Annotated in this window: 52 protein-coding genes, 1 other RNA gene, 1 pseudogene and 1 riboswitch (2 of these 55 running past the window's edge); of the genes and pseudogenes, 16 read left to right on the top strand and 38 right to left on the bottom strand. The window is 50.7% G+C overall.

What is annotated here, in order from left to right; genetic code table 11:
* The 6 genes from lpdA to ampD all read right to left on the bottom strand — a co-directional run.
* On the bottom strand, positions 1 to 996 hold the 5' portion of the coding sequence (gene lpdA, locus AB8S08_RS01880; protein WP_369743246.1) for a dihydrolipoyl dehydrogenase. Its footprint begins 432 nt before the window's first position; 996 of the gene's 1,428 nt are visible here — the first part of the coding sequence; it begins with the start codon at positions 994 to 996; the stop codon falls past the left edge of the window.
* A gap of 73 nt (positions 997 to 1,069) precedes the next feature.
* Positions 1,070 to 2,815, bottom strand: a complete 1,746-nt coding sequence (gene aceF, locus AB8S08_RS01875) for a dihydrolipoyllysine-residue acetyltransferase (protein WP_369743245.1) — start codon at positions 2,813 to 2,815, stop codon at positions 1,070 to 1,072.
* Between the two features lie 21 nt (positions 2,816 to 2,836).
* Complete coding sequence (gene aceE / locus AB8S08_RS01870; RefSeq protein WP_369743244.1) at positions 2,837 to 5,506, bottom strand: pyruvate dehydrogenase (acetyl-transferring), homodimeric type; 2,670 nt, start codon at positions 5,504 to 5,506, stop codon at positions 2,837 to 2,839.
* A 9-nt stretch (positions 5,507 to 5,515) separates the two neighbouring features.
* A complete protein-coding gene (pdhR, locus tag AB8S08_RS01865) occupies positions 5,516 to 6,271 on the bottom strand; it encodes a pyruvate dehydrogenase complex transcriptional repressor PdhR (RefSeq protein WP_110075934.1) in 756 nt (251 codons plus the stop codon).
* A gap of 85 nt (positions 6,272 to 6,356) precedes the next feature.
* The gene (gene ampE / locus AB8S08_RS01860; RefSeq protein WP_369743243.1) at positions 6,357 to 7,139 is read right to left on the bottom strand and encodes a regulatory signaling modulator protein AmpE; all 783 of its coding nucleotides are present in this window, start codon (positions 7,137 to 7,139) and stop codon (positions 6,357 to 6,359) included.
* Between the two features lie 74 nt (positions 7,140 to 7,213).
* On the bottom strand, positions 7,214 to 7,765 hold the full coding sequence (gene ampD / locus AB8S08_RS01855; protein ID WP_369744172.1) for a 1,6-anhydro-N-acetylmuramyl-L-alanine amidase AmpD: 552 nt from the start codon (positions 7,763 to 7,765) through the stop codon (positions 7,214 to 7,216).
* Positions 7,766 to 7,941: 176 nt separating this feature from the next.
* Between ampD and nadC the strand changes: the two genes are divergently transcribed.
* The 7 genes from nadC to zapD all read left to right on the top strand — a co-directional run bounded on the left by nadC (position 7,942) and on the right by zapD (position 15,057).
* A complete protein-coding gene (gene nadC, locus AB8S08_RS01850) occupies positions 7,942 to 8,808 on the top strand; it encodes a carboxylating nicotinate-nucleotide diphosphorylase (RefSeq protein WP_369743242.1) in 867 nt (288 codons plus the stop codon).
* 87 nt (positions 8,809 to 8,895) lie between these two features.
* Positions 8,896 to 9,006, top strand: a riboswitch (cyclic di-GMP riboswitch).
* 192 nt (positions 9,007 to 9,198) lie between these two features.
* Positions 9,199 to 9,690 carry a prepilin-type N-terminal cleavage/methylation domain-containing protein gene (locus AB8S08_RS01845; protein WP_369743241.1) on the top strand — a complete coding sequence of 164 codons (492 nt, stop codon included), beginning with the start codon at positions 9,199 to 9,201 and terminating at the stop codon, positions 9,688 to 9,690.
* 87 nt (positions 9,691 to 9,777) lie between these two features.
* Entirely contained in the window at positions 9,778 to 11,475 is a 1,698-nt protein-coding gene (gene pilB, locus AB8S08_RS01840) for a type IV-A pilus assembly ATPase PilB (RefSeq protein WP_153826419.1), read from the top strand.
* A gap of 50 nt (positions 11,476 to 11,525) precedes the next feature.
* On the top strand, positions 11,526 to 12,752 hold the full coding sequence (locus AB8S08_RS01835; protein WP_369743240.1) for a type II secretion system F family protein: 1,227 nt from the start codon (positions 11,526 to 11,528) through the stop codon (positions 12,750 to 12,752).
* On the top strand, positions 12,753 to 13,637 hold the full coding sequence (locus tag AB8S08_RS01830) for an A24 family peptidase (RefSeq protein ID WP_369743239.1): 885 nt from the start codon (positions 12,753 to 12,755) through the stop codon (positions 13,635 to 13,637).
* Positions 13,638 to 14,261, top strand: coding sequence for a dephospho-CoA kinase (gene coaE / locus AB8S08_RS01825; protein ID WP_369743237.1), 624 nt, complete (start codon positions 13,638 to 13,640; stop codon positions 14,259 to 14,261).
* 31 nt (positions 14,262 to 14,292) lie between these two features.
* Positions 14,293 to 15,057 carry a cell division protein ZapD gene (gene zapD / locus AB8S08_RS01820; RefSeq protein ID WP_369743235.1) on the top strand — a complete coding sequence of 255 codons (765 nt, stop codon included), beginning with the start codon at positions 14,293 to 14,295 and terminating at the stop codon, positions 15,055 to 15,057.
* 45 nt (positions 15,058 to 15,102) lie between these two features.
* Here the strand turns inward: zapD and mutT are convergent, their stop codons facing one another.
* From mutT to AB8S08_RS01805, 3 genes are read right to left on the bottom strand one after another with little or no spacing between them, the layout of a single operon-like run.
* Positions 15,103 to 15,501: an 8-oxo-dGTP diphosphatase MutT gene (gene mutT, locus AB8S08_RS01815; protein ID WP_369743234.1), complete on the bottom strand. Its 399-nt coding sequence runs from the start codon at positions 15,499 to 15,501 to the stop codon at positions 15,103 to 15,105.
* Positions 15,488 to 18,184: a preprotein translocase subunit SecA gene (gene secA / locus AB8S08_RS01810; RefSeq protein WP_110075944.1), complete on the bottom strand. Its 2,697-nt coding sequence runs from the start codon at positions 18,182 to 18,184 to the stop codon at positions 15,488 to 15,490. Before secA ends, mutT begins: the two co-directional genes overlap by 14 nt.
* 35 nt (positions 18,185 to 18,219) lie before the next feature.
* Positions 18,220 to 19,152: a M23 family metallopeptidase gene (locus AB8S08_RS01805; RefSeq protein ID WP_369743232.1), complete on the bottom strand. Its 933-nt coding sequence runs from the start codon at positions 19,150 to 19,152 to the stop codon at positions 18,220 to 18,222.
* A gap of 29 nt (positions 19,153 to 19,181) precedes the next feature.
* Between AB8S08_RS01805 and AB8S08_RS01800 the strand changes: the two genes are divergently transcribed.
* Positions 19,182 to 19,715, top strand: a complete 534-nt coding sequence (locus AB8S08_RS01800; RefSeq protein WP_369743230.1) for a DciA family protein — start codon at positions 19,182 to 19,184, stop codon at positions 19,713 to 19,715.
* Between the two features lie 107 nt (positions 19,716 to 19,822).
* Here the strand turns inward: AB8S08_RS01800 and lpxC are convergent, their stop codons facing one another.
* The 16 genes from lpxC to mraZ form a co-directional block, all read right to left on the bottom strand.
* Entirely contained in the window at positions 19,823 to 20,737 is a 915-nt protein-coding gene (lpxC, locus tag AB8S08_RS01795) for a UDP-3-O-acyl-N-acetylglucosamine deacetylase (RefSeq protein WP_313932885.1), read from the bottom strand.
* Between the two features lie 88 nt (positions 20,738 to 20,825).
* Positions 20,826 to 22,046 (bottom strand): cell division protein FtsZ, encoded by a 1,221-nt coding sequence (ftsZ, locus tag AB8S08_RS01790; RefSeq protein WP_369743228.1) that lies wholly within the window; start codon positions 22,044 to 22,046, stop codon positions 20,826 to 20,828.
* A 64-nt stretch (positions 22,047 to 22,110) separates the two neighbouring features.
* Positions 22,111 to 23,343 (bottom strand): cell division protein FtsA, encoded by a 1,233-nt coding sequence (gene ftsA / locus AB8S08_RS01785; RefSeq protein WP_110075949.1) that lies wholly within the window; start codon positions 23,341 to 23,343, stop codon positions 22,111 to 22,113.
* Between the two features lie 6 nt (positions 23,344 to 23,349).
* Positions 23,350 to 24,096, bottom strand: a complete 747-nt coding sequence (locus AB8S08_RS01780; RefSeq protein WP_257119922.1) for a cell division protein FtsQ/DivIB — start codon at positions 24,094 to 24,096, stop codon at positions 23,350 to 23,352.
* Position 24,097: 1 nt separating this feature from the next.
* Positions 24,098 to 25,012, bottom strand: a complete 915-nt coding sequence (locus tag AB8S08_RS01775; RefSeq protein ID WP_369743226.1) for a D-alanine--D-alanine ligase — start codon at positions 25,010 to 25,012, stop codon at positions 24,098 to 24,100.
* Between the two features lie 4 nt (positions 25,013 to 25,016).
* The gene (murC, locus tag AB8S08_RS01770) at positions 25,017 to 26,525 is read right to left on the bottom strand and encodes a UDP-N-acetylmuramate--L-alanine ligase (protein WP_369743225.1); all 1,509 of its coding nucleotides are present in this window, start codon (positions 26,523 to 26,525) and stop codon (positions 25,017 to 25,019) included.
* Positions 26,522 to 27,631, bottom strand: a complete 1,110-nt coding sequence (murG, locus tag AB8S08_RS01765) for an undecaprenyldiphospho-muramoylpentapeptide beta-N-acetylglucosaminyltransferase (RefSeq protein ID WP_369743223.1) — start codon at positions 27,629 to 27,631, stop codon at positions 26,522 to 26,524. The genes murC and murG overlap by 4 nt, the downstream gene beginning before the upstream one ends.
* Positions 27,628 to 28,890, bottom strand: coding sequence for a cell division protein FtsW (gene ftsW, locus AB8S08_RS01760; RefSeq protein WP_194928192.1), 1,263 nt, complete (start codon positions 28,888 to 28,890; stop codon positions 27,628 to 27,630). Before ftsW ends, murG begins: the two co-directional genes overlap by 4 nt.
* Positions 28,883 to 30,268: a UDP-N-acetylmuramoyl-L-alanine--D-glutamate ligase gene (gene murD, locus AB8S08_RS01755; RefSeq protein ID WP_369743221.1), complete on the bottom strand. Its 1,386-nt coding sequence runs from the start codon at positions 30,266 to 30,268 to the stop codon at positions 28,883 to 28,885. Before murD ends, ftsW begins: the two co-directional genes overlap by 8 nt.
* Before the next feature lie 56 nt (positions 30,269 to 30,324).
* Positions 30,325 to 31,407, bottom strand: coding sequence for a phospho-N-acetylmuramoyl-pentapeptide-transferase (gene mraY / locus AB8S08_RS01750; RefSeq protein ID WP_110075954.1), 1,083 nt, complete (start codon positions 31,405 to 31,407; stop codon positions 30,325 to 30,327).
* Complete coding sequence (gene murF / locus AB8S08_RS01745) at positions 31,401 to 32,870, bottom strand: UDP-N-acetylmuramoyl-tripeptide--D-alanyl-D-alanine ligase (protein ID WP_369743219.1); 1,470 nt, start codon at positions 32,868 to 32,870, stop codon at positions 31,401 to 31,403. Before murF ends, mraY begins: the two co-directional genes overlap by 7 nt.
* Positions 32,867 to 34,336 carry a UDP-N-acetylmuramoyl-L-alanyl-D-glutamate--2,6-diaminopimelate ligase gene (murE, locus tag AB8S08_RS01740; RefSeq protein WP_369743218.1) on the bottom strand — a complete coding sequence of 490 codons (1,470 nt, stop codon included), beginning with the start codon at positions 34,334 to 34,336 and terminating at the stop codon, positions 32,867 to 32,869. The genes murF and murE overlap by 4 nt, the downstream gene beginning before the upstream one ends.
* A complete protein-coding gene (locus AB8S08_RS01735) occupies positions 34,336 to 36,105 on the bottom strand; it encodes a penicillin-binding protein 2 (protein WP_153826431.1) in 1,770 nt (589 codons plus the stop codon). The genes murE and AB8S08_RS01735 overlap by 1 nt, the downstream gene beginning before the upstream one ends.
* Positions 36,096 to 36,413, bottom strand: a complete 318-nt coding sequence (ftsL, locus tag AB8S08_RS01730) for a cell division protein FtsL (RefSeq protein ID WP_369743216.1) — start codon at positions 36,411 to 36,413, stop codon at positions 36,096 to 36,098. Before ftsL ends, AB8S08_RS01735 begins: the two co-directional genes overlap by 10 nt.
* A complete protein-coding gene (gene rsmH, locus AB8S08_RS01725) occupies positions 36,403 to 37,353 on the bottom strand; it encodes a 16S rRNA (cytosine(1402)-N(4))-methyltransferase RsmH (protein WP_369743214.1) in 951 nt (316 codons plus the stop codon). The genes ftsL and rsmH overlap by 11 nt, the downstream gene beginning before the upstream one ends.
* Entirely contained in the window at positions 37,353 to 37,811 is a 459-nt protein-coding gene (mraZ, locus tag AB8S08_RS01720) for a division/cell wall cluster transcriptional repressor MraZ (protein WP_110075960.1), read from the bottom strand. Before mraZ ends, rsmH begins: the two co-directional genes overlap by 1 nt.
* 193 nt (positions 37,812 to 38,004) lie before the next feature.
* Between mraZ and AB8S08_RS01715 the strand changes: the two are divergent.
* A pseudogene (locus AB8S08_RS01715) lies at positions 38,005 to 40,167 on the top strand (putative bifunctional diguanylate cyclase/phosphodiesterase); the annotation flags it as partial.
* A 101-nt stretch (positions 40,168 to 40,268) separates the two neighbouring features.
* Here the strand turns inward: AB8S08_RS01715 and rnpB are convergent.
* An RNA gene (gene rnpB, locus AB8S08_RS01710) (RNase P RNA component class A) lies at positions 40,269 to 40,630 on the bottom strand.
* Between the two features lie 11 nt (positions 40,631 to 40,641).
* Positions 40,642 to 41,490, bottom strand: coding sequence for a 16S rRNA (cytidine(1402)-2'-O)-methyltransferase (gene rsmI, locus AB8S08_RS01705; RefSeq protein WP_110075962.1), 849 nt, complete (start codon positions 41,488 to 41,490; stop codon positions 40,642 to 40,644).
* Positions 41,491 to 41,607: 117 nt separating this feature from the next.
* Here rsmI and AB8S08_RS01700 point away from each other — a divergent pair, with 117 nt between their 5' ends.
* The 4 genes from AB8S08_RS01700 to dolP are packed head-to-tail and all read left to right on the top strand — an operon-like array spanning position 41,608 to position 45,025.
* Positions 41,608 to 43,497, top strand: coding sequence for a penicillin-binding protein activator (locus tag AB8S08_RS01700; RefSeq protein ID WP_369743212.1), 1,890 nt, complete (start codon positions 41,608 to 41,610; stop codon positions 43,495 to 43,497).
* Positions 43,498 to 43,523: 26 nt separating this feature from the next.
* A complete protein-coding gene (locus tag AB8S08_RS01695) occupies positions 43,524 to 43,874 on the top strand; it encodes a YraN family protein (protein WP_110075964.1) in 351 nt (116 codons plus the stop codon).
* Positions 43,875 to 43,883: 9 nt separating this feature from the next.
* Positions 43,884 to 44,465, top strand: coding sequence for an SIS domain-containing protein (locus AB8S08_RS01690; RefSeq protein WP_369743210.1), 582 nt, complete (start codon positions 43,884 to 43,886; stop codon positions 44,463 to 44,465).
* On the top strand, positions 44,462 to 45,025 hold the full coding sequence (gene dolP, locus AB8S08_RS01685) for a division/outer membrane stress-associated lipid-binding lipoprotein (RefSeq protein ID WP_369743209.1): 564 nt from the start codon (positions 44,462 to 44,464) through the stop codon (positions 45,023 to 45,025). The genes AB8S08_RS01690 and dolP overlap by 4 nt, the downstream gene beginning before the upstream one ends.
* Positions 45,026 to 45,159: 134 nt before the next feature.
* On the opposite strand, the gene sspB is transcribed toward dolP, so the two are convergent.
* The 9 genes from sspB to zapE all read right to left on the bottom strand — a co-directional run bounded on the left by sspB (position 45,160) and on the right by zapE (position 52,834).
* The gene (gene sspB / locus AB8S08_RS01680) at positions 45,160 to 45,657 is read right to left on the bottom strand and encodes a ClpXP protease specificity-enhancing factor (protein WP_369743208.1); all 498 of its coding nucleotides are present in this window, start codon (positions 45,655 to 45,657) and stop codon (positions 45,160 to 45,162) included.
* A gap of 11 nt (positions 45,658 to 45,668) precedes the next feature.
* Positions 45,669 to 46,298, bottom strand: a complete 630-nt coding sequence (sspA, locus tag AB8S08_RS01675; protein WP_110075966.1) for a stringent starvation protein SspA — start codon at positions 46,296 to 46,298, stop codon at positions 45,669 to 45,671.
* 17 nt (positions 46,299 to 46,315) lie between these two features.
* Positions 46,316 to 47,062, bottom strand: a complete 747-nt coding sequence (locus AB8S08_RS01670) for a cytochrome c1 (protein WP_369743206.1) — start codon at positions 47,060 to 47,062, stop codon at positions 46,316 to 46,318.
* The gene (locus tag AB8S08_RS01665; RefSeq protein WP_369743205.1) at positions 47,062 to 48,324 is read right to left on the bottom strand and encodes a cytochrome bc complex cytochrome b subunit; all 1,263 of its coding nucleotides are present in this window, start codon (positions 48,322 to 48,324) and stop codon (positions 47,062 to 47,064) included. Before AB8S08_RS01665 ends, AB8S08_RS01670 begins: the two co-directional genes overlap by 1 nt.
* Complete coding sequence (gene petA, locus AB8S08_RS01660; protein ID WP_110075969.1) at positions 48,324 to 48,914, bottom strand: ubiquinol-cytochrome c reductase iron-sulfur subunit; 591 nt, start codon at positions 48,912 to 48,914, stop codon at positions 48,324 to 48,326. Before petA ends, AB8S08_RS01665 begins: the two co-directional genes overlap by 1 nt.
* Before the next feature lie 212 nt (positions 48,915 to 49,126).
* The gene (rpsI, locus tag AB8S08_RS01655) at positions 49,127 to 49,519 is read right to left on the bottom strand and encodes a 30S ribosomal protein S9 (RefSeq protein ID WP_110075970.1); all 393 of its coding nucleotides are present in this window, start codon (positions 49,517 to 49,519) and stop codon (positions 49,127 to 49,129) included.
* Between the two features lie 17 nt (positions 49,520 to 49,536).
* The gene (gene rplM / locus AB8S08_RS01650; RefSeq protein WP_110075971.1) at positions 49,537 to 49,965 is read right to left on the bottom strand and encodes a 50S ribosomal protein L13; all 429 of its coding nucleotides are present in this window, start codon (positions 49,963 to 49,965) and stop codon (positions 49,537 to 49,539) included.
* 200 nt (positions 49,966 to 50,165) lie between these two features.
* The gene (locus tag AB8S08_RS01645) at positions 50,166 to 51,725 is read right to left on the bottom strand and encodes a Na/Pi cotransporter family protein (RefSeq protein WP_369743203.1); all 1,560 of its coding nucleotides are present in this window, start codon (positions 51,723 to 51,725) and stop codon (positions 50,166 to 50,168) included.
* Positions 51,722 to 52,834: a cell division protein ZapE gene (gene zapE, locus AB8S08_RS01640; protein WP_369744213.1), complete on the bottom strand. Its 1,113-nt coding sequence runs from the start codon at positions 52,832 to 52,834 to the stop codon at positions 51,722 to 51,724. Before zapE ends, AB8S08_RS01645 begins: the two co-directional genes overlap by 4 nt.
* A 92-nt stretch (positions 52,835 to 52,926) precedes the next feature.
* On the opposite strand from zapE, the gene AB8S08_RS01635 reads away from it, so the two are divergent.
* The 3 genes from AB8S08_RS01635 (at position 52,927) to AB8S08_RS01625 (ending at position 56,166) form a co-directional block, all read left to right on the top strand.
* A complete protein-coding gene (locus AB8S08_RS01635) occupies positions 52,927 to 53,388 on the top strand; it encodes a YhcB family protein (RefSeq protein ID WP_369743201.1) in 462 nt (153 codons plus the stop codon).
* A 240-nt stretch (positions 53,389 to 53,628) separates the two neighbouring features.
* Entirely contained in the window at positions 53,629 to 54,984 is a 1,356-nt protein-coding gene (locus AB8S08_RS01630) for a DegQ family serine endoprotease (RefSeq protein WP_369743200.1), read from the top strand.
* Between the two features lie 129 nt (positions 54,985 to 55,113).
* Positions 55,114 to 56,166, top strand: a complete 1,053-nt coding sequence (locus tag AB8S08_RS01625; protein ID WP_369743198.1) for a trypsin-like peptidase domain-containing protein — start codon at positions 55,114 to 55,116, stop codon at positions 56,164 to 56,166.
* Positions 56,167 to 56,226: 60 nt separating this feature from the next.
* Here AB8S08_RS01625 and murA read toward each other — a convergent pair whose 3' ends face one another.
* Positions 56,227 to 57,483, bottom strand: coding sequence for a UDP-N-acetylglucosamine 1-carboxyvinyltransferase (murA, locus tag AB8S08_RS01620; protein WP_110075975.1), 1,257 nt, complete (start codon positions 57,481 to 57,483; stop codon positions 56,227 to 56,229).
* Between the two features lie 12 nt (positions 57,484 to 57,495).
* Positions 57,496 to 57,671 carry the 3' portion of a BolA family protein gene (locus tag AB8S08_RS01615; protein ID WP_110075976.1) on the bottom strand. The gene runs 85 nt beyond the window's last position, so 176 of the gene's 261 nt are visible here — the last part of the coding sequence; the start codon falls outside the window, past its right edge — the gene reads right to left on this strand; it ends in the stop codon at positions 57,496 to 57,498.

The raw sequence follows: 57,671 nt of genomic DNA, 5'->3' as shown, positions 1-57,671 counted from the left end.
AACATGACCTTCGTGCACAGCTTTGTGCGCTAACATGGGCTGACCAACGATATCGCCGATAGCAAAAATATTACTTACGTTAGTACGTAACTGCTTATCTACTTCAATAAAGCCACGCTCAGTTACCTGCACGCCAGCATGTTCTGCGCCAACTTTCTTACCGTTAGGAGCACGACCTACAGCGACTAACACAGCATCATATTTCACTGGTTTTTCAGGAGCTTTGTCGCCTTCGAACGTTACGTGAATACCATCTTTCTTGGCTTCAACTTTCGCTGCTTTGGTGTTCAACATGATGTTATCGAACTTCTTCGCAATCGATTTAGTGAAGGCTTTAATGATGTCTTTGTCCGCTGGCGGAATTAACTGATCAGTCATTTCCACAACGTCAACTTTGGCACCTAAGGCACTGTATACACAGCCCATTTCTAAACCGATAATACCGCCACCTAAGACCAACATACGCTCTGGCACAAAACGTAATTCTAAGGCTGCAGTTGAGTCCCAAATGCGCTCATCTTCGTGTGGCACAAACGGTAACTTGATCGACTGTGAACCCGCAGCAATGATTGCATGCTCAAAGTTAATGGTGGTTTCTTTGCCATCAGCATCTTTTACTTTCAGTTGCTTATCGCTCGCGAACTCACCAACACCATTGACCACGGTGACTTTACGCATTTTGGACATTTGTCCAAGGCCACCGGTTAATTGACCGATAACTTTTTCTTTGTGCGCACGAATTTTGTCTAAATCAATTTTCGGAGCACCAAACTCAACGCCTTCGGCTCCCATGTGCTTGGCATCTTCAATGTGCTTAGCAATGTGTAACAAGGCTTTAGAAGGAATACAGCCCACGTTCAAACATACCCCACCTAAGGTGTTGTAACGTTCAACAATCACTGTGTCTAAACCTAAATCGGCAGCACGGAATGCTGCTGAATAACCACCTGGGCCGCCACCTAGAACGACGACTTGGGTCTTCACTTCTTTGCTCATAAGAACCTCTTTGAATTCGGCTGTGTTCGGTCTGTGGGGCTGATTATAACAGCCCCACCACAAATTGTTTAATTTATAAGACTAATTTACGAATATCCGACAAGACATTGCTCAGGTACACACTAAAGCGTGCGGCCACGGCGCCATCAATCACGCGATGGTCGTAGCTTAAGCTTAATGGCAACATTAATCGTGGTTCGAACTCTTTGCCGTTCCACTTAGGTTTCATGTCGCTCTTAGATACGCCTAAGATAGCGACATCAGGCGCATTCACAATCGGCGTGAAGGCGGTTCCACCAATGCCACCTAGGCTAGAAATTGAGAAACATCCGCCTTGCATGTCTTGGGCCTTAAGCTTGCCATCTCGTGCTTTAGCACTGATTTCCAACAGCTCATCCGAAAGCTCGTAAATGCCCTTTTTGTCGACATCACGAATCACAGGAACCACCAAGCCGTTCGGGGTATCGACGGCAATACCAATGTGCACGTATTTCTTCATGATCAAGTGTTCGCCATCGTCTGCTAACGATGAGTTGAACACTGGATATTCGCGCAGAGCTTTCGCAACTGCCTTCATGATAAACACCAGCGGGGTAATTTTTACGCCGTCTTTCTTCTTCGCCTGCAGTTCATTTTCTTGCTTACGGAAAGCCTCTAACTCAGTAATGTCGGCTTCGTCAAACTGGGTTACATGTGGAATCGTTACCCAATTACGGTGCAGGTTTGGCCCAGAAATTTTCTGGATGCGGGTGAGTGGCACCTGCTCTACTTCGCCAAACTTACTGAAGTCTACTTTAGGTGGTGCAATTACTTGCAACCCACCGGCACCTTGGGCTACGCCGCTAGAGGCAGTGGCCTTAGGCCGTGACAATTCGTATTTCACATACTCTTGCACGTCTTCTTTGAGAATACGGCTCTTACGCCCTGAGCCTTTCACTTGAGTCAGGTTCACCCCAAACTCGTGTGCTAAGCGACGCACCGCTGGTGACGCATAGGCTAGGCCTTCGGCTTTACCTTTTTTGTCTAACGGATGGTCAGGTACCGGTGGTTTGCGCTCGCTAGTGCTGCTATCTGCTGCGGTGGCGGCGTCGTCTTCTGCGGTATCTGAACTCGCTACCGACGGTGCTGGCTCGGCTTGGCTAGCAGCTGGTGCCGCTGAGCTTGCGCTTGCTTCGCGTATTTGCAAACGCACCACCAACGAGCCTTCTTTTACCTTGTCGCCGACTTTCACTTCCACAGATTCAACCACGCCAGCTTGTGGGCTAGGAACATCCATGGTGGCTTTGTCGGTTTCTAGGGTGATCAGACCGTCTTCTGCGGCAATTTCATCGCCAGCGCTTACCAGCACTTCAATCACGTCCACTTCACCAGATTCGCCAATATCAGGCACCATCACGTCGATGGTTTTGGTGGCACCGCTGCCTGCCTGCTGCTCTTCTGAACTGGCTTCTGAGCTGTCGTCAGAGCTGTTGTCAGTACTGTCTTTAGCGCTTGCTGCCTCTTGCTCTTCACCTTTGGCGGCGGGCTGTTCTGCATCAGCATCAGCATCTTTGTCAGCATCAGCATCCGCGCCAGCTTCAGCTGCTGCTTCAAACATTGCCAATAAATCGCCTTCTTTGATTTTGTCGCCAACCTTTACTTTCAGTTCAGCCACAACCCCAGCAAAAGGCGCTGGAATATCCATCGACGCTTTATCGCTTTCAACTGTAATCAACGAGTCTTCAGTTTCTACCTGGTCGCCTTTAGCCACCAGGATCTCGATAACTTCAACTTCATCACCGCCCACGTCTGGGGCTTTTACTTCTTTCAAGTCTGCCATAATAGCCTCCGCTCCCGTTGCTTACGCGTACAGTGGGTTGATTTTGTTGGTATCGATGTTGAAGTCCTTGATGGCTTGCTCCACCACTTTCACCTCAATATCACCCGCTTTGGCTAACTCGGTTAATGCTGCCACCACAATGTACTGTGCGTTCACTTCAAAGTGACGACGCAGATTTTCACGGCTGTCTGAGCGGCCGAAACCGTCTGTGCCTAACACGCGATAAGCAGTAGGAACCCACGCACGGATCTGATCAGCATATTGCTTCATGTAATCCGTTGCTGCGATGGTCGGGCCTTTAGCATCCGCTAACACTTGGGTAACGTAAGCCGTTTTTTGCTTGCCACCGAGGTGCAACATATTGTAACGCTCGACATCATAACCGTTGCGCGCCAGCTCGTTGAACGAGGTTGCGCTGTAAACCTTGGCATTCACCCCAAAATCAGCGGCTAAGATACGGCCAGCCTCACGTACTTGCTGCAAAATAGTACCAGAGCCCAACAATTGCACTTCGGCTTTGGCGCCTTTGGCTTGATGACTCTCTAACTCGTACATCCCCTTGATAATGCCTTCTTCAACGCCTTCTGGCATTTCTGGCTGTACGTAGTTTTCGTTCATTACGGTGAGGTAATAGAACACGTTTTCTTGCTCACCGTACATGCGACGTAAACCGTCTTGAACAATCACTGCCACTTCGTAACCGAAGGTAGGATCGTAAGTGACACAGTTAGGCACTGTGTTAAACAAGATATGGCTGCTGCCGTCTTGGTGCTGCAGACCTTCGCCGTTGAGGGTGGTTCTACCGGCGGTACCGCCGACTAAGAAGCCACGCGCTTGGCTGTCACCAGCGGCCCAGACCAAATCACCCACCCGTTGGAAACCGAACATCGAGTAATAGATGTAGAACGGAATCATCGGCTCGTTATTGGTTGAGTAGCTGGTTGCTGCTGCTACCCACGAGGCCATCGCACCAAGCTCGTTGATGCCTTCTTGTAATACTTGGCCTTGTTTATCTTCACGATAATAAGCTACTTGGTCAGCATCTTGCGGCTCGTATTTCTGCCCTTGGCTGGAATAAATACCCACCTGACGGAACAAGCCTTCCATACCAAAAGTACGGGCTTCGTCTGGAATAATAGGGACGATCCGTTTACCAATCTTCTTGTCTTTGAGTAACGCCGTGAGAACCCGCACAAACGCCATGGTGCTTGAAATTTCACGCTCACCAGAACCTTTAGTGACCGCCTCAAAAGCCTTCAACGATGGAATTTCTAACTCAACATCGGTGTTTGGACGGCGCACTGGCATAAAGCCACCCAGTGATTCGCGACGCTCGCGCATGTACTTCATTTCTGCGCTGTCTTCTGGGAACTTGTAGAATGGAATCTCTTCAAGCTCGCTATCTTTGATTGGAATGTTGAAACGATCACGGAAGTGCTTGATCGCTTCCATGTCCATTTTCTTCACCTGGTGAGCAATGTTTTTACCTTCACCAGCAGCACCCATGCCATAACCTTTCACGGTTTTGGCTAAGATTACCTGTGGCCGACCTTTGGTGTTTACGGCCTTATGGTAGGCAGCGTAAACTTTCATCGGGTCGTGACCACCCCGGTTTAAGCGCCAGATATCTTCGTCTGTGAGGTTAGCGACCATGGCTTTGGTTTCTTCGGTTTTGCCAAAGAAGTGTTCACGCGTGTATGCGCCGCCCTTAGCTTTGTAGTTCTGGTACTCGCCATCCACGCTATCTTGCATGATTTGCGCTAATTTACCTTCGGTATCGCGATACAGCAGCGGATCCCAGTAACGACCCCAAATCACTTTAATCACTTCCCAGCCGGCGCCGCGGAAAGTACCCTCGAGTTCTTGGATGATCTTGCCGTTACCACGTACCGGACCATCTAAGCGCTGCAAGTTACAGTTCACAATAAAGGTGAGGTTGTCTAAGCCTTCACGAGTAGCTAGGCCAATGGCACCCAAGCTTTCTGGCTCATCCACCTCGCCATCACCTAAGAAGCAGTAAACGCGCTGGTTTGAGCAGTCTTTAATGCCACGGTCCGTGAGGTATTTCAGGTAACGTGCTTGGTAAATCGCCTGCATTGGGCCTAAGCCCATGGACACGGTAGGGAACTGCCAAAAATCAGGCATTAAGTTCGGGTGTGGGTACGACGGAATCCCCTTGCCGTCTACTTCTTGACGGAAGTTATTCAGTTGCTCTTCGCTGATGCGGCCTTCTAAAAAGGCACGTGCATAAATCCCTGGCGAGGCGTGACCTTGAATAAACAAATAGTCCCCACCGTCTTGTTCCGTTGGTGCTCTAAAAAAGTGGTTAAAGCCCACATCGTACAACATGGCCGATGAAGCGAAACTTGAAATGTGACCACCTAGCTCCAGCTCTTTTTTCGAGCCACGCAAAACCATAGCTAAGGCGTTCCAACGAATCGCCGCACGAATTCGATGCTCAATGGTGCGGTCGCCAGGCATGGTCGGCTCTTGGCTAGCCGGAATCGTATTCAAGTATGCAGTGGTGGCATTGAATGGCAAATAGGCACCGCTGCGACGTGCCTTTTCAATCAATGACTCCAATAAAAAGTGACCGCGCTCAGCGCCGTCTTGCTCTAACACGACCTCAAGAGCGTCTAGCCACTCTCTGGTTTCTTGCGGGTCGATGTCATCTTTCAAATGGTCAGTCATACTTTATCCTTACCCTTGCTGAGTTCGGCGTAGCGACCGTTGAATGCGTGATTGTTCACGATTCGAGGTAAGCAACGCATGTTCAATATAGGCCAACAACTGATGGCAATGTTCTCGTGCCTGTTCTGGTTCGCCAGCCACAATAGCAGCAACAATGTGCTGCCGATGTTCATGTAATTGCTGAACCACACCCGGTTTGTGGGCGAGATCTTGCAAGTTTTGTAAAATATTTCGCTGCAACAATGGCTGCATACTGCGCACTAGGTGCAATAAGATCACATTGTGCGATGCTTCAGCGATTCTGAAGTTAAATTCACCTAGTGCTTGCGCCTGAGTTGCCAACTGCATGCCCGGCTCGCGCTGCAAATTCGCAAACGCCACCTGGATAGCTTCTAAATCCGCAGGGGTACCGCGCATAGCTGCATAGTACGAGCAAATTCCTTCAAGCGCATGACGGAACTCAAGTAAATCAAATTGTGATTCTGGATGCTTGGTGAGTAGATCAAGTAAGGGTTCGGCCACGCGTTGTTGCATGTTATCGCACACATAGGTGCCACCGCCTTGACGGCGCTCAATTAAGCCGCGCGCCTCTAGCTTTTGGATGGCCTCGCGTAGACTTGGCCGCGATACCGAAAACTTGGCCGCCAAATCACGTTCCGATGGCAGCCGCGCACCAGCTTCTAGTGTGCCATCGACGATCATGGCTTCAATTCTTTCCATGATCACATCTGACAGTTTGGTTTGTTGTATGCGCTGAAACGCCATAATTCATTCCCGCAATATTGCCAGTGGTATTACCAATAGACCAATATTGTAAGCCTTCGGCTGACAAAAGCCAAATAGAAAAAGCTTACAGCCAGCCGGCAATCGTCAATAGTGCTATCAATACTATGTACAACAAGAAGTTACGCTTAACTAGCGCGACAGTGGTCTGAGCAGTTAACTGCTCTGCTGCTTCTGCTATTTTGGTTAAGGCAATGAAGTTATTCTGCGGCTTATTGCCAATGGAGCTTAACCAAACCGCCGCGGCTTGGCGGAAATTACCCACCAGCAGCATGCCTAACCCCATCGCTCGCGTTGGCAACCAGTCAATAATTTGCTGCAACGTCTGCCAACCCTCGCTGCGCTCATGCCGCATGTCGCGCAAGGTCGCGTAGAGCAAGGCCCCCATCACCCCAAACAGGACAAAATACAGCATCACCGCAAAATAATGGCGGAGATGAATCCACAATAGTAAATGCTCAACGGGCGCGGCTTGTTGACGCCCACTGGCCTGGCGTAAACGCCGCAACTGGTAAGCCTGCTCGGCTGCATCCTCTTCCTCTTGAGCGATAACATAAGCTTTATAGGCTGCTCGCGCTTGCGGCGCTTGAATCGCCACTAAGAGGCCTAAGCTGCTGATTAAAAAACTAAGCAAAAGGCTATTAAAAATGGCCAGCAAAAATCCCACCAACAGCGCTGGAATTAACGCCCAGAACACCTGCCCTAAATTATTTTGGCGCCATTGCTGCAACTGGGTATTGTTGAATTGCGCATGTTGCCAGCGCAGCACCAACCGCCGCCAATGTAGATTGCGGGTCACCTCAAGGGTGCGTTCTAAACTATAGGCTAACAAAATGGCCAGTAACGACATGGGGTTCCTTTTAACCTCTCACCTGTTTGTTGCAATGAACTGTTGCGGTTAACTGTAACAGTGAAGCATACCTGTTAGCGCACTAAGTGCTGGTCTAACAACTGCCGAAAATAAGCCCAATCAAACGCCGGTCCCGGATCGGTCTTGCGCACCGGAGCAATATGCTGATGCCCAACAATGCGTTGTGCTGTTAACGCTGGGTAATACTGCACCAGTTGTGCGGCAACCTTAGCCAACACCTGATATTGCTGTTCAGTGTAGGGGGTGTGGTCGGTTCCCTCAAGTTCAATGCCAATACTAAAATCATTGCAGCGCTTACGCCCGCAGTAGTGTGAACGCCCAGCATGCCATGCACGGCGGTGAAAAGGAACGTATTGGAGTAACTCGCCATCGCGCCGAATCAAGCAATGAGCCGATACTCTTAACCCTGCCAATGGGGCAAAGTCGGCATGTGCCTGGGGATTAAGCTTACCCATGAATAGGTCATCAATGAACGGACCACCAAATTGCCCAGCCGGTAAACTGATACCATGCACCACCAACAAGCTGATATCTGTGGCATCCGGGCGTTCATCAGCATGCGGCGAGTGGCGCTGCTTGCTGTGCGCCAGCCAACCCTCTGTCATCATCAACAAAATTCCTGCGTTCGCTAATTAGGTTGCTCAAAGTATAATAGCCGCATTAATTAAGCAAAAGCTTCTAGCTAATCCGATATGTGCCTTGTTAGAACCTGGCCGCAGTCCTACAATAGGCGCACTTGATTGATCAACCTATATCGCTACACGGAACAGAGAGATACCCAATGGATACACGAGTTGACCCGCAGTTACTGGCTAACGACCGTGCCGACATGGTGCAACGCGCCTTACATGAAGATTTAAACGGCCTTGATGCCAATTTAGACATCACCGCCCAACTTATTCCAGCTAGCGAAAGTGCGCGTGCTACCCTGATCACTCGCGAGCCAGCGGTGATTTGTGGCGTGGCTTGGGTTAACGAGGTGTTTGCTCAGTTAGGCGGACAAGTGACTATCCAGTGGCAGGTGCGCGATGGTGACCAAGTTGCCGCTGATACCCTGCTGTGCGAATTAGCTGGCCCAGCCCAAGTGATCCTTACCGGCGAACGTACCGCACTGAATTTCTTGCAAACCCTCTCCGGCGTTGCCACCACTACTGCCGCTTACGTGCGTTATTTAGCTGGCAGCAACACCAAATTATTGGATACTCGGAAAACCATTCCGGGCCTGAGAACAGCGCTAAAATATGCCGTGATTTGTGGCGGCGGTCATAATCACCGCGTAGGCCTCTACGATGCCTACTTGATTAAAGAGAACCACATCATGGCCTGCGGCGGCATCGAGCAAGCCATTACTACGGCGCGCCAGCTCAACCCGGGTAAACCGGTTGAAGTGGAAGTTGAAAACCTTGATGAGTACCAAGCAGCGCTCCACGCCGGTGCCGATATCATCATGTTAGATAACTTTTCAATACAAGATATCAACACCGCCGTCAGTCAACGATCAGGGGCAACGCAACTTGAAGTGTCGGGCAATATTACCGCCGAACGCCTTACCGAACTTGCAAGTACCGGAGTTGATTTCATTTCTTCTGGCGCTTTAACAAAACATATACAAGCCATCGATCTTTCGATGAGATTTCAACGCTTTTAGCTATTGACGAAATTCATTGATCTGCTATGTTTGAAAAGCAATGCGCAATCATGAAGTGGTCTAGTGCCACTTTATGAGAGCCAGGCAAGCTTTAAAAGGCAAAACCATTGCAAGGTGGTGACGCAAAACCTCCGGTCCTTTTAAACTATACTCGTGGATAGCAAACCACTAGATAGTAGGGATAGCGGGGCTGCAAGCTAGAGTCTGGTGGATAAAGTGGCAGTTCGATGCACTCAAGCCGATGCCAGTTCACCACGGTCTTTCGGCTAATGCAGATAGCTTTGTTGTGGTCCGCAAGGATCACTTGATGTGCTACTGTGCTATCGAGTGCCACCTGACTACAACAATAATTACATTCTAATAAGTACAGAAAACTTCCGGGAGATTTTCATGAAAGCGCAATTACAACGTGGTTTTACATTAATCGAATTGATGATCGTAGTAGCGATTATCGGTATTTTGGCTGCCGTTGCTATTCCTATGTATAGCGACTACACGCAGCGGGCTGAAGCTAGCACAGGTATCGCTGCACTGGCATCTTACAAAACTGCAGTAGCTATGTGTCACCAGCGTACTGGTACTTTGGCTGGCTGTAATGTTGCTACTAATGGTATTCCAGCGGCAATTACCGCTACTGGAACCGTGAATGGGTTAGCTGCAGCTAATGTGGCTGACGGCGTTATTACTGCAACTCTCACGGCGATGGATGAAGGTGATACTGATACTGATCCAGCAGCAATTCAAGTTCAGCTAACTCCGGTACCATCAACAAATGGTAGCAACATGAATTGGACTATCGCTTGTACAGACTTCAACACTGATGGTTCATCGCGGGTTGATGGTTGTACCGCGTCGTACACAGCGACTGCGACAGGTGGCTAAAACCTAGCTAAAAAGTTGTGACAGCCTGCGGTGTATGTGCCGCAGGCTGATTCTTGAAGTTCAATTTCCGCTCCGTTAGGAAGACTCATGCTGCACCACTCCTTAGCGGCTCTGTTGCTGCGTGACAAGCTGATACCAGAAGATAAGCTAACGCGTTGCAGTGAGTATGCGTGGGAGAACAAGCTGTCGTTTACGGCGTGCTTGATGGAGCAGAAACTCCTGTCTGCAAGTGCACTGGCCAATTTTTGCTATCTAGAAAGCAATGCTCCGTGGCTAGACCTTGATGCCTTTGATCCTGACTTTATTCCCCAGAAATTTATCAATGAACGTTTGATTCGCAAAAACCATGCGGTGCCTTTGTATCAGCGTGGTAATGTCCTCTATATTGCCGTGTCGGACCCTACTCGAATTGAGACGCTAGATGAGTTTCAATTTCGTACGCGGTTGCAAACCGAGGCGGTGTTGGTTGAGGAGAACAAGCTCCAGCGTTTAATTGATAAGTTGCTTGAGAACGAGCATTCGGCCCTAGGCGTCACCGAGCAAGATGAACAAGAGCTGCGCGATATTGATGCCGCTGATGAGCGCCAAGATGATTCGGGTGCTGTCTCTGCTGATGTCAAAAACGATGCTCCTATTGTCATCTACATCAATAAGATGTTGCTAGATGCGATTAAGCGTGGTGCCTCGGATTTGCACTTTGAGCCTTATGAAACCGAGTATCGGGTGCGCTTTCGAATCGATGGCGTGCTGCATGAAATTGCGCGCCCTCCGGTGGCTTTAGCGGGGCGCATTGCGGCACGCCTAAAAGTCATGGCCCAGCTGAATATCGCTGAGCGGCGCTTGCCACAAGACGGTCGGATTAAGCTGCGCTTATCCAAACATAAGTCCATTGATTTTCGGGTAAGTAGCTTGCCTACCCTGTATGGCGAAAAAATTGTACTGCGGATACTTGATGCCGCCGCCGCCATGATTGGGATTGAATCGCTGGGCTACGAACCAGACCAAAAAGCCTTGTACGAAGAAGCACTCAGTAAGCCACAAGGGATGATTTTGGTAACCGGCCCCACCGGCTCAGGTAAAACCGTAAGTTTGTACACCGGCTTGAATATTCTCAATACGCCCGAACGTAATATTTCTACCGCCGAAGACCCCGTCGAAATCAACTTAAATGGTATTAATCAGGTACATATTAACGCTAAAGCGGGCTTAAACTTTGCTGATGCGTTGCGTTCATTTTTGCGCCAAGACCCGGACGTGGTGATGGTGGGTGAGATCCGTGACTTAGAAACCGCGGAAATTGCGATTAAGGCGGCACAAACCGGGCACTTAGTTTTGTCCACGTTGCACACCAACTCGGCGGCAGAAACCCTGACCCGTTTGATGAACATGGGCGTGCCCTCTTACAACATTGCCGGCTCGGTCACCCTGATTATTGCGCAGCGGCTAGCACGACGCTTGTGTAACTCCTGCAAAGCGGAAGAGCACTTACCCCAAGATGAATTATTACGACAGGGCTTTAAAGCCGAGCAGTTAGCTGATTTGACCATCTATAAAGCCGTGGGCTGCGAGCATTGCACCGGCGGTTACAAAGGTCGGACCGGGGTGTATGAAGTGATGCCCATTACTCCGGCTATTCAAGATTTGATCATGGAAGGCGGTTCGTCTTTAGATATCGCCAAAGCCGCTCGTGATGATGGCATTCATTCACTGCGTGAGTCGGGTTTACTTAAAGTAGCCAAAGGCATTATTAGTTTAGCCGAGGCAAATCGCGTCACTAACTTCTAGGCGCTGACGTCGGCAGCACCTCACTAACGTTAACAGCAAAAGGTACGGGGATGGCAAGCACAACAAAAGCCATGAAAGATATCACCGAGTTTGAATGGACCGGGATTAACCGTCGCGGCAAGCGCATTAAAGGCGTGATGCGTGCTGATAATGACCGAATGGTGCGGGCTAACTTGCGTAGCCAAGGGGTCACCCCCAGAACCATCAAGAAAAAGCGTAAGCCGCTATTTGGCGGTAAAAACATTACCGGCGCCGACGTGGCGATTTTTACTCGACAAATCGCAACCATGTTAGGTGCGCAAGTTCCCCTATTGCAATCCTTAGAGATGGTGGCAAAAGGCTCCGAGAACCCCAAAATTCGTGAGTTGATGCAAGATCTCGCCAACCAAACCGCGGCAGGGGCACCTTTTGCGAGTTCACTGCGCCAGCATCCACGGGTGTTTGATGATCTTTATTGTGATCTGGTTGAATCAGGTGAGCAGTCAGGTAACCTCGAGAATATTTTTGACCGCATCGCAACTTACCGCGAAAAATCCGAAGCACTCAAGGCTAAAATCAAGAAAGCCTTGGTGTATCCCGCCTCGGTGATTGTGGTGGCCTTGGTGGTTACCGTGATCTTGCTGGTGTATGTGGTGCCACAGTTTGAAGCCGTATTTAAAGACTTTGGGGCAGAGCTGCCCGCCATGACCCAGTTTGTGGTCACTTTAAGCGAAATTGTACAAGCCTATTTTTTATATGTTGCAGCCGCGATTTTTGTCGGTGCTTGGCTGTTTAAGCGCGCCTACAATAAGAGTTTGGCGCTACGCGACCGAGTGGATCTGCTGTCACTCAAAATCCCCGTCATCAAAGACATTCTAAATAAAGCTGCGGTGGCGCGATTTGCTCAAACTCTGTCGACCACCTTTGCCGCTGGGGTGCCCTTGATCAGTGCCCTCGACTCTGCCGCTGGAGCCTCAGGTAATGCCCTCTACCGCGATGCTATTTTGCGGATCCGCGATGAGGTGACCTCAGGCATGCAGATGAACACGGCCATGCAAGCTCAAGATGTGTTCCCTACGTTAGCGGTACAAATGGTGTTTATCGGCGAAGAAGCCGGTAAGTTAGACGATATGTTAAGCAAAGTTGCCTCAATTTATGAGCGCGAAGTCGACGACCTGGTAGATAATCTTACGGCCTTATTAGAGCCGATGATCATGGTGGTTATTGGTGGTTTGGTGGGTGGCTTGATTGTAGCCATGTATCTGCCGATCTTTAGTTTAGGTAAGGTGGTTGGATAGATGGCGGAGTTTCCTGCAGAGTCAGTCTGGTTAACCCTCACAGCACTGGTGTTTGGTTTAGTGATTGGTAGTTTTTTGAATGTGGTGATTGGCCGCTTTCCACTGATGCTGCAGCGCCAATGGCGACAAGAATGCGCAGCCTTGCAGGCTAGCTCAGCGGAGGCTGCTGCCACGCCAACCAAAGCCGAGCCTTTCAACCTCGCCTACCCGCCCTCACGCTGCCCTAAATGCAATCACAAGATAGCTTGGTATGACAATATTCCGGTGGTCAGTTGGTTGTTGCTGAAAGCCAAGTGCCGCAATTGCCGTACCGGCATTTCTGCTCGCTACCCGCTAATCGAATTACTAACCGGTGTGGTGTTTGCTCTGTTGGCTTGGTACGGCGGTATCACAATTCCTAGCTTGGTCTACATGGGGTTAGCCTGTTTACTGATTTGCATGTTCTTTATTGATGCGGACGAAATGATTCTGCCGGATCAAATGACCTACCTCATGCTATGGAGCGGCCTCTTGTTCACCCTGTACCATGGCCATATTCCGCTAGCAGATGCCGTGATAGGTGCTGCCGCGGGTTATTTAAGCCTGTGGAGTGTGTATTGGGCGTTTAAGTTGCTAACCGGTAAGGAAGGTATGGGCTATGGTGATTTCAAGCTCCTGGCGGCGTTTGGCGCCTGGGCTGGCTACCAAATGTTGCCGGTGATTGTTATCGCCGCCGCCGCCAGCGGTGCCGTGCTTGGCATCATCTATCAGCAAATCAATAAGCAGCGCCAGGGCCAACCGATTCCGTTCGGGCCCTTTTTAATTTGTGGTGGCGTGATTGCGATGCTTTGGGGTGAACAAATCCTGCATGGCTATTGGCAATGGTTAATGGGCGGGGGTTATTAGATGTTAGTGGTAGGAGTAACCGGCGGTATTGGCAGCGGTAAAACCACGGTGACCGATCTGTTTGCCGCTCAGGGTATTGAGATTGTGGATGCTGATGTGATTGCCCGCAGTATCTTTGATTCAACCTCAGCAACGGGGCAACAGGCGCTCGCCGCAGTTGCCGCAAAGTTTGGCCCGCAAGCGCTATTGGCTGACGGTGAACTAGACCGAGCATGGCTACGCCAGCACATTTTTACCCACCCAGAGGCCAAGCAGTGGCTCAATGAACTGACCCATCCACTGATTCGGCAACAGATCCTTGAGCAATTAACACAGGCCACGTCACCCTACGTGATGCTGTCAGCCCCCCTGTTGGTCGAAAATCGCTTAACCCAATTATGTGATCGGGTGCTGGTTGTGGATGTTGATGAGCATCATCAGCGCCAACGCACCTTAATTCGTGACCAAGTAGATGCTAGCCAAGTGGACGCCATCATGGCCGCGCAGGCCAGCCGTACGGAACGACTCGCAGCCGCCGATAACGTGATTGATAACAATGGTGAACCGGCCGCTTTAACCAAACAAGTAGAGCGCTTACATGAGCTTTACCTGCGCTTAGCACTTGCTAAGGCAGACAACAATTGAAACTTGCTCATAAGCCGCTATGATAGAAGCCATGCATAATAACGATAACCAGCCGATGATCGCTTATGAATACCCGTTACTAGAGCGGGTGAGAACTTATTTGCGCCTTGAACATATCTTGGCCGCATTACAACCGCACACGCCAGTAACGCAACAGAACTACACCCGTTACTTCAGTGCGCTGTTCGCTATTTTGGATATTTGCGAACGCAGCGATGTGCGCACCGATGTGCAAAAGGATTTAGATAAACGCCGCGCCCAATTACAGGTCTGGTCGCAGCATCCCGAAGTGAATCATGACCAATTGCAGCAAACCATGCAGCGCGTGCATGGTGCTTTAAGTGCGATTCAGCCGCTCAACCGGGTCGGCAGTGCGCTTAAACAAGACCGCTTGCTAAGTGTTATCCGCCAGCGCTTTGCGATGCCAGGTGGCACCTGTAACTTTGATGTGCCACAACTGCACTACTGGCTGCATTTACCCCAAGCCACCCGCGATCAAGATACTGCTGGGTGGTGGGCTGAGTTAGACGTGTTAATGCGCGGTTTGGCGCTAGAGCTAGAACTGTTGCGCGGGCAAGCGCGGTTTAATACGGTGGTGGCCAGTAATGGGCTCCTGCAAGAGAGCACCGAACCCTTGAGCTTACTACGCATCAAAGTTGCCCCTGAGGTTGCTGCCTATCCGGTCATTTCTGGCCATAAACAGCGATTTAGTATCAGGTTTATGCGCTATGAGCCCGTTAATGGCAGGGCCTCGGTCGACCATGATGTGGCCTTTGATTTGGCCTTGTGCCCTTAAGTTTTCGCTTAAGTGCCTGCATCAATGCCCTGCTGATCAGTGAACTTAACGCCGTTGTAAGATCTCAATAATCGGCTGATTGGCCGGCGGAAACGGATAAGCATCCAATTCATAGACCGGCACCCAGCGCCACTGCTGCCCTTCTTGCTGGCTTACCGAACCACTAAACGCGGTCACCATCCACACATCCAGTAGCACTTGCTTGTCACTGTAATCGTGGGTGATCACCGTTAGTGGACAGGCTTGCTGCACAGTTAGATTACACTCTTCTAGCAACTCACGACAAAGCGCCTCATAGACGCTCTCGTTTGCCTCTACCTTGCCTCCAGGAAACTCCCATTTACCGCCTTGATGTAAATGTGGGTGGCGACAACTGATAAAGATATGGCCATTGGCATCTTCAATAACGCCAACGGCCACGTGAACGCGATTAGAGCTTGCCATGGCACTGTTTAAATTTCTTACCAGAGCCACATGGGCATGGATCGTTACGACCAACCGGAGCTGGGCCGGCTGGTGCGCTAGGCTGGTCGGCGCCACTGGTACTGGCACTTTCGTGTTGATACTCTTGGCGCTGAGCGGCAGCCGCAGCAGCTCGTTTAGCCTCTACGGCTTCAACGTCTTCTTCGGCACGTACCCGTACTTTGCTCAAAATGGTAATCACTTCAAGCTTTAACGATTCCAGCATGTCTGAAAACAACTCAAAAGCTTCACGCTTGTATTCTTGCTTCGGATTCTTCTGCGCATAACTGCGCAAATGAATGCCTTGGCGCAAATGGTCCATCGAGGCCAAGTGTTCTTTCCAGTGGGTATCTAGGCTCTGCAGCATGATGGTTTTTTCAAACTGGCGCAGTACTTCAGGGCCAACCATCTGCTCTTTTTGCTCATACGCTTGCTCGAGTTCCGTTAGGATGCGCTCGCGCAGCTTCTCTTCGTGTAAACGCTCATCTTCGTCTAACCACTGCTGAATTGGCAACGGTAGGGCGAAATCTGCACGTAAACGTTCTTCTAAACCGGCAATATCCCACATTTCATGCAGTGACTGCGGTGCAATATATTCGCTGATAACGCTGTCCATCACATCGGCACGAATCACTTTTATGGTGTCAGAAATATCACCTTCATCCAGTAGTTCGTTGCGCTGCTCGTACACCACTTTACGTTGGTCGTTAGCTACGTCATCGTACTCTAATAGCTGTTTACGCATATCAAAGTTACGGCCTTCAACTTTACGTTGTGCGTTTTCAATGGCTCGGCTAACCCACGGGTGCTCTATGGCTTCTCCGCGTTTCATGCCCAAACGCTTCATCATGCCAGCCATACGGTCTGAGGCAAAAATCCGCATCAAGCTATCTTCTAGCGATAAATAGAAGCGCGATGAACCGGCATCACCTTGACGCCCGGCACGACCACGCAGTTGGTTATCGATACGGCGAGATTCATGACGCTCAGTACCAATAATATGCAAACCACCGGCGGCTAACACGGCATCGTGGCGTTGCTGCCAAGCCGCTTTCACTTGCTCGATTTGCTCTGGGGTTGGCTCTTTCAAGGCTTCAATTTCAGCTTGTAAATTACCACCTAAGACGATGTCGGTACCACGCCCAGCCATGTTGGTAGCTATGGTGACTGCACCTGGTAAACCGGCTTGGGCTACGATATCAGCCTCACGTTCGTGGAACTTGGCGTTCAGCACGTTGTGTGGGATTTTCTTTTTCTTCAGTAACCGTGATAGTAGTTCGGAAGTTTCAATCGAAATAGTACCCACCAGCACAGGACGCTGTGCTTTGCGGCACTCTTCAATGTCGTTCACGATAGCTTCGTATTTTTCTTCAGCGGTAATAAAAATCAAGTCTGCACGATCATCACGAACCATCGGTCGGTTGGTTGGGATCACCACAGTTTCTAGGCCATAGATACTTTGAAACTCAAAGGCTTCGGTATCGGCGGTACCTGTCATACCCGCTAACTTGTTGTAGAGACGGAAGTAGTTCTGGAAGGTGATCGAGGCCAAGGTTTGGTTCTCGTTCTGAATACGCACCCCTTCTTTCGCTTCAATTGCTTGGTGTAAGCCTTCAGACCAACGGCGGCCTTCCATCGTACGCCCGGTATGCTCATCAACAATCACGATTTGGTCGTCTTTGACGATGTAATCAACATCTTTTTGGAACAGGTGATTGGCGCGCAATGCGGCGTTCACGTGATGGAGCAAGGTGATATTGGCAGCGTTGTAGAGCGAGTCGTCCTCAGCCAGCATGCCGCGTTCTTTCAAGATCTGCTCAACGTGTTCTTGGCCATGTTCAGTTAAGTGCAACTGCTTAGATTTTTCATCGATGGTGAAATCGCCTTCACCTCGCTCTTCTTCGGTATCTTCTTTCTCTTGACGTACCAACATAGGTACCAGCTCGTTCATGCGCGTGTACATGTCTGAACTGTCTTCCGCGGCACCCGAGATGATCAATGGGGTACGGGCTTCATCGATCAAAATCGAGTCGACTTCATCGACGATGGCGTAGTTGAGCTCGCGTTGTACGCGGTCTTCTGGACGAAACGCCATGTTATCGCGCAGGTAATCAAAGCCAAACTCGTTGTTGGTACCGTAGGTGATGTCAGCAGCGTAAGCGAGGCGCTTGTCGTGCTGCTGCATACCGGGGATGTTAAAGGCTACCGTCATGCCCAAAAATTCAAACAGCGGGCGGTTGGTTTCCGCATCACGACGAGCCAAATAATCGTTCACCGTAACTATGTGAACACCTTTACCTGCCAAGGCATTCAAGTAAGCGGATAAAGTCGCCGTTAAGGTTTTACCTTCACCGGTACGCATTTCTGCAATACGGTTGTTGTTTAAGATCATGCCGCCTATTAGCTGCACATCAAAGTGGCGCATCTTAAACACTCGCTTGGATGCTTCACGGACTGTGGCAAAAGCTTCTACGAGCAAATTATCCAGCGTTTCACCAGCAGCGATGCGTTGTTTGAATTCAGCCGTTTTTTGTTTGAGTTCTTCATCGCTGAGGGCTTCGAATTCTGGCTCTATGGCGTTAATTTTTTGAACGTTCTTTTGTAAACCTTTCAGAATACGATCGTTGCGGCTACCAAAAACCTTACGGAATAAACTACCTAACATGAGAATGCGTGTTCCTGTGGTGAAAACCGCTGGGCCTATTCGGCCGAGCGGTATACGTATTTATAGGGGTCGATTTGCTTATTATTGCGCAGCACTTCGTAATGAACATGGGGCCCCGTAGAGCGCCCGGTGCTGCCAATTAAGGCAATACGCTGGCCGCGGGTGACCACGTCACCTTCTTTAACCAGCAATTCTTTACTGTGGCCGTAACGCGTTTTGAGGCCACCCCCATGATCAATTTCAATTAACTTGCCATAGCCAGAGCGTTCCCCTGCCCAGGTTACTACCCCAGCACCAGTGGCAAAAACGCCTGCGCCTTCTTCTAAACTGGCGAAGTCGAGGCCTTTATGCATGGCTGGATTACCGTTAAAAGGATCTTTACGAACCCCATACTGCGACGAGAGCCAGCCTTTCTCGATAGGGCGCCCAGCAATGTAGCTCTCTGCTGAGATATGGTGACTCATCATCACAGACTCAAGTAGCGCCAATTGTTTTTGTTTGTTGGAAAGCTCACCCATCATGGCTTCGATGCGTTCAATCACATCGCGCGCGTCTACGGCTGGTGCTTCGGTAATAGCTACTTCAGGGCCACCCATAATCAACTGGGGCGGCTCATTAAAGTCAAATTCGCCATTATCCAATTCGGCAACGGATGCTAACCGCTGGCCTAAGGCGTCAAGTCGACGCAGCTGCGATTGCATCTCACCCAAATAGATGGTCATGGCTGTTAATTTTTTCTCGGTATCAGCTTTTAGCGCTTGCACAGCTTGCTCTTGCGCAGCTAAAGCCAATTGCTCTTTGCTGATATTCTGCCGTGCTTGATCGAGATCGAGGCTTCCTGCTTGCCACGGCTTAGTTACCGCCAGCACGCCTAATGCGGCCAACCCAGCTAACGACAGCATGCGCCGCCGACTAAGTTTGATACCGAATTTAACTTTGGAGCCTCGATAGAAGACTGTTAAACTCATGCAATCTCTCGTTGCTAATGAATGATTTTATGGCCCGTACCCGCCCACGCAATTTACAACAGCTTATAGATGGTAAGCAGCTACGGCGTTTTACTGACTTTACCGAGCAATACCAACTCTGGCAACAGCTTTTAAACGATTGTTTGATATCGTTACAGCTGGCGCCTCTTAGTGCTTATTGTAAGGTGCTATCAGTGCGAGCCAACACCTTGGTTATTGAAGCTGCCTCAGGCACTATTGCCAGCCGGCTAAAACTTCAACAAGGGCGCATTATAACGCATTTTGCCGCTAATTCTACGACTGCAATCAACCAGCTAGAAGTGCAGGTGCGTCCCGTGAGCCAAACCCCGGCGATGAGACAGGCTGATAATCACAACCCAACGCCTGCAGCGCCGGTGCCACCGCAACCGACAACAGCACCCGCTGGCAGCGGCTCTGCCCCCAGCAAAAGCTCGGCAGCCAGCCAATTACGCCAACAAGCACAGCTTTGTCCAGAGCCCCTGCGTTCGCAGTTATTGGCCTTAGCCGATAAGTACGAGGCTGACGCGGCCAACGAGAGTTAGCTGGCCTGAATTGGCTAATCTGAGTTACCCAACAAAAAAGGCTCTGCAGTGATACTGTCAGAGCCTTTCGTTATTTATTGCACTTACTGCTCGTGCTGATTGCTTGCTTAGGCCAAAATCGGATTGGCAAACGCAATAGGTGCTTCAGCAACGTCATCGTCGAAGGTGACAAATTCCCACGCTTCTTGATTTTGTAGCACCGCCCGTAACAGCTGATTATTGAGCGCATGGCCCGATTTGAACGCACGCAAGTTGCCCAAAATAGCATACCCGCCCATGTATAAATCGCCCACGGCATCAAGAACCTTGTGCTTCACGAACTCGTCGTCGTAACGCAAGCCATCGCTGTTTAAAATACGGAACTCATCTAACACCACGGCGTTATCAAAGCTGCCGCCGAGGGCTAAGTTGTTAGCACGCAAAAACTCAATATCTTTCATAAAGCCGAAGGTGCGAGCTCGGCTAATTTCTTTGATGAAATTGTTGCTATTGAAGTCAATGCTCACCATTTGCTTGGTGTCAGCAATAGCCGGATGGTCAAAGTCGATGGCAAAATCAATGCGGAAGCCATCATGGGGTAGTAGTTCCGCCCATTTGTCATCTTCTTCAACCCGAACCGGCTGCTTGATCTTAATAAACTTTTTGGCTGCGCCCTGCTCTTCAATTCCTGCGCTCTGTAGCAGGTAAATAAATGGGTGTGAGCTACCATCCATGATCGGAATTTCATGGCTATCGACTTCGATGATCAAGTTATCGATGCCCATCGCAGCGATCGCAGCGAGCAAATGCTCAACCGTTGATACACGCACGTTGTCATCATTGATTAAACAGGTACACATACGCGTATCCCGCACTAACTCAGCGTTAGCAGGAATATCAACAGCTGGGTTCAAATCTACCCGCCGAAACACCAAGCCAGTATTAACCGGCGCTGGACGCAGCGATAAATGAACCTTGTTACCCTTATGCAAACCCACACCTGTGGTTGCAATAGGTTGCTTTATGGTACGTTGTTTAATCATCTATTCTCTCTTCTCATCTAGTCATTGGACCAGCAAAAGGCGCAATAGTTTATCAAAACACCGCTAACATCACAATATTGTGTGATTATTAGTCGACCTGACGACGTAAAAACGCTGGAATATCTAAATAATCCATATCGTTACGTTGCGAGCCTTGTGGCTTAGCTGCAGGCTTAGTTGCTTGCGGCTCTACCAGCTCTTGCTCTTCTTCGTCGAGTTCTTGGTCAAACTTTGGTGCTGTCGCACCGCCATAACTCGCAGTGCGGTTAGGCGTAGTACGTGAACCGTAAGTAGGACGCTCTTCGGTTTTCGGCTTAGTTACAATCGAGATATCTGGCTTACGCTCACCGCCAATCCCCGTTGCAACTACAGTCACCCGCAACTCATCAGACATATCCATGTCGATTACAGTTCCGACAATCACTGTGGCGTTTTCAGAGACAAAGCCCTTCACGATGTTACCCACAGTTTCAAACTCTTCCATGCTCAGATCCATGCCGGCGGTGATGTTCAACAACACGCCACGTGCACCTGACAGGTCGATGTCTTCCAATAACGGACTGTTAATCGCCATTTCTGCGGCTTCAGACGCACGGTCTTCACCACTTGCGATACCGGTACCCATCATAGCGGTACCCATTTCGCGCATCACTGTACGTACGTCAGCAAAGTCGACATTGATCAAACCGTCGCGGGTAATCAAATCAGAGATGCCTTGTACCGCACCTAACAAGACGTTATTGGCTTCTGCAAAAGCGGCCAGCAACGACGTTGATTTACCTAATACTTTCAACAGCTTTTCGTTAGGAATGGTGATTAGCGAGTCAACATGACGGGCTAATTGTGCAATCCCTTCGTTCGCTGCAGCCATCCGTCGGTTCCCCTCAAACGGAAACGGCTTGGTCACCACGGCAACGGTCAAAATGCCCAGCTCTTTCGCAACTTCTGCGACTACTGGCGCTGCACCCGTACCGGTACCACCGCCCATACCTGCGGCAATAAATACCATGTCGGCGCCTTCAAGCTTAGCGCGAATTTCTTCACGCGCTTCTTCGGCTGCCTGACGGCCAATTTCTGGGTTGGCCCCGGCACCTAGACCTTTGGTAATTTCAGCGCCTAACTGAATGGTACCGTAGGTATTATTATTGCGTAATGCTTGCGCATCTGTATTGGCAATTAAAAATTCAACACCCTCAATCGAGTTTTGAATCATGTGTTTAACGGCGTTACCACCGCCACCACCAACGCCAATGACTTTAATCACTGCGTCAGTATCAAAGTTGTCGACTACTTCGAATACGTCTGGCATGTTAGTTCTCCTGTTACCTGCTTATTGTACTACCCCATAAACTTCATTGAAAACATTGTTTTGATTAAAACTCGCCTTTTAACCAACTTACTAGGCGCTTACCAATGCCAATGACATTGGTGCTACTCTTTTCTTGTTGTTGACGCTGCATATCGGCAGCCCCATAGCGCAATAATCCTACGGCTGTTGCATAGGTAGGATCTTGCACGTAATCACTTAAGCCTTGCATCCCTAACGGCTCGCCTAAGCGTACCGGCATTTGGAAGATTTCTTCGGCAAATTCGATGGCGCCTTCCATGCGGCCGCAGCCTCCAGTTAAGACAATGCCAGCGGCAATCTGTTCATCTAGGCCGCTTTTGGTGATTTCGTCACGAATCAACTCAAACAGTTCTTGATAGCGCGGCTCGACCACCTCAGCCAAGATATGCCGCTCCATACTACGCGCTGGACGCCCACCCACTGACGGTACTTCAATGTGCTCGTCTTTGTTCACCATCTGGCGCAGCGCACACGCGTATTTGGTTTTGATTTCTTCGGCGTGATTCAGCGGGGTGCGGAAGATCTTGGCAATATCGCTGGTCACTTGATTACCTGCAGCAGGGATGACCGCTGTGTGACGCAAGACGCCACCGGTATAGATACAGATATCTATGGTGCCCGCGCCCATATCCACTAGCGCAACGCCTAGATCTTTTTCGTCTTCGGTAAGCACCGAAGTACTTGATGCCAACGCTGAAAACACCAAGCAATCGACGCTTAAACTGCAGCGTTCAACTGCCTTCACAATGTTCTTGGCCATGTCGTTGGCACAGGTAATGATATGCACCCGTGCCTCCATGCGTACCCCAGACATGCCAATAGGGCTTTTGATACTCTCTTGAGAATCGATGATAAATTCTTGCGGTAACACGTGCAGAATGCGGCGCTCTTGCGCTATAGGCACAGATTTAGCCGCATGAATCACCGCATCGACGTCGTCTTGGGTTACTTCGGCTTCGTTAATCGGCACCATGCCTGATTCGTTCTGACAAGCGATATGGCGCCCCGAAATATTTAGATATACCGAGGCCACGCGACAGTCCGCCATCAACTCAGCTTCTTCGATGGCTCGCTGCACCGACTGCACCACCAGATTAAGGTCGTTCACGCCCCCTTTATCCATGCCTCGGGCAGCGGCTGCACCAACGCCAATCACACTGATTTCGCCGTCTGGCATCACTTCGCCAATCAGCGTCACCACTTTGCTGGTGCCGATATCTAACCCTACAACCATGTTCCGCTCTGCTGCTTTCGACATGTTATGTCACTCTCTTTCTTGTTTCTCTGTTGGTTGTTTCCAGCCTACGGCCACACCTGTGTCGTAGCGCAAATCTACATATGCTATTGGGGTTGCCCGTTGGCGCACAATCTGCGGAAATAAATCAATAAACCGCTGCACTCGTTCAACGATGGCTTCACGCCCCAGCCGGAGGGTAATACCCGCCAGCAAATCTACTTCTACCGAAAACCTTTCACTGAGCCGTAAGGCTGTTACTTGGTGACCATTAATTTTCAATAATTCATGCACTTGCTGATAATATTCAAGGGTCTCTAACACAGCGTTCTCGGGCCCTTCAAAGTAAGGCAACAGCACTTCAATGCGGCTTACATCAGCCTCAAATACCCTACCTTTGGTGCTCACTAAGGCGTTCGGCCGCTGCTTCGCATTCCAATACCCCAAGGGTTGCCGCTCTACAATAAACACTTGCAACACATCCGGCCATTCTTTGCGCACCGACGCCTGTTCTACCCACGGCATCTGCTCTAAGCGCTGCCGAATCTCGTTCACATCGGCAGAGAAAAAACTCCCCAGCGGTTCGCCCGTTAATAGGGCGCGCACATCGCTACGCTCCAAATACACCAACTCACCCTGCACCACCAGCTTGTTAATAGGTACTTGGTTGGCATCCATGGCCAGATAGTACAACCAAATAGCGCCAGCTAGGGTGGCCATGACTACGCTGGTAAAAAAGCTCAAGCCTAGCCAAAACTGCCAGCGGATTGCCGCCACCTTACACCTCGCTGTGTTGCAAAATGCTCAGCACCAGTTGCTCAAAACTCAGGCCCGTTGCTTTCGCTGCCATCGGCACCAAACTCTTAGTGGTCATGCCGGGCACCATGTTAGCCTCGAGTAGCTTGTAGTTACCTTGTGCATCGCACATCACATCAATACGGCCCCAACCGCGCCCGCCAACGGCCTGAAACGCACTATAAGCCAATTGGCCAAGAGCACGCTCTTCTAATTCGCATAACCCTGCGGGACAATGGTACTGGGTATCCGTAGCTTGGTACTTAGCCGCATAATCATAAAATTCGTGGGTGGTCTGGAGCCGAATCGCCGGTAACGCCGTATCACCCAAAATAGCTACGGTGTACTCTGGCCCAGCCAACCAAGCTTCTACCAAGGCTTCATCATCGTACTGATGAGCTTGGGCTAAGGCGTTCGTGAGTTCTGCCACTGAACTAGCAGAACCCATGCCAATGCTTGACCCTTCTTGGGCTGGTTTCACCATCACTTTGCCGCCCAACTCTTGCAATAACCCGGCGACGTCGACAGCCTGCTCACGACGCACCACTGCGCTTGCCGCTACTGGTAGTCCCGCACCTTGCCAGACCCGCTTGGTGCGTACTTTATCCATGGCTAGGGCGCAGCCCAACACCCCGCTGCCAGTGTAAGGGATATTTAAATACTGCAGTGCACCTTGCACCGCACCATCTTCACCGCCACGCCCATGCAGCGCGATAAAAGCGCGCTGAAAGCCGTGGCTGACCAGTTCGGTGAGCGGCTGCTCAGCCGGATCGAAACCGTGCGCATCCACTCCTTGACTCTGCAACGCGGCTAACACGGCGGCTCCAGAACGCAACGACACCTCGCGCTCGGCTGAATGCCCACCCATCAATACCGCAACTTTACCAAACTGTTTCACCGTTTTAGGCTCCTTTATCCTGTGACTGCTGCTGTTCAGTAGCGGCTAGCCGGCGTAATGCGGCCGGTTGTAATTGCGTCGCGGCCAAATCACGAGCGATGGCGCCGATATTACCGGCACCTTGAGCTAGCATTAAATCGCCCGGCTGCAAAATATCGGCCAACACTTGATAGAGTTGAGTTCGATCGCCAACATAAATAGGTTCCATCTGCCCACGCGTCCGTAAAGCTCGTGCTAAGGCTTTGCTATCGGCGCCGTTGATGGCGGCCTCGCCAGCGCTATAAACGTCCAGTAATAGCAACACATCCACTTGCCCTAACACCTGCACAAAATCATCAAACAAATCCCGGGTACGAGAATAGCGATGGGGCTGAAACGCCATCACAATGCGCCGCTCAGGCCAACCGGCGCGGGCCGCCGCAATGGTGACCGCAACTTCAGATGGGTGGTGGCCGTAGTCATCCACCAGCAACACATCGCCTGCGCTTTCTGCCAACTCGAACTGGCCCAAATGCTGGAAGCGTCGGCCAATGCCGCCAAACTTGTTTAACGCGCTCACAATCGCACTGTCGGCAACCCCTTCATCGGTGGCCACGGCAATGGCTGCCAACGCATTCAAGGCGTTGTGCTGGCCTGGTAGATTCAGCCGAATCTGCAACGGCTGGCGGCCGGCACGATGCACGGTAAATTCGGTTTGCCCGCCCTGCTGGCGATAATCGCTACCGCGCACATCAGCATCCTGGCTAAAGCCATAGGTAATCATATGGCGGCCTATTCTTGGCAGTAATTCACGTACCACAGGGTCGTCCACGCACATCACCGCGAGACCATAGAACGGCAGGTTGTGCAAAAATTCCACATAGGTATCCAACAGCTTATTAAAGTCACCACCATAGGTATCCATGTGGTCGGCTTCGATGTTGGTTACGACCGAGACCATCGGCTGTAAATGCAAGAACGAGGCATCAGATTCGTCGGCTTCAGCAATTAAGTATTTACTGGTGCCCAGTCGGGCATTGGTGCCAGCGCTGTTAAGCAAACCGCCAATAACAAAGGTTGGATCTAGCTCGGCCTCGGCAAATATACTGGCAATTAAGCTGGTTGTGGTGGTTTTACCGTGGGTGCCAGCAATCGCAACTCCATGGCGAAACCGCATCAGTTCGGCGAGCATCTCGGCCCGTCGTACCTGTGGAATAAACTGCTGTTGCGCTGCCACTAACTCGGGGTTGCTCGCTGCTATGGCAGATGACACCACAATCACATCAGCGCCTTGCACATGCTCGGCGGCATGCCCCAGAAATACTTGCGCACCAAAGTGACGCAAGCGCTGGGTTACCGCATTTTCTGCTAAATCTGAGCCGGTGATTTGATAACCTTGGTGTAATAACACTTCGGCAATACCGCCCATACCCGCGCCACCGATACCAACAAAGTGGATGCGTTTGACCCGCCGCATGGCCGGCACCTTCACCTGTGCGGAAGGGATGCTGTTAGCAGTTACTTGCTCTGTCATAACCTATTGCCTGCTGTTAATTGTTCTGGATTGGCCCAACGTTCACACTGATTCACAACCGCTTCGGTTGCATCTACGCGGGCTAAGCTAGCTGCCTGTTGGCGCATCCGCTGACGCACCTCAGGTTGACTAAACAGCTCTTCTAACAGAGCCACTAGCGGACTAACTTGCTGTAATTGGGGTTGCGGTAGCAACCTTGCTGCGCCGATGCTCACCAACTCATTGGCGTTCGCCGTTTGATGATCATCAACGGCATGGGGCAAGGGCACAAAAATCGCGGGGGTTGCTAGTACCGCAAGTTCAGCCACGGTCAAAGCGCCAGCACGACAAATCACCACCGTCGCCTGTTGGTAGGCGCTGTGCATATCTTCAATGAATTCTTGTACTTGCACTTCGGCTAACGGCAGCGCCTGATAGGCCTGCTGCACCGCCGCCGTTTGCTGCGCGCCGCACTGATGCTGTACCTGCAGTTGCTGCAATAGCGCTACTGGTAACTGCGCTACCGCTGCCGGCACACTTTGGTTCAGCGCTTGAGCGCCCAGACTGCCGCCCACGATCAGTAATCGCAACGGTTGTGCGGTTGGGTTGGCACTTGCGTGAGGCTGCGCCCACTGGGCCCGCAAGGGGTTACCAGTAACTTCGGCACCCGGTAGTTGCTGTTTCGCAGCAGCAAAGCCCACCATCACATGTTGTGCTATCCGCGCCAGTAATTTGTTGGTGAGTCCGGCCACGGCATTCTGTTCATGCACCAGTAAAGGAATACCTAAACTGCGCGCAGCCACACCGGCAGGCCCACACACGTACCCACCAAAGGTAAGTAACAACTGGCTTTGATGCTTGCGCAACAGTTTGCGACTTTGCCGTACCGCTTTAAACAAGCGCCATGGCGTCATCAGTTTACGTAGTAAGCCATGCCCGCGCATGCCTTGCATATCAATTTGCTCTAGGGTAAAACCAGCAGCTGGAACAACTTTGGCCTCAAGCCGCTGTTCCGTGGTGCCCAACCACACCACTTGCCAGCCGTAACTGCGTAATTTTTCTGCAACTGCGAGGGCCGGAAATACGTGTCCACCGGTACCGGCAGCAGCAATCATCACTTTGTTCATGCCTGCCCTCCTAGTTTGGTGTTAACTCGCCGTGGTGCCACTTTGATTTGGCTAACCCGATATTCGTAATCAATTCGCATCAACAAGCCCAGCGCTACGCAGCTAATCAGTAAGCTGGTACCCCCATAGCTGACCAAAGGTAGGGTTAAGCCCTTGGTGGGCAACAGCCCGGCCGCGGCACCAATGTTAACCATCGCTTGAAAGGCAAACCAAATGCCGATGCCGTAAGCGACAAAACCGCCAAACTGCTGATTCACTTGTAATGCGGCGCGACCTAGCTGCAACGCGCGTAACACCAGCGCAAAGGCCAACACCAAAATCACCAGAATACCGATAAAGCCAAGCTCTTCGCCAACTACGGCCATAATAAAATCGGTATGGGCCTCGGGCAGATATTGTAACTTTTGAATGCTATTGCCCAAGCCTTGGCCAAACCAGTCACCACGACCAAAGGCCATCAAAGATTGAGTTAACTGATAGCCGCTGCCAAAGGGGTCCTGCCACGGATCTAAAAAGCTCACGATGCGTCGCATCCGATACGGCGTTTGAATGATCAGCAAGGTGATAACCACGGCAAAGGTGATCAAGATGGCGAAGAACTGCCACAACCTGGCGCCAGCTAAAAATAGCATGCCCACCACAATCGCAGTCATCACTACCAAGGAGCCAAAGTCTGGCTGCATCAGCAACAAGCCTGCAAACAACGCCAGCACGATCAATGGCTTAATAAACCCACGTAAGTTTTCTTGCACCTGGTCCACACGTCGAGTCAGGTAACTTGCGATATAGAGCACAAAAAATAGCTTGGCGATTTCGGCTACCTGCAGGGTTAGCGGGCCGATTTTAATCCAGCGTTTGGCGCCATTTACTTCGTGCCCAATTACGCTAACTAACACCAGCAGGGCCATGGCTAACAGCAACAGTAAACCACTGCCGTTATACCACCAGCGCACCGGCACTTGCACACAGACCACCAATAAGGCCAAGCCTAACAGCACGTAAATGGCGTGGCGCGTAACAAAATGAAACGGATTACCAGTAAGCCGTTCGCCAACCGGAAACGACGCTGAGCTCACCATCACTAAGCCGATGGCGATGAGGCAGAACGCCAGCCATAACAGCACTCGGTCGTACAATACCGTCGGCTGTGGCAACCACCATTGCCAGGCTCGTTGCGCCCATTGCCGCCATACCGCTTCAGCGCGGTCGGGCATGGGTAGTTCGAGTTGTTGTTCAGTGCGTGCTGGAGTGTCAGCCATAATAGGCCTCCACGGCGGCACGGAACATCTCACCGCGTTGCTGATAATTGTTGAACATATCTAAACTGGCACATGCAGGCGATAACAGCACCATGCTGCCAGGCGTTGCCAAGGAGGCAGCCACGGCCACCGCTTGGGCTAAATCTTTGACGCGCTCCGCATGGTCTACTTGTTGCGCGATGCGCTCGGCATCTTTGCCTAGCACGATTAGGTGATCTACTTGCGCTAAAGCTGGTTTAAAGGCACTAAAATCGGCGCCTTTGCCATCCCCGCCAGCAATCAAAATCAGCTTACCACTGACACTGGCGCGCAGGCCCTGAATAGCTGCTTCAGCGGCACCAATGTTAGTGGCTTTAGAGTCATTCACCCAGCGCACACCCTGCTGGTCAGCTACCAGTTCACAGCGATGGGCGAGGCCACGGAACTGCTTCACCGTCGCTAACGCTGCCGTTGGCTTTACCCCAACCAGCTCGGCCAAGGCCAAAGCCGCTTGCACATTCAGCAAATTATGAATGCCGCTTAAGGCCAATTCATGGGCTGCCACTAACGGTTTGCCTTGATACGCCAACCACAAGCCATCCGCTTGGCGCAGCAAACCAAACTGCGCATGGGTCAGATCGCCAATACCATCGGCTAAGCCCGTATCGGCCCCAAAAGTACGTTGACGACTAGGCGGGATATACACGGGCGCCGTAAGTTCTTGGTCACGGTTCCATACCGCGACGTCTGCATTTAAATAGATGCGTTGTTTAGCATGGGTGTAGTCGTGAAGGTTGTGGTACCTATCCATATGGTCATCGCTGACATTGAGGATGGTAGCGCCGCGTAACGGTAACTGGTGCATCAACTCTAACTGAAAGCTGGACAGCTCTAGCACATAAATGTTGGCTGGTTGTGCCAGCAAATCCAATACCGGAATACCAATATTACCGCCCATGGCGACGGCCATACCTTGCTCCGCCAAAATATCATGCAGCAACTGGGTAACGGTCGATTTTCCATTAGAGCCAGTAATGCCTAACATCACCGGGGCAGCGTCGGGCGCGGCTGCCCAATGCAGCGCCAACAAATCCATGTCACCGATGATTGGAATAGCTGCATCTGCGGCTAATTGCAGTACCGGGGTACGCAAATCAATACCGGGGCTGACAATCAGTAAATCCATGCCCAAGATATGTTCCACCTGCAGCGGCCCAGTATGTAACTCTAGAGGGGCTGGCGTGGGTGGTAACTGCGCTACTCCGGGTGGTTGTTCGCGAGTATCGAACAGCACCGGTTGAACGCCCTGACTTAGCAAGTAACGCACCACCGACAGCCCGGTTTGGCCGAGGCCAACCACTGCGATGTTTTGATACTTATCTAAACTTGCTAAGTGCATGAATATTTCCTAAGTTGTGCGTAATAACTGCTGCTGGCTAGTGGCTCTAAGCCCCATTAACGGAGCTTTAAGGTCGCCAAGCCAATCAACACAAAAACCAATGATAAAATCCAAAAACGAACAATCACCCGCGGCTCTGGCCAACCTTTGAGCTCATAGTGATGATGAATAGGTGCCATCCGGAATACCCGCTTACCGCGCAGCTTGTAGCTACCTACCTGCAACATCACAGAGACGGTTTCCATCACAAACACCCCACCCATGATGAGCAGCACCAACTCTTGGCGTACTAACACGGCAATGACGCCCAAGGCTGCACCTAACGCCAGCGAGCCCACGTCACCCATAAACACCATGGCGGGATAAGTGTTAAACCATAAGAAGCCAAGCCCGGCACCAAAAATGGCGGTACAAACAATCAGTAACTCGCCCGACAGTGGCAAGAAAGGAATATTCAAATAAGCTGCAAAGTTGGCGTTACCTGAGGCGTAAGCGAAAATCCCCAGTGCCCCAGCCACCATGATGGTAGGCACAATAGCAAGACCATCAAGACCATCGGTAAGGTTAACCGCATTGCTCGTACCGACTATCACAAAGTACGCCAATAACACGTACAGCAACCCTAATTGCGGCATGACATCTTTAAAGAAAGGCACCAACAGTTGGGTTTCAGCACCCAAAGTAGCATGGGCATAAAGCACCACAGCCGCGACTGTCGCAATGAGCGATTGCCAAAAATACTTCCATTTAGCCGGCAGCCCACGAGAGTTTTTCTGCACCACTTTGCGGTAGTCATCAACAAAGCCAACCAAGCCAAAGCCTAGCACCACGCCCAACACCACTTGCACGTAGCGATTACTTAGGTCTGCCCACAATAACGTTGAAACCACAATAGAAGCGATAATCAGCACCCCGCCCATGGTTGGGGTACCGGTTTTACTCAAATGTGATTGCGGACCATCATCACGTACCGCTTGCCCTACTTGCAGCCGCTGCAACGCGCGAATCAGCGCCGGCCCCATCCACAACGAGATCAGTAACGCGGTAAGCACGCTCAAAATAGCGCGCATGGTTAAATACGAGAACACGTTAAAGAAGGTCGCGTATTGGGTTAGGTATTCAGCAAGCCACACTAGCATGCAGATGATTCCTCTTGATTATCGCTTGAGCTCGGCGCCAGCTGAGTTTGTAGCGCTTGGATAACTTTCTCCATGCGCGCACTGCGCGAGCCTTTAACTAAAATGGTTAGGGGCTGAGTCTGCTCTGCCGCCGCCGCAATCACCTCAAGCAAGGCGTTAACAACCTCGTTATGAGTGGAAAAATGACGACCACCACGGCCATTGAACAGGCTACTGGCACTTTGACTAAGCACGCCCACAGTGAACAATTTGTCGATTCCTGCCGTAATTGCGTAGGCCCCAATTTCTTCATGGTACTGGCGTGCTTGTTGACCAAGCTCACCCATATCGCCTAACACCATCACCCGTTGACCCGGGTACACGGCGAGCATATCTAACGCAGCTTTGACTGAGCCCACATTGGCGTTGTAACTGTCATCAATCAGTTGCAACTGTGGGTTCACCGGGATGACTTGCAGGCGCCCGGCAACCGCTTGCTGTTGCCCTAAGGCGGCTTGCACATCAGCCAGCGCACAACCTACCTCAAGCGCGGCCCGGATGGCTACCAGCGCATTGTCAACGTTATGTAAACCTGGCAAGTTCAGCTGAATACGAGCACTCGCTTGGCTTAACTGGCGACAGCTCAGGGTAAAAGCAGCACAACCACGGCTATCTAACTCGATGTCCGTAGCTACCACATCGGGGCCGTTAGAAGCACCCGCAGCTTCGGCACGGCCAAAGGTTTCGTGCCGACGGTCGGCCAATTGTTGCGCCCAGCCCTCGGCAAATTCAGAATGATACGGCGTAAGCGCTAAGCCATCTGCAGCTAAACCGCGAAAGATCTCAGATTTAGCCACGTAGACACCATGAATACCGCCAAAACCTTCCACATGGGCCGGTGCTACGTTATTGATGATGGCTACATCAGGTTGGGTTAAGCCAACGGTGTAGGCAATTTCGCCCTGATGATTCGCACCTAGTTCGATCACCGCAAATTGGTGCTCTGGTTCTAATCGCAACAGCGTTAGTGGCGCCCCGATGTCGTTGTTGAAGTTACCCGCGGTAGCCAGCACTTTGCCACGTTGTGCCAAGATCGCTGCTAGCATCTCTTTGACGGTGGTTTTGCCACTGCTGCCGGTAATAGCGATGGTTTTGGGTGCGACTGCGGCTTTGACCGCGGCCCCCAATTGGCCGAGCGCATAGCGTGTATCGCTGACGACAATTTGCGGCACCGGCAAGGGTTGGCCATCAGAGCTTTGCAACGGGTGGTCTACCAGTACGGCTACTGCGCCAGCGGCGATGGCTTGCTCCACCAGCTGGTGGGCATCAAAATTGGGGCCCTTCAAGGCAATAAATAAGCTCCCCGGCGCTAAGGTACGGGTGTCTGTACTTACTTGGTCTAGTTCTAAGTGGCCGTTGCTGGTATCGCCTACCAGCTCGCCCGCTACCGCAGCCTTGAGCCAAGCTAGATTCACTCGAATCATGCCAACACCTCCGCCACCCAAGCGCGTTCGTTGTATGGCAAATACTCACGGCCAATGATTTGATAATCCTCATGACCTTTACCAGCCACCAGAATCACGTCATCGGCACCGGCTTGGGCAATGGTTGTTGCCACCGCTTCAGCTCGGCCCATCAATACCTGCACCCGCTGTTGGCGCGGCATGCCAGCTAAAATATCTTGTACAATTTGGGCGGGGTCTTCGGTGCGTGGATTATCATCGGTCACCACCACGCGGTCGGCAAATTCAGCAGCAACGGCACCCATTTGTGGGCGCTTACCGCGGTCGCGATCACCACCACAGCCAAACACGCACCACAGCTGTCCACGACAGTGACGGCGCAAGGCTGTCAGCACTTGCTGTAACGCATCTGGAGTATGAGCGTAATCGACAATCACCAAGGGTTTACCTTGGCTACCACCAAAGACTTCCATCCGGCCCGGCACCGCGTGTAAGCCAGCACATGCCTTAGCGATGGCGCTGAGGTCATGACCGAGGCTAGCCACCGCGGCCATGGCTGCTAGTAGGTTGTAAACATTAAAATGTCCTAGTAACGGGGATTGCACCGGTAGACTGACGACCTCGGTCGTGCCAGGTAACCGTGCTTGTACCGTAAAATCGGTGCCAGCCTGAGCATAACCAATCTGGGTTGCCCATAGACTGCGTTCAGCGCTTTGAGGATTTAAACTGAAGCGCCAGCTATCTTGGCGATCAGGCAACCATGCCGCCACCGCGGCATCATCAGCATTTAATACCGCATGGCGGGTATCTAGTTCGGTAAATAAGCGCCGCTTAGCTCCAGCGTAATTGCTCATGGTGCCATGATAATCAAGATGATCGCGACTGATATTGGTGGCTACGCCTACCGCAAACTGAATCGCCTCAACGCGACATTGCACCAAAGCATGAGAAGATACTTCCATCGCCACCGCTTGCGCACCTTCAGCTTGCAACACCCGCAACCGTTGCTGTACCGCAATGGCATCGGGGGTGGTGTGCGTTTCTGGCAACAGTTTGCCACTAAAGCCACTGCCGGTGGTACCAATCACCCCACAGCGTACGCCCAGCGCGTCTAGCAACTGAGCCACTAAGTAGGTGACCGAGGTTTTACCATTGGTTCCGGTGACCCCGATCACTTGCAGGTGCTGAGCCGGCTCGCCAAAAAAGCGCGCCGCAATAAAAGAGAGTTGATTTTTTAAGCCGGGCACTTCAATCACCCAGGCGCGCCCACGCGGTTGCATCCCTACCGACTCAGACTCGGTGAGCACGACCACGGCGCCCGCCTCAATAGCAGCATCGATATAATCACGCCCATCAACTTGATAGCCCGGCACCGCAACAAAGGCATCGCCACTGGCTACTTGTCGCGAATCTAGCTTTAAACCGCCAATCTGCAAGGCTGGCAAGGGCAATGGATAATTTGGCAATAAGCTGACTAACTCAATCATTAGTTACTCCTTGCTCGCAAGAATTCAGGCACGTCCACCCACCCAGCGGCCTTTAATTGGGTATCTTGTAAATGATCTGGGGTGATGTTCAGCATCCGTAACGCATCGCCAACAATCTCCGCAAACACGGGGGCAGATACTTGGCTACCGTAATACTCATCACCACTAGGTTCGTTGATAGTCACGACGACGGCTAAGCGTGGATTACTGACCGGCGCAACCCCAGCAAACAGCGTCACGTATTCATCGCCATAACCACCCGCCACGGCTTTCCGAGTGGTCCCAGTTTTACCGGCCACGCGATAGCCTCTCACCCGAGCTCGTTCACCAGAGCCGTTGGCCACCACACTTTCAAGCATGGCTAACACCGTATCAGCGGTTTCTTTACTGATCACTTGTTCGCCTACGGGCGTGCCTTCACGTCGCTGAATGGTGAGCGGATAGCGCACGCCGCCATTACCGATAATGGCGTACATTTGTGCCAGCTGTAGGGTGGTCACAGTTAAACCATAACCGTAGGACAAGGTTGCCACTTCAAAATCCGACCAACGCTGGCGGCCTTGCAATACCCCAAAGCTCTCACCCAACATAGCGACCCCAGTATCGTTACCAAACCCAACAGCGGCGTACGTATCAAGCATGTTATCGATACCTGTTTGCAGGGCGATTTTGGCGGTACCTACGTTGCTTGAGGTTTCTAAAATTTCAGTAATGGTTAACGGCCCACGATTTTTCGGGTCGCTTACACGGCGGCCACCAATGCGCAACCAGCCGGGGCTGGTGTCAATCACTTGATTAGGTTTAATCACCCCATGTTCGAGTGCCGCAATCACTGCTAAGGGCTTCACCGTTGAGCCTGGTTCGTAGGCATCGGTGATAGCACGGTTACGCAACCTATGTGGTTGCGCATCGGCACGGTTATTCGGGTTGTAGGACGGGCTGTTGACCATAGCGAGTACTTCGCCGGTTGTTATATCCAGAATCACCGCAGATCCCGAAGTAGCTTGGTGATAGCGCACGGCCTTTTTAACTTCGGCGTAAGCCAATGCTTGTAAGCGTTGGTCAATACTTAGGGTGAGTTGCTGGGGTTGTTGCGCAGCGGTAACGCTAATTTCTTCAACAACCCGTCCTGCTGCATCCTTGCGATACAAACGTTCACCAGGCACACCGGTAAGCACCTGATTATAAATAGCCTCTAAACCTTCAATGCCCAGCCCATCGATATCCGTAAAGCCAACCACATGGGCGGCAATTTCGCCAGCGGGATAAAAGCGCCGTGATTCAGTTTTGAGATAGACTCCGGGTATGCCTAACTGTCTGACAAACTCAGCTACGCCGGGCGTAACTTTGCGCTCTAAGTAGACAAAACGACGGTTCGGATCAGCGACCTTAGCCATCAAACTATCAGCATCGGTACGAAAAACTTCGGCTAACGCTAACCAACGCTCGCGGTTATCTAGGCCATGTCCCTCGTGCACGCGTTGGGGGTCTGCCCACACGGTTTGCACCGGCACGCTCACGGCTAGTTCGCGGCCATTGCGATCCATGATTGAACCCCGTTGCACCGTGGTGGTATCAGCCCGCAATGAGCGCCGATCCCCTTCAAAAATTAACCGTTCAGGTTCTACCACCTGAATGTAGGCGGCGCGCGCCACCAAACTGCCAAACACCAGTACCACAACCAATAAGGCAAAGTAAAAGCGCCCCGTGCTTAAATGGGGTTGCGCTTTTTTCAGCACACGCCGATTGCCTTTCGAGGTTAATGCCATGGTACTAGCACCTCCTCATCTGCTTGTGGACGCACCATTTCTAGCTGCTGCACGGCAATTCGTTCCACCCGACTGTGCTCAGTCAGGGTGTTTTGCTCAATCTGTAAATGGCGCCACTCAATATCAATTTGATCACGCTCAGAGAGCAATTGGTCGCGCTCGGTAACCAGTAACCGATGGCCGTGGGCGACATAGATTACTGTCAGTGCGCTAGCTACAAGCGCTAAAAACAGCAACACCAGCAACAAGTGCTGGCGCAAGTCATCCACAATAACCATCGATAAAGCTGGTACCCGGCTAGCTTTCATAGTCTAACCTCGCCGCAATACGAAGCACTGAACTCCGTGCTCTGGGGTTGGCTTTGATTTCTGAGGCCGAAGGCTTGATGGCCTTACCTACCAAACGTAAGGTTTGGCCGCGATCAAAATCGACATCACGAATAGGTAGATTGGCAGGAATCGCTTTGCCTTGAGCTTGGGCCCGCATAAACCGCTTCACCAACCGGTCTTCTAAACTATGAAAACTGATCACAGCCAAGCGACCATCAACTTTTAAGCCACCTACAGCCGCAGTAAGCGCTTGCTCAATTTCGTCGAGTTCACCGTTAATATGAATTCGAATGCCCTGGAAACTGCGTGTTGCCGGGTGCTTATGTTTGTCTTTAAAAGGAACCGCGGCGGCGATTAACTCAGCCAGCTCGCGCGTGGTGGTTAAGGGCTGCTGCTCGCGTTGTTTCACGATCGCTTGGGCAATGCGCCAGGCAAATCGTTCTTCGCCATATTCGCGCAGCACAAAAGCGATCTCATCTGCACTAGCCGCTGCCAAAAATTCAGCTGCGGTGGTGCCTTGGGTGGTATCCATGCGCATATCTAATGGCCCTTCGCGCATAAAGCTAAAGCCACGTTCAGCGTCATCTAATTGTGGGGAAGACACGCCTAAATCGAATAAAATACCGTCGAGCTGCCCACGCAATTGCTGCGCATCTAGCACCTCGCTAAGCTGTGAGAATGGGGTGTGGATAATGGTAAAGCGCGGATCTTGTTGTAACGCAGCCGCAGCGGCAATCGCAGTGGGGTCGCGATCGAGGGCGAAGAGCCGGCCGTTACTGTTTAATTGAGCCAGAATTGCACGCGAATGCCCGCCTCGTCCGAAGGTGGCATCTAAATAGGTTCCGTCTGGTTTGATAGCAAGAGCATCGAGTGACTCTTGTAACAACACCGAGACGTGTTGTGCAGCTTCTGTTGTCATTATAATGAGAAGTCTTGTAGTCGATCGTTCAGAATGATGTCGTCTTGTTGCTCGGCTTGCATATCTGCCGCAATTTGCTCTTGCCACGCAGCCTCAGACCAAAGTTCAAACTTATTGAGCTGACCAATAATCATGATCTTTTTGCTCAAATCCGCATGTTGACGCAGGGTTGGTGCAATCAAAATACGGCCGTTTTTATCCATTTGGCAATCTTCGGCATGGCCCAGCAATAGCCGCTGGAGACGACGCTCGGCGGGGTTCATGTTAGATAAAGTCGTTAGCTTCTGTTCAATCAACTGCCACTGTGGCAACGGATACAACAACAAACAGGGTTGCTTAATATCGATGGTGCAAACCATTTGCCCGTCGCAATCCAACAGCAGGCTCTTGCGATACTTTGCTGGTATCGCCAGTCGGCCTTTGTCATCTAGACTGAGTGCTGCTGCGCCACGAAACATGATAAATGATCCACTTTTTCCCACAAATCCCCACAATGTGACAGTCTAGGTGCCGATCTTTCTACCTGTCAAGGGAAATTACAGAGATTTAACCCCTGCGCCAGGGGTTGACGCTTGGCAGTTTGCATAGCATCATGCAAAAACCCTATATAGTTCAGCGCATAACAATTATAATATGCTGGCTTAAACCCTTATGAAGCAGATAGACCTTGTGAATTACCCAGATCGGCTCAGTGTGCAGTCTGAGCGTTGGCGATTATTGCGGTATTTGGTAGTGGTGCTCTTTATTGCATCCGCTCTGCTTTATGCTGTCTATTTGGTGGTTGATAGCGAGCGCCAGCAACAACTTGAAGTAGAAAAGCGCCGCGCCGCTGAACATTTAAGTAGTATGCGCGGGCAAATCGAACAACGGCTGCAAGCCAATATCCTCGCACTACGCGCGTTACGTCCTGAAATCCTCTGGCAAGACACGCCAGACCGGGTGCGAGTTCAGCGCATCATGGATGAGTTTTTAGGATCCGACCTAGATATCATGCATCTCGCCTTGGCGCCGGACTTAACCGTACGCTTTATTTATCCGGTTGAAGGTAACCAAAGTCTGCTTGGTTTTAATTATCGCCTCGCCACCGAGCAATACAGCGGTATTTTGCGCGCTATCGCAGCTAAAGATATGGTGGTATCAGGGCCGTTACAGCTGGTGCAAGGACAATCGGCGCTGCTGGCACGTATGCCTATTTTTCATGACGACCGTCGCTTATGGGGCGTTGCTACGTTAGCTATTGATCACAATCACTTGCTTGAACAAGTGGCATTCTATCGGCATCCAAACTACGAATTTGCCCTGCGCCATCTCAATCTGGCTAGCTTAGACCAAGATGTCGCGCAAGAACCGGCGTTTGCCGGCAATAACGATGTCTTTATCAACGATCCTATTCTTACTGAAGTACAGTTTCCGCGCGGGCGCTGGCAGTTAGCGGCGTTTCCGCGCGATGGCAGCTGGGTTGCTACCAATGTAGATTTTTGGCTGCACTGGGCGATTGGGATTAGCTTAACCGCCGTGATTTTGATGGCCTTTTTAATGTTGGTGTTCACCCAGCATCGATTACGCGGCGCCATTACTACCATTGCCTATCAAGCCAGGTACGATGGCTTAACCGATTTACCAAATCGTAATTTCTTTCAAGAACAGCTAGGCGCAGCAGTTCGCTCAGCACTGCGCCATGAACAGAAATTTGCGCTATTGGTGCTAGATTTAGACCATCTGCGTGAAATCAATGACGTGCTCGGGCATGAAGTAGGTAACGCCCTACTACAACGAGTGGCAGAGCGGATTCGTACCAGTATTCGTGAAGACGATTTATTGGCGCGTATTGGTGGCGATGAATTTGCGATTGTACTGCGAGACTTAAACGACCCCAGCGAAGCTGAAATTCGTGCCACAGCTATCATGAATGATTTGCTGCACACCTTGGATATTGAGCATAACCACATCAATATGACCACCAGCACCGGTATCGCTATGTTCCCGCACGATGGCCAAGAAGTGCAGCAGCTGATTAAACATGCTGAACTCGCCATGTATGCGGCCAAGCAAGCGGGCGCCATGAGTGTGCACTTTTTTGATGAACAACTACGGCAAAGTACCGAACGCGATATTAATCTGCATCACCAAATCATCAAGGGCATCGAAGCGGAACAGTTTGAGGTGCATTATCAGCCCGTGATTGAAACCGAAACCGGCTTGTTAACCCGCTGTGAAGCTTTGATTCGTTGGACCCACCCTGAACGCGGCGCTATTTCACCGGCTGAGTTTATTCCAATTGCCGAAAAAACCGGTGCCATCATTGGTCTTGGTGAGTTTGTGCTGAGCCAAGTACTCCGCGACTGGAAGAAAATGCATGCCGCCGGTTTAGATTTGTCTATTGCACTGAACCGCTCGCCGCGTGAATTTAATGACCGCCAAGCGGCTAACCATTGGCTCAACATGATTGCCGCAGCGGATGTGCCTACCAACCGGCTGATGTTTGAGATCACTGAATCTATGTTGATGCGCAACAAAGAGCGACAGTTTGCCAACTTGCGGAAGTTACGTGATGCCGGCGTAAGCTTGGCCATTGACGACTTCGGCACCGGTTATTCCAGCTTAAACTATTTGCGTTCGTACCCGATTGATGTGATTAAGATTGACCGTAGTTTCTTGCATAACGTGCCCGAACAAAGCCAACAGACGGCCTTGGTAGAGGTGTTGATAAGAATTGCGCACACCCTGAATATGAAGGTGGTTGCTGAGGGCGTAGAAACAGCTGAGCAGGTGGGCTTTTTACAACGCCAGCGCTGCCATTTACAGCAAGGCTTTTTCTATGGTCGCGCGATGCCGCTCAACCAGTTCATTACCTTTACCCAGAATTTTAACCGCGACGTGCTTAACCGCGATGCTGAAACCAGCGCGGAGAATGAGGTGGGAGCCAGCCGATAAGCCGGGTTCTGTCGAGGACAATCATTCGTCTAGCCACTGAGTCACCTCAGCGTTCAAGCAGTCTACCCGGGTTCAACGCGGGCCGCGCCAATGAACCCCTATTTGACCTTGCTCCGGGTGGAGTTTACCGTGCCACGAACTGTTACCAGCCGCGCGGTGCGCTCTTACCGCACCCTTTCACCCTTACCTGATCCTGCCTTAGCAGGCCATCGGCGGTTTGCTCTCTGTTGCACTAGTCGTCGGCTTGCGCCGCCCAGGCGTTACCTGGCACCCTGCCCTATGGAGCCCGGACTTTCCTCCCCCTGTATGTAAACACACAGGCAGCGATTGTCTGGCTGACTCCCGGCGGGCATTCTACTGGTTATCTTGCTCGAGCGCCAGCTGATACAAATTGTTTTTGCGTGCGCCATGAATTTCTGCGGCTAAGGCGGCGGCTTTCTTCAGCGGTAAGTGCTCTCGCAACAGGGTTAACGTACGCAGCGCCTGCGGCGTAACATCGTCCTCAGCGACAGCGGCTGCACCAGCCAAGACTAACACCATCTCACCGCGCTGTTGGTTACTATCAGCCAGTACTTGTGCCTGCACCTCTGCAATACTACCGTGCAAGTAGGTCTCGAAGGTTTTGGTGAGCTCGCGGCCCAACACCAACTGCCGCTCAGCGCCAAATTCACTGACAAAATCAGCCAAACAATCGACAATCCGGTGCGGTGACTCGTAGAACACCAAGGTGCGAGTATCGCTTAGGAGCCCTTGCAAGCGCTTCCGGCGCTGCTGTGGCTTGGCTGGTAAAAAGCCCTCAAACGCAAATCGATCCGTGGGCAGCCCCGCCGCTGACAAGGCAGTTACAAAAGCACAGGCACCAGGCAGCGCCACCACCTTGATGCCTTCAGCGCGACACTGTTGCACCAAGACATAGCCAGGATCACTAATTAACGGCGTTCCGGCATCACTGATCAAGGCAATCGACTGACCTTGTAGTAACCGTTCCACCACCTGTTCCGCACGTTGGCGTTCGTTATGCTCATGCAAGGCAAACAACTCATTGCGAATCCCTAAGTGCTGCAATAATTGCCCACTATGACGGGTATCTTCGGCGGCAATGGCGTCTACTGCACGCAAGGTTTGCACACTGCGCTCAGTGATATCGGCTAAATTACCAATAGGTGTTGGTACTATGTATAAACAGCCGTTACTGTCACTCATGTAAACCCCTTGTAAATTACTCTTAGCGTAGGCGAAGGATGGATGTTGTAAGTTGTACCAGCAAGCCCCTCGGTTTATAGTAGAGGCCATTTAAGATATCAGCTAAAGGACGCTATTGTGCCAAAGAAGTTACTCCTGTGCATGGTTATTATTGGCTTAACTGCCTGTGCCAGTGGTCCATCACCTAGCACCAGCGATAGCACTGTGCCTATCTCATCGACTCCAGTGCTGCAGGATATTCCGTCGGCAGCCAATCGCAGCGCGGCAGAGTGGTTAGAACGCGCTGCTGCCAGTAGCGGTAGCGAGCGCTCCGAGGCTCTGTTACAGGCGGCGTTACAATTGCAAAAGGACGCTGCCTGGCAAGCTAGTGCCGCAGTTATCGCTCAGCTGCAACGGTATCAGTCAGAGTTAGCCCTTAGCGCGCCACAACAACGCTTACTAACCTTGCTAGAGGCACGTTTTGCCGCCCATCAACAGCGCTGGCCTTACGTCGATGCCTTGCTGAAGCCCCTACTACAGCCACGGCAAGCAACCGATTATGGGATGCAAACCTTAGAGCTAGCGTTAACGAGCGCCATTGCCCAGCGCCGCTGGGTGATTGCCGCCGAGTTACAATTACAATTATTAGAGCAGCCGCAATACCAAGCCAGTGCCGGACAGATTTGGTCCGTGCTGCAACATTTACCTGAACCCGCCGCGATTCAGCCACCAGCGGGTGGTTTTCGTAATAAAGTCACGGCCGGTTGGTTACGCTTAGTGCAGCATATTCACGCCAGTGCCATCGATGTCAATGACACTAGCGATGAGACCGGTAGCCAAGTCTCTTTGTTGACCAATTTACAGCAATGGCAAGCAGAGTTTGCTGACCACCCAGCTACGGCCGTTGCGAACGAATTAATGAGCGATTATCAGGCGGGTCTGCAACGGGCGAGCTTGGGTCAGCAACAAGCCATAGTGCTGTTGCCGTTAAGCGGACAATATCGTAGCCAAGGGCAAGCGGTACGCGATGGGATCGTGAAAGCCTTAGCCGCGCAGCCGCAGCTGTCGGCGCGCTTTATTGACAGCAATGGTTTTGATTTTGCGACTTTACCGGGGCTGTTAGAAACCAGCCAAACCGACCTCATTATTGGGCCCCTGTTAAAAGACAAAGTGGCAGAAATGAGTAAGCTGGAGCTGCCTGAACAGCTACGCTGGCTTACCCTGAACGAACTTGAACAAGGCCTGGATAATCGTTTGCCAGGACAAAGCTTTTTTGCCTTAGATACAGAAACAGAAGTGCGCCAAGCAGCCGCACATATTGCCGCCCAAGGCTTTAAGCAGCCGTTGGTGTTGGCGCCGGCCACGAATCGCGGCGAGCACCTAGCGAATGAATTCGCTCAAGCTTGGCTGGAGGCTCAGCCTGACCAAGTAGAGGCCGGCCAAGGTCGCTACACCAACACCGAAGAAATGAAAACAGCGGTACAAGACCAATTAGGCGTCACCACCAGTGAAGCGCGCATTTGGCAAGTGAAAATTGCCGCAGGTAAAATCATCGTCGATAGCCAATACCGCAGCCGCGCCGATATTGATGCCATCTACTTGGTGGGCGGGATTGAACAAACGCGCCTATTAAAACCCTTTATTGATGTGAATATTTCGCCTTTTATGCAGGCGATTCCTGTGTATGCTAATTCTTCTAGCCACACCTTAAATAACGATTTGAGTGAAAACGACCTCAACGGCGTGCATTTTACCGACGCAGAATGGTTGATTCCTGGTCATGCCCAGCAACAACAGCTACGGCAGCTGCTCAGCCAACGTTCTGATTGGGGCTATAGTCACGCTCGTCTTGCCGCGTTTGGCCACGATGCAGTGCTATTGGCGCAGCAATTAAGCCTATTACAACGAGTACCAGGACTATCTCTTACTGGTTTAACCGGACGCTTACATATCGACCAAGGTCGCGTACAACGCGATTTGGCTTGGGCCAGCTACCAAGGCCATGAGGTGATTGCCGATAACGACTAACAGCGCTGTGGCGCTAAGGACAAGGAATGTCAAAACAAGAAGATGGCGGTTTAGGGGAGGCCCTGGCGCTTGAATATTTGGAGGGTCAAGGCTTACACTTGGTCACCAAGAATTTTCGTTGTGAGATGGGCGAAATTGACCTCATTTTAAAAGAGGGCAAGACTTTTGTGTTTGTAGAAGTTAAAGTTCGCGCAGACGAAACTTTTGCTTCTGTATTGGAACAAATAAAGCCCCAGCAATGTCAACGAATACGACGCTGCGCGCAGTTTTTTTTAATCACCGAAGGGTTAAACGAACATTATACGTCGATGCGTTTTGATGTGGTTGCACTAGTAAGCGATTACAACTCAATGCAATGGCTACCCGATGCTTTTTAAGAGGCTTACATGCATCCCATGCAAGAGCAGATAAAGACCTTATTTACCGAAGGTATTCAGACCCAAATAGCGGCCGCGGATCAGTTGCAAGAGCCGTTGCAGCGGGCTGCTGAATTGCTGGTGGCCACCTTGCTTAGCGGCCAGAAAATCTATTGCTGCGGTGAGGGTATGGCCCATGCCACCTCACGGCATTTTGCCCACATTATGCTCACCGGCTTGAGTTTTGAGCGGCCGCCGTTTCCTGTTACCAGCCTGCATGCAGATTTTGGTGCGAATGATCATCAAGCGGTATTCGCGCAGCAATTACAAGCTGTCGGCCAAGCCAATGATGTGGTGCTGGTGCTTAGTGCTGGCGCGCGCGCACCGCGTACCGCTCGTGCGCTAGAAGCAGCCCTTGGGCGTAATATGCTGATTGTAGCTATCACCCAAGAGGGCGATCATGACATTGCTGGGTTATTAGGCCCCGACGACGTGGAAATCAGAATACCCACGACGAATATCGCTCGGGCGAGTGAGCACTTATTACAAACCGTAAATATGCTTTGCAGTTTAGTTGAACATCAAATTTTTCCACAGGAGATGGATGAATGAAGCGCTATCAAGCACTTTTAGCAGCTGCCGCCTGCAGCATCATGTTGAGCGGTTGTGCCGCAGCCTTAGTTGGCGCCACCGCGGTAGGTATTTCAGCCGCTACGGATAGTCGTAGCTTAGGTACGCAGTTAGATGATCAAACCATCGAACTGCGAGTGATTCGTAAGCTCAAAGGTGATAGCCGTTTGGATGACACGCGCATTCAGGTGGTGGCTTTTAATCGTTCGGTGCTGTTGTTAGGCCAAGTCAGCGATAGCTCTTTGTATGATTTAGTCAATCATTTAGTGCGCAACACCGAGGGTGTTAGCAAGGTCCATAATGAACTCCGTATTGCGCCTGTTATTGATGTGGCACAAATCAGTAAAGACACTTGGATAACCAGTAAAATCAAGGCCCAGTTAGTTGCTGATGAGAACGTGAAAGCAGTGCACATTAAGGTGATCACAGAGAATAATGAAGTGGCGTTGATGGGTTTAGTTAGCCCAGAACAAGCTCGCCAAGCCATTGATATTGCCCGCAACGTTAGCGGTGTGACGCAGGTCATTGACGCTTTTCAATAAGCGGTTAACGACGTTATGGCGTTCAGACTAATAAAAAGGCGACACTATGGTCGCCTTTTTTGTCTTTGTCTGACACCTACTCGGGAGTTACTCGCCGTCTATTTATTACCCTGTATTTACTCTCTATTTACTCTCTATTTAACAACGCGCAGATGCGAGCGTTTGGCCGCCTTATTTTCCGCGTTAGCATCGGCGTTAGAGTCAGCCTTACCACTACTAGCAGAATCTTCACTAGAAGCTAGGCTAACGGTGTCACCCTCAACATCATCATCCCCTGCTTGCTCTTCTGCTGCGAGTTCAGCAGCAATCCAAGCCTCGTAGGCAGGCTCTGCTTCAAACATGGTACCTGCACCATTCTCGCGGGCATATAAGGCCACTACAGCAGCCATGGGCACCACTACATGATGAGGTTTACCAGAGAAGCGCGCATGAAAGCTAATTTGCTCATTCGAGATAGCAAACTGGCCAACCGCAGTAGGCGTAATATTCAGGATGATCTGGCCATCTTCAACAAACTCCCACGGTAATTGGCAATGGGGCACAGTTGCCGCTACCACCAAGTGGGGGGTGAGCTGATTATCCAACAGCCAATCGTAAATCGCCCGTACTAGGTACGGGCGACGAGGGGTCATAACCGGCTCACTCACCGGCCTAACTCACGTTCACTGTCAGTCAGTGATTCTTGGAAAGAGTCGCGCTCAAAAACCCGTACCATATAGGCTTTTACCGCTTTCGCACCAGTACCTTCAAGTTCGATGCCATAGCTAGGCAAACGCCATAACAGCGGAGCTAGGTAGCAATCAACTAAGCTGAATTCTTCGCTCATAAAGAACGGCGTATCAGCAAAGATAGGGGCTAACGCTAAAATACCTTCACGCAATTCTTGGCGCGCCGCGTCCGCATTCTTGCCACCAGCAAGAATAGCATCAGCTAGCGCATACCAATCACGATCAATACGGTACATCATCAAGCGGCTGGTACCACGGGCTACCGGGTACACTGGCATCAATGGCGGATGCGGAAAACGCTCATCTAGATACTCCATGATGATGTGGGCGTTATACAACACCAACTCACGGTCTAGTAAAGTCGGTAACGCATCAGCGTATGGGTTTAGCTGAATTAAGTCTTCCGGACGATTGTCTGGATCGACATAAATTATCTCTACGCCCACTCCTTTTTCCGCTAATACGATTCGAGCTTGATGACTACGTAAGTCATTTTGGCCCGAGAATAAGGTCATTACCGACCGCTTGTTTGCCGCAACCGACATGTTACTCTCCATCAAACTTACTTCACGTCTCTAAAGAATTCGCGCTTAAGTAGCACTGCGAATACTAAGAAGACCAATAAGAAACCAAAGACATACCAACCGATTCTGCGTTGTTGCAACATCATCGGCTCGCCGGTGTAGACCAAGAAATTAGTCAGGTCTAGCATGGCTTGGTCGTACTCAGCTTCTGTTAGCATGCCGCTGCCATCAGTTTTGATGCCAACGTACACATCTTTCATTTCACCGTCGATAAGCTTTGCTTCGGTAGTTTTGCGTGGCACACCTTGCAACTCTTGCAACACGTGCGGCATACCTACGTTAGGGAAGACGGTATTGTTAACGCCAAACGGACGGGTCTCATCTACGTAGAACGAACGTAGATAGGTATAAATCCAGTCAGCGCCACGTACCCGTGCTACTAAGGTTAAATCAGGTGCGGCAGTACCAAACCAGTTACCAGCATCTTCAGTAGCCATCGCATTGGTAATTAGATCACCAACCTTCTCGCCTGTAAATTGCAAGTTCTCAATACCCAAGTCTTCAGGGATCTCAAGATCTTTGAAGGTGCGGTTATAACGCTGGTATTGCATTGAGTGACAACCCAAGCAGTAGTTCATGAACAATTGTGCGCCGCGTTGCAGGGACGCTTTGTCATGCATGTCTACTTCTGCTTTATCGAGGGGTACTGTCGGGCCAGCCGCTAACGTTGCGACCGACCACAGTGATGCTGCTACCAGCAGAGTATTTTTAAGAAACTGTTTCATCACTTAGTAATCCTCTCTGGAACTGGTTTTGTGTTTTCGTTTTTGCTGTAGAAGAACAGCAGTACGAAGAACGCAAAATACAAGAAAGTGAACACTCGAGCAAAGAAGGTATAAACTTCAGTTGCCGGCTTCAAGCCTAAGTAACCCAGTGCAATAAAGCTAATTGCGAATACCGTTAGGTTAAGTTTGTGGAAGCCACTACGGTAGCGCACTGAACGCACTTTACCGCGGTCTAACCATGGCAATACAAACAAGGCCACGATCGCACCGAACATCAAGATAACACCTAATAGCTTATCTGGTACCGCACGCAAAATTGCATAGAACGGCGTGAAATACCAAACGGGTGCAATGTGCTCTGGGGTTTTCAGTGGGTTCGCCGCTTCAAAGTTAGGTGGCTCTAAGAACAGGCCGCCCATGGCTGGAGCAAAGAAAATCACGTAGCAGAAGAAGAACAAGAAGATAGCTACACCCACCAAATCTTTCACGATGTAATACGGGAAGAATGGGAAAGCATCAACAATGTCGTACTTCTTGGTGAAGCGCTCATGGAACTGGAACTTCGGCTTTTCAGACTCAGGTACAGAACCTTTTGGCTTCTTAATCGAAATACCTTCTGGGTTGTTCGAGCCAACTTCGTGCAAGGCGATAATGTGTAAGAACACCAAAATCACTAACACTAATGGCAGCGCGATCACGTGTAACGCAAAGAAGCGGTTTAGGGTAGCGCCGGAGATAACATAGTCACCCCGAATCCATAGGGTTAAATCATCGCCAACAAACGGAATAGCACCGAACAGCGAGATAATAACCTGAGCACCCCAGTATGACATTTGACCCCATGGTAACAGGTAGCCCATAAAGGCTTCTGCCATTAACACCAAGAAGATCAGCATACCGAACACCCATAGTAATTCACGAGGTTTCTGGTAAGAGCCGTACATCATGCCGCGGAACATGTGCAAATACACCACCACGAAGAAGGCGGAAGCACCCGTTGAGTGCATGTAACGTAGCAACCAACCGTATTCAATGTCACGCATGATGAATTCAACAGAAGCAAACGCGCCTTCTGCAGAAGGAACATAGTTCATGGTTAACCATACCCCGGTAAGGATTTGGTTAACTAACACCAACGTTGCTAGCACCCCGAAGATGTACCAGAAGTTGAAGTTTTTCGGAGCTGGATATTGCGCTAAGTGGATATTCCACGTTTTGGTCATCGGAATGCGTTCGTCAAACCAGGCGATGAGTTTGTTCATTAGGCTTGCTCCCCGTCTTCACCCACCAAGATGGTTGTGTCATTGATGTAGTAATGAGGTGGAACCACTAGGTTGTATGGTGCCGGAACACCTTGGAACACGCGGCCAGCAATATCAAAGGTTGAACCGTGACATGGGCAGAAGAAACCTGATTTAGCTTCTTCAATGTAGTCACTAAAGCCAACATCTAAGAATTGCGGTGAGCAACCTAAGTGGGTACAAATACCAACGGCCACAAAGAATTCTTCTTTGCGTGAGCGATGCAAGTTCTTGGCATACTCGGGCTGTTGTGGTTCATCAGAATTTGGGTCACGTAAACGGTCGTTAACCGCTTCTAACGATGCCAACATTTCAGGGGTACGACGTACCACCCAAACTGGCTGGCCTCGCCATTCAACACGAATCAATTGACCCGGCTCGGCTTTTCCAATGTTCACTTCCACTGGGGCACCCGCGTTTTTGGCTTTCTCACTTGGGTTCCATGATGCAATGAAAGGAACGGCAACGCCAACCGCACCAGCGGCCCCGACAACAGATGTCGCGACAGTTAGGAAACGACGGCGGCCTTTATCTACAGGCGCATTGCTCATCCACTTACTCTCCGTTTGGACGCTTCACGAAACTTAGCCGTGAAGTCAGTAATTAGCTACTGCGTAGGTTCCCATTAAGACGAATGATGCTCGTTTTAAGGGAATCGGCAAAAAATGCCTTCAGATGATAAAGAAATACCCTGATTTTTACAAGGACAAAGACAAAAAACCCGGCACAAAGGCCGGGTTTTTGACGTACTCGAGATTTCGAATTAACGCTTCGAGAACTGAGGACGTTTACGTGCTTTGTGCAAGCCGACTTTCTTACGTTCAACTTGACGTGCGTCACGAGTAACGTAACCTGCACGACGTAAGTCACCACGTAGGGTTTCGTCGTATTGCATAAGTGCGCGAGTGATACCGTGACGCACTGCGCCAGCTTGACCACTTGAACCACCACCTTTAACAGTGATGTATAAGTCGAATTTTTCAACCATGTCTACTAACTCAAGCGGTTGACGAACAACCATACGAGCAGTTTCACGACCAAAGTATTCTTCTAAAGTGCGGTTGTTGATGCTGATGTTGCCGCTGCCTGGACGCAAGAAAACACGTGCAGTAGAGCTTTTGCGACGACCAGTACCGTAGTATTGATTCTGTGCCATGTTGTTAATGCTCCGTCTTAAATTTCAAGTTGTTTAGGCTGCTGAGCAATATGGTTATGCTCTGCACCTGCGTATACTTTCAGTTTACGGAACATGGCACGACCCAATGGACCACGAGGTAACATACCTTTCACCGCTTTCTGAATTACCATTTCTGGCTTCTTAGCAATCAACTTCTCGAAGTTGATTTCTTTGATACCACCTGGGTAACCCGTGTGTGAATAATACATTTTGTTCTGTGCCTTACGGCCAGTAACAGCCACTTTCTCAGCGTTTACGATGATGATGTAATCACCAGTGTCTACGTGAGGAGTGTATTCAGGCTTGTGCTTACCACGTAAGCGACGAGCTACTTCAGTAGCCAAACGACCTAAGGTTTTACCTTCGGCGTCAATAACATACCAGTCACGTTGTACAGTTTCTGGTTTTGCAACAAATGTACTCATTGGAAACTTACTCTTTTTTTAAGGTTCACGACAGTAGTTCCGGGCTTCCCCGCGAACCACAACAACCGTTGTGGTTAATTGCCACATAGCGGTTAGTTGTACCTGTAACGTGGGCTGCGCGGATTATAGGGAAAAGGGGTTAAAAGATCAACAACCCAGTGTAGATGTTTTTTACCTTGACTAACACCGGCCAAGTTAAGCTAGCTGCCCACCTGCAACGCCTTTACTAATTCAGCGCTTCGCTCCCACTTGCTCGCCAACTGCACCAGTTGGGCGCCGCGCGTGGGAGCTAATTGATCCGCAGCAATTTGCTGTAACCACTGTTGCCGTTGCTGTTGCCGACTCTGTTGGATCTGTTGCACACCTTGTTGCCATTCAGCTTCACTGCGAGTGGCCATATCTGCACCATTCAAAAAGGCCAACAGCTGTGCTCGCCACTGGTGGTTCAAGCTGGCATCCAACAGTTCTGGTGATGCGGCCTTAAACGCCTCAACCAACTGTCGTAAATCCACTAAACGCCCATGGTTACTATGCAACTGAGCTAACGCCAAAGCTTCTGCTCCAGTAAGGTTTTGTTCACCTAGTTTACTGATGTAGCGGTATATATGTTCCAGTAACTCACCGGTTGCAATATCTTCGGCATGACTAACATCGTCTGAGCTATCGCGTAAAAACGTGCGCAGGCGCATGATGTATTGGCGCAACACCCGCTGCTGCTCTTGTTGTGCGGCAGCAATCCCCATAGCCGGAACCTGTAGCACCGTTTTATCCAAAAAGCGCGGCTGACCAGAACGTATCGGGGGTAATTTGTACCAGCTTTCTACCCGGCTAAACAGACGATTATCGATTAACCGCATCAAGCCTAAGCCAAGCACGTTAAATAAAGTATGAAAAACGGCTAGGCCCGCACTGATATTGGCGACGTCGTTACCGCCAGATAGCCAAGCTGACACCCACCACAGTGGTACTAGCAGCAACAATGCCACAGCACCAGTGAGGGCATTCATCACCACGTGCACAGCCGCTAAACGTTTGGCGTGGGCAGTGGCGCCAATAGCCGCCAACAGCGCTGTTACCGTGGTGCCAATATTCGCCCCAATCACCACTGCGGCACCAGCTAACGGACTGAAAACACCGGTAGCAGAGGCGGTAAGTACGATGGCTAAAGCCGCTGACGAGGATTGCACTAAAGCGGTCAAAATAACCCCAGCAAGCACGGCTAATAGCACGCCACCGACACCGCTAACCTCAAGTTGCGCAACGGGCAACAAAGGTACTACTTGGGTGAAAGCTTCGCGTAAGGTATCGAGGCCCACAAACAATACCCCAAACCCTGCTACCGCTGTACCTATGTGGGCGGCAATGGAATTTTGTCGCACCAAGCGGGTTAACATCCCTAAGCCGATCAAAGGCCAAGCAATCACTGCAATATTCAACTTCAAGCCAATCAAGGCCACAATCCATGCGGTCATGGTGGTGCCGACGTTACTACCAAACACCACCCAAGCTGCCTGCCGTAACTTCAACATGCCCGCGTTAGTAAAACCTAACAACGCCACCACCACCGCGCTTGACGACTGCACTATAGCGGTCACGGTGAAGCCAGAAATAGCTGCCCGTAAGCGGGTTTGGGTGGTGCGTTCTAAAAAACTCTGGAGGTGGCTACCAGCGGCGGCACGCAAACCGTCGGTCAGCATTTGCATGCCCAATAGCAAGAGCCCTAAGCCACCCAGTGCAATGGCGAGATCGGCAAAACTCATGGTTTATGGGCCATCGCTAAATATTCATGGCTTTGCATTTCTTGTAAACGGCTAACACAGCGGCGGTACTCAAACGTTAATTTGCCTTCGCTATAGAGTTGCTCCAACGGCACCGCCGCCGAGATGATAAGCTTGACGCGGCGTTCGTAAAATTCATCGACCAAGGCCAAGAAGCGGCGGGCGGCATCATCGTTATGGCCTCCTAGTTGGGGCACATCACTGATCAGCACCGCATGATAAAGCTGAGCAATTTCAATGTAATCATTTTGCGAACGCGGGCCGCCACAAATGGCATTAAAATCGAACAGCACCACATCGTCACATTCCATCCGTACCACGATATCGCGTTGATTAATGGCAATCGCATGCAAATTTTGTTCGGCCCGGTTACAGTGGTCAGGCGCCAGTTCAGTAAAATATTGCTGAAGTTTCGCATCAGCGCTGGAGTCTGCTGGGGTTAAGTAAATTTCCGCGCGGGTTAAGGTGCGCAAGCGGTAGTCGATACCGCTATCCACATTGATGACCTCGCAGTGCTCTTTGATTAAGGCTATTGCGGGTAGAAAACGCTGTCGCTGTAAACCATTACGATAAAGTTCATCGGGCACTATGTTAGAGGTTGCCACCAGCACCACGTCGCGCTTGAAGAGCTCTTGCATGAGTGTCCCCAAAATCATGGCATCGGTGATGTCTTGCACAAAGAACTCATCAAAACACAGCACTCGTGCCTCTGCTGCCAACTTGTCAGCAATAATCGGCAGCGGATCGCTGCGGCCTTTGAGTTGCTTTAACTCGTCATGCACGCGATGCATAAAACGATGAAAATGCACCCGCATTTTTTGCTCAAACGGTAAGGTATCAAAGAAGGTATCCACCAAGTAGGTTTTACCACGACCCACGCCGCCCCAGAAATAGATGCCTTGCGGGGCCGCTTGAGTGCCACCAAGTAGACCTTTAAGGCGCCCAAGTAACCCCTTGGATTGCTGCTGTTGATGAACTACGACCAGTTGTTCATACAACCGCTGCAATGCCTCTACAGCCTTGCGCTGCGCCGCATCTGGGGTGAAATTACCGGAAGCCAAATCAGCCTCATATTTACTCATTGGGGTGATGTTTTGCGTTGTCACTACCACTTTGACCCTGATCTAGATTATGCTATGGGTTATCAGTTTATCACGTGATACGTGTTTTATAAGGAGTTTTTATGAGCTGGATTATTGGCATTTTGTTAGTCGCAGTAGGTGCCATCATTGGCTTTTTTGTGGCGCGTTATTGGCTGAGCAATCATTCTGACGAGGCCGAACTCACTGAGCAAGTGACCCAGACCAAACAGCAACTAGCTGATTATCGTCAAGAAGTTGCCGATCATCTTGCCACTGCTCAAGCTTTGGTTGGGCAACTCGAAGAAACCCAAGCCAAACTAAAAAGCTATTTGCATCACAGTGCTGACTTGCTTCAGCGCGAACAATTGCAGCCCAGTTTGCCATTTTTTGCAGAAGATACCGTGCGTCAGTTACGCATGGCCAACCAGCATAAGCAGGAAAAGCGCCGCAGTGATGACCGACCAGCGGCGGACATGCCGCGTGATTACAGCGATTCTCATTCAGGTTTATTTTCTGGTAAAGCTGCTACTAGCAAGTCTACGGCCAAAGAAAGCACCGACTAATTCTAGGTACCGTAACTCCTCTCCCAAAGTAGCCGGCAAATTTGTTGCCGGTTACATCTTGAAACACCTGCCAGCTGAACTTATTTCTGTTTAGCGAGTCATTATCTTCGTTATCAGTAGCTATTTTGCTACAACTTTACCATTTGTTGTTATGTGGAAATCACAACCGGCACAACGTAATCGCTGACGCACTCGCTCTAGGTTAGTCATTATGTTTGGGTCAACATAGGAGTACAGTGAATGAAGACAAAATTTTTGGCGGTAGTGGCGTCCGTAGCGCTAGCAAGCTCAGTTGCTATAGCTCCAGCTACAGCCAGCATCCCATTTTTTGGCAAAAGTGATGAAACCCCTACCCTAGCGCCGATGCTGGAAGAAGTCACCCCAGCGGTGGTGAATATCTCAGTAAAAGGTAAACGTGAAGTGCGGCAACGGGTGCCTGACATGTTTCGGTTCTTCTTTGGCCCCAATGGCCCACGTGAACAAGTTCAAGAACGGCCGTTTCAAGGCCTAGGTTCGGGCGTGATTATTGATGCCGAAGCCGGTTACGTCGTCACCAATAATCACGTGATTGACGGTGCCAGCGAAATTTTAGTCACCCTCAAAGACGGGCGGCAATTTGATGCAAAAGTGATTGGCACTGATGATCGTTCAGACATTGCCCTACTAAAAATTGAAGATGGCGAAGACCTGACGGATATAGAAATTGGTACCTCATCTGATTTGCGTGTAGGTGACTTTGTGGTGGCTATCGGTAACCCCTTCGGGCTTGGCCAAACAGTAACCTCAGGCATTGTTAGTGCGTTAGACCGTAGCGGCTTAGGCATTGAAGAAGTAGAAAACTTTATTCAAACCGATGCAGCAATTAACAGCGGTAACTCAGGTGGTGCCTTGGTGACGCTAAAAGGCGAGCTGATTGGCATCAATACCGCAATTCTAGGCCCTAACGGCGGCAATATCGGTATAGGTTTTGCGATTCCGTCAGATATGATGAAGAACTTAGTGGCACAGCTGATTGAATTTGGTGAGGTGCGCCGTGGTGTGCTGGGTGTGCGTGGCAACGACTTAACTCATGACATCGCCAAAGCATTGAAATTAGACGCCAACCAAGGTGCCTTTATTGGTGAGGTCATTGCCGACAGCGCTGCCGCCAAAGCTGGCTTAAAATCTGGTGACGTGATTATCGCCGTGAATGGCGATACCATTCGCACCTTTGCTGATTTAATTGCTCGCGTGGGTACCATCGGTGCTGGCAAGGAAATGAAGATTACGGTATTGCGCGATGGCAAAAAACGTGACTTTAAAGTGACCTTAGTGGCTGATGATACTGCGGTCGTCGCAGCCACCTTGCACCCGGCCCTGGCTGGTGTCGAGCTGGCAGCAAACGATAATGATGGGGTGGTAATCACCAGCATTGAGGAAGGCTCTGTGGCGGCTCGCTATGGCTTGCGCAAAGATGACGTGATCATGGCCGTCAACCGCACCCCAGTAAGCTCAATCAGTGAGTTACGCCAAGCCTTTAATGACGCTGGGCCAGTGGTTGCCTTGAACTTACGACGCGGTAATACCGAGCTCTATTTGGTGTTGCGCGGCGGCTAAGTCGCTTAATTAACTGCACCAAGCAAGTGCAAAAGAAGGCAGCCAGTGCTGCCTTCTTTGCTAATAGGTGTTATTCTTTTAGCTCACTTAACAATAATAACTAGACTTATAGAAAGGCAAACTTCAATCATGACGCTTCGTACAGGGCTCTTCTTTATTGCTCGTTCGGTTATTCTCGGACTTATTGTCGCTGCCCTAGTGATTGTAGCGCTGCCACTACTGCAAAATCCTGCCACCACGCCTTTACAACTGGATAATTCACCGGCTAGCTATGCGACAGCCGTGCGCCGAGCCGCACCTGCTGTGGTGAATATTTACAGCGTGGGTGAAGTGCAGGGTTCGTTTTATTCACGCCGGCCGAGCACGGTATTTAGATTAGGGTCTGGCGTGATTATGGATGACCAAGGTCACATTCTTACTGCCGCTCACGTGGTTGCTAATGTCAGTGAAATTGACGTCGCCCTGCAGGATGGTCGCCAATACAGTGGCCAGGTGATTGGCTTGGATAAAATCAGTGATTTGGCGGTGATTCAGATCCAAGCCGATAACTTACCTGTGATTCCGCAAAATAATCAGTTGCGCACGCAAGTGGGCGATGTGGTGTTGGCTATCGGTAACCCTCTTAATCTCGGGCAGACCATCACGCAGGGGATTGTCAGTGCGAGTGGCGGTCGGATGGGAGTGATTCATAGCCATGCGGATCTCATTCAAATGGATGCAGTGATCAACGAAGGTGCTTCTGGTGGCGCTTTGGTGAATAGCCAAGGCTACTTAGTGGGCATCAATAATGCCCGTTTTCGTGATGCTCGCGGCCAAGGTATTGATGGTATTTATTTTGCTATCCCCTACCCACTTGCCAAAGACATCATGGATACCTTGATTCTTGAAGGTGAAGTTGTACGCGGTTATTTCGGCGTGCAGGTGGGCGGTAACGCCCATTCAGATCCATACAAACAATCAGGTATTTATGTCACTGGAGTGGATCCTAATAGCCCTGCGGATCAAGCCGGCTTGCAAGCCGACGATTTTATTATTGAGATTGATGGCAAGCCCATGTCATCGGCTGCGGAAGGCTTAGCGTTAGTTGCTAAAACCCGCCCGGGTACTGTGGTTGAGGTTCGTTATTTACGAGCCAATCAAGAATTTACCACACAGGTGACTATCACCCGCTTAGCAGATTAAGCCGTATAAAAAAGCCACAGCGGTTGCTGTGGCTTCTTTGTTGCAATCTTGACTTTGGCATTAAGCAATACGCTGAATATTAGCGCCTAATCCCTGCAGTTTCTTTTCAATGGCTTCATAACCGCGATCAATGTGGTAAATACGCTCCACCACCGTCTCACCTTTGGCTACTAAACCCGCAATCACCAACGAGGCTGAGGCGCGTAAATCCGTACACATCACCTGCGCACCGGTCAGCTCTGCAACCCCTTTAGAAATCGCAGTGTTACCTTCCAGCTCAATATTGGCGCCCATGCGACGTAGTTCGGGCACGTGCATAAAGCGGTTTTCAAAAATAGTCTCGCGCACCCAACCGGTGCCATCCGCGATGGCATTCAAGGCACAAAACTGCGCCTGCATGTCCGTTGGGAAAGCTGGATGTGGTGCCGTTACAATAGTCACTGGCTGCGGCCGCGTTGGCGCTTGCAAACGAATCCAATCAGCGCCTTTGGTAATGGTTGCGCCCGCTTCAGTTAGCTTTTTCAACACTGCATCCAGCATGGTTGGATCCGTGTTACGACAGGTAACATCACCACCGGTGGCTAATGCAGCCACCAAGAAGGTGCCAGTCTCAATCCGGTCTGGCTGAATACTATAGCTGCCACCATGTAGCCGCTCTACCCCATGAATGGTGATGGTATCCGTACCTGCGCCACGAATATCTGCGCCCATAGCATTTAAAAAGCGGGCGAGATCTACCACTTCAGGCTCCCGCGCCGCATTTTCAATCACAGTCACGCCGTCAGCTAAGGTTGCCGCTGCCATCAAGTTTTCAGTACCAGTCACACTCACCATATCCATCAATAAGGTCGCACCGCGTAATCGGCCATCGACCTTGGCATGGATGTAACCGTTTTCCACGGTAATGGTGGCGCCCATCTGGCGTAGCCCTTCAATGTGCAAGTTGACCGGGCGGGCACCTATTGCACAGCCGCCAGGCAAGGATACTTGGGCTTCGCCAAACTTACTGAGTAGCGGCCCCAAAACCAGAATAGAAGCACGCATGGTTTTCACCAAGTCGTAACTAGCTACATGATGATGCAGACCTTGTGGCTGAATTTCGTAGCTGTTAGGCCCCAATGCAGTGTTGGTAACGCCCAGTTCAGCTAATAATTTCAAGCTCGTGCGGACATCCTGTAAGGCTGGCACATTAGTTAAGGTAACGGGCTCTGACGGTAAGATAGCCGCCATTAAGATGGGGAGTGCCGCATTTTTAGCGCCCGAAATGACCACCTCACCCTGCAGCGAAGTGCCGCCTTGAATCACTAGTTTTTGCATTGCTGAGTCCTATTAGCTCAGCATCGCGAGTTTCTTCTCACGCTGCCATTCAGTTGGGGTATAAGTTTTGATAGAGACCGCATGTAATTCACCGCTAGCGATAATCGCTTTTAATGGTGCATAAACCACTTGCTGTTTTTTCACCCGCGATAGTTCCGCAAATAGCTCGCCAACCACGGTAATGTTGG

The organism is Pseudidiomarina sp. PP-1MA (genome assembly GCF_041200125.1).
Classification (GTDB): domain Bacteria; phylum Pseudomonadota; class Gammaproteobacteria; order Enterobacterales; family Alteromonadaceae; genus Pseudidiomarina; species Pseudidiomarina fusca.
The sequence above is the reverse complement of the archived record's forward strand: the minus strand, read 5'-3'. Positions and strand labels throughout refer to the sequence as shown.

Coding starts and splice junctions, on each gene's coding strand:
- aceF (WP_369743245.1), bottom strand. CDS start 2,815: ATGGCAGACTTGAAAGAAGTAAAAGCCCCAGACGTGGGCGGTGATGAA.
- aceE (WP_369743244.1), bottom strand. CDS start 5,506: ATGACTGACCATTTGAAAGATGACATCGACCCGCAAGAAACCAGAGAG.
- pdhR (WP_110075934.1), bottom strand. CDS start 6,271: ATGGCGTTTCAGCGCATACAACAAACCAAACTGTCAGATGTGATCATG.
- ampE (WP_369743243.1), bottom strand. CDS start 7,139: ATGTCGTTACTGGCCATTTTGTTAGCCTATAGTTTAGAACGCACCCTT.
- ampD (WP_369744172.1), bottom strand. CDS start 7,765: ATGACAGAGGGTTGGCTGGCGCACAGCAAGCAGCGCCACTCGCCGCAT.
- nadC (WP_369743242.1), top strand. CDS start 7,942: ATGGATACACGAGTTGACCCGCAGTTACTGGCTAACGACCGTGCCGAC.
- AB8S08_RS01845 (WP_369743241.1), top strand. CDS start 9,199: ATGAAAGCGCAATTACAACGTGGTTTTACATTAATCGAATTGATGATC.
- pilB (WP_153826419.1), top strand. CDS start 9,778: ATGCTGCACCACTCCTTAGCGGCTCTGTTGCTGCGTGACAAGCTGATA.
- AB8S08_RS01835 (WP_369743240.1), top strand. CDS start 11,526: ATGGCAAGCACAACAAAAGCCATGAAAGATATCACCGAGTTTGAATGG.
- AB8S08_RS01830 (WP_369743239.1), top strand. CDS start 12,753: ATGGCGGAGTTTCCTGCAGAGTCAGTCTGGTTAACCCTCACAGCACTG.
- coaE (WP_369743237.1), top strand. CDS start 13,638: ATGTTAGTGGTAGGAGTAACCGGCGGTATTGGCAGCGGTAAAACCACG.
- zapD (WP_369743235.1), top strand. CDS start 14,293: ATGCATAATAACGATAACCAGCCGATGATCGCTTATGAATACCCGTTA.
- mutT (WP_369743234.1), bottom strand. CDS start 15,501: ATGGCAAGCTCTAATCGCGTTCACGTGGCCGTTGGCGTTATTGAAGAT.
- secA (WP_110075944.1), bottom strand. CDS start 18,184: ATGTTAGGTAGTTTATTCCGTAAGGTTTTTGGTAGCCGCAACGATCGT.
- AB8S08_RS01805 (WP_369743232.1), bottom strand. CDS start 19,152: ATGAGTTTAACAGTCTTCTATCGAGGCTCCAAAGTTAAATTCGGTATC.
- AB8S08_RS01800 (WP_369743230.1), top strand. CDS start 19,182: ATGGCCCGTACCCGCCCACGCAATTTACAACAGCTTATAGATGGTAAG.
- lpxC (WP_313932885.1), bottom strand. CDS start 20,737: ATGATTAAACAACGTACCATAAAGCAACCTATTGCAACCACAGGTGTG.
- ftsZ (WP_369743228.1), bottom strand. CDS start 22,046: ATGCCAGACGTATTCGAAGTAGTCGACAACTTTGATACTGACGCAGTG.
- ftsA (WP_110075949.1), bottom strand. CDS start 23,343: ATGTCGAAAGCAGCAGAGCGGAACATGGTTGTAGGGTTAGATATCGGC.
- murC (WP_369743225.1), bottom strand. CDS start 26,525: ATGACAGAGCAAGTAACTGCTAACAGCATCCCTTCCGCACAGGTGAAG.
- murG (WP_369743223.1), bottom strand. CDS start 27,631: ATGAACAAAGTGATGATTGCTGCTGCCGGTACCGGTGGACACGTATTT.
- ftsW (WP_194928192.1), bottom strand. CDS start 28,890: ATGGCTGACACTCCAGCACGCACTGAACAACAACTCGAACTACCCATG.
- murD (WP_369743221.1), bottom strand. CDS start 30,268: ATGCACTTAGCAAGTTTAGATAAGTATCAAAACATCGCAGTGGTTGGC.
- mraY (WP_110075954.1), bottom strand. CDS start 31,407: ATGCTAGTGTGGCTTGCTGAATACCTAACCCAATACGCGACCTTCTTT.
- murF (WP_369743219.1), bottom strand. CDS start 32,870: ATGATTCGAGTGAATCTAGCTTGGCTCAAGGCTGCGGTAGCGGGCGAG.
- murE (WP_369743218.1), bottom strand. CDS start 34,336: ATGATTGAGTTAGTCAGCTTATTGCCAAATTATCCATTGCCCTTGCCA.
- AB8S08_RS01735 (WP_153826431.1), bottom strand. CDS start 36,105: ATGGCATTAACCTCGAAAGGCAATCGGCGTGTGCTGAAAAAAGCGCAA.
- ftsL (WP_369743216.1), bottom strand. CDS start 36,413: ATGAAAGCTAGCCGGGTACCAGCTTTATCGATGGTTATTGTGGATGAC.
- rsmH (WP_369743214.1), bottom strand. CDS start 37,353: ATGACAACAGAAGCTGCACAACACGTCTCGGTGTTGTTACAAGAGTCA.
- mraZ (WP_110075960.1), bottom strand. CDS start 37,811: ATGTTTCGTGGCGCAGCAGCACTCAGTCTAGATGACAAAGGCCGACTG.
- rsmI (WP_110075962.1), bottom strand. CDS start 41,490: ATGAGTGACAGTAACGGCTGTTTATACATAGTACCAACACCTATTGGT.
- AB8S08_RS01695 (WP_110075964.1), top strand. CDS start 43,524: ATGTCAAAACAAGAAGATGGCGGTTTAGGGGAGGCCCTGGCGCTTGAA.
- AB8S08_RS01690 (WP_369743210.1), top strand. CDS start 43,884: ATGCATCCCATGCAAGAGCAGATAAAGACCTTATTTACCGAAGGTATT.
- dolP (WP_369743209.1), top strand. CDS start 44,462: ATGAAGCGCTATCAAGCACTTTTAGCAGCTGCCGCCTGCAGCATCATG.
- sspB (WP_369743208.1), bottom strand. CDS start 45,657: ATGACCCCTCGTCGCCCGTACCTAGTACGGGCGATTTACGATTGGCTG.
- sspA (WP_110075966.1), bottom strand. CDS start 46,298: ATGTCGGTTGCGGCAAACAAGCGGTCGGTAATGACCTTATTCTCGGGC.
- AB8S08_RS01670 (WP_369743206.1), bottom strand. CDS start 47,062: ATGAAACAGTTTCTTAAAAATACTCTGCTGGTAGCAGCATCACTGTGG.
- AB8S08_RS01665 (WP_369743205.1), bottom strand. CDS start 48,324: ATGAACAAACTCATCGCCTGGTTTGACGAACGCATTCCGATGACCAAA.
- petA (WP_110075969.1), bottom strand. CDS start 48,914: ATGAGCAATGCGCCTGTAGATAAAGGCCGCCGTCGTTTCCTAACTGTC.
- rpsI (WP_110075970.1), bottom strand. CDS start 49,519: ATGGCACAGAATCAATACTACGGTACTGGTCGTCGCAAAAGCTCTACT.
- rplM (WP_110075971.1), bottom strand. CDS start 49,965: ATGAGTACATTTGTTGCAAAACCAGAAACTGTACAACGTGACTGGTAT.
- AB8S08_RS01645 (WP_369743203.1), bottom strand. CDS start 51,725: ATGAGTTTTGCCGATCTCGCCATTGCACTGGGTGGCTTAGGGCTCTTG.
- AB8S08_RS01635 (WP_369743201.1), top strand. CDS start 52,927: ATGAGCTGGATTATTGGCATTTTGTTAGTCGCAGTAGGTGCCATCATT.
- AB8S08_RS01630 (WP_369743200.1), top strand. CDS start 53,629: ATGAAGACAAAATTTTTGGCGGTAGTGGCGTCCGTAGCGCTAGCAAGC.
- AB8S08_RS01625 (WP_369743198.1), top strand. CDS start 55,114: ATGACGCTTCGTACAGGGCTCTTCTTTATTGCTCGTTCGGTTATTCTC.
- murA (WP_110075975.1), bottom strand. CDS start 57,483: ATGCAAAAACTAGTGATTCAAGGCGGCACTTCGCTGCAGGGTGAGGTG.